Here is a 42,917-nt window from a genome sequence, read left to right as displayed (position 1 = left end):
ATTGGTTACATGACCCCACATCTGTGTGAAAAACGTTACTACGAGCAGCACCAGGTTGCATAATGAGCGTGTCTACTTTCTTGACAGAGGTACAAAGTGGTCCGAAGCAGCACCTGTAAGCCGGAAAACCGTCTTACAGAATGAAAAACGGGCTGAAGTAGCGCCTGTAAGCCGGAAAACCATCTTACAGAGCGGAAAGCTGGCTGATATAGCACCTGTAAGGCTCCAAAGCGCCTTACAGAGTGGAAAGTGAGCCGAAGCAGTCTCTGTAAGGCTCGAAAGCGCCTTACAGAGTGGAAAGTGGTCCGAAGCAGCACCTGTAAGCCGGAAAACCGTCTTACAGAATGAAAAACGGGCTGAAGCAGCACCTGTAAGCCGGAAAACCGTCTTACAGAATGAAAAACGGGCTGAAGTAGCGCCTGTAAGCCGGAAAACCGTCTTACAGAGCGGAAAGCTGGCTGAAATAGCACCTGTAAGCCGGAAAACCGTCTTACAGACAGGAACGTAAGCCGACAGAACGAGACTCTTTGATCAGAGGCAGCCAAAGTTTTCAAGGAAAACTTGGTTTGCAGGGGCTCAGCTAGTACAATGAAAGAAACTGGAATAGCGTATTGGAAATGGATTGTACACTAGAATTGGATATATGCTTCCAGCTACCAACTATTGAATAGGGGTAGTGACTTCGGATATTGGAGGAGATTGGGCAATGACAGCAACTGGTCAACAATTAACGGTATTTATCGGCTCTTACGCGGAAGTGTCTGCAAGTGGAGTATATATGTTTGCATTTGACGAAAAAGAAGGAACGCTTAAGCTGCTGGACGAAGCTAGCGGCATGCGTAATCCGACCTATTTGAACGTGGACGCGGCGAACCGCCGTTTGTACGCGATTGCGGAAGGTGTGACGGAGGACGGAGCGAAGGGTGGCGATGCCGTCGCTTTCGCGATTGAAACAGAGGGTGACAAGCCGAGCCTTCGCCAGCTTAACCGGGCGCTAGCCATCACGGCTCCTTCGTGCCATATTCAACGCGATGCGGATAGCAAGTTTTTGATGCTGGCGAGCTACCATGGCGGCAGAGTGAGCCTTGCCTCGCTGGAAGAGAACGGCGAAGTCGGCCAATTGCTTGATATTGTGCAGCATGAAGGAGAAGCTCCTCATCCGCACAGCTTATTCTTCAGCCCGGATCGGCAGTTTGTTTTCGTTCCGGATCTGGGTATCGACCGTATTCGATCGTATCGGTTGGATAAAGAGCTCGGCAAACTTGTGTTCCACGGTGAGACGTCTGTGCCTGACGGCGCTGGCCCGCGACATCTCGTTTTCCATCCGAACGGCCACTTCGTTTATGTCATTAATGAACTGAATTCGACGGTCGCCGTTTTCCGCTATGAGGCAGACGGAAGCCTACAGTCGGTTCAGACGATTACAACGCTTCCTTCGGACTTTGAGGGATCGAATAGCTGCGCCGAAATTACGATGTCGGAAGACGGCCGTTTTGTATATGGCTCAAATCGCGGACACGACAGCATTGTCGTATACGCCGCCGATTCCGAATCCGGTAAATTGGAGCTAATCGGCCACGTGTCGACGGAAGGCAAGCATCCGCGTCATTTTGCGATACTGCCGGGCGGACGGTATTTGATCGCTGCGAACAAAGATACTAACAATCTGGCAGTCTTTAAATTGGAAGACAACGGCTTGCCAGTCTATACGGGTTACTCCGTTGAATTGCCGCAGCCTGTTTGCGTGCAGGCTGCCTATTTCTAGAGGAGGGCGCTGCTAATTACGTAGGATTGGCCTCACAAAAGGCAGCGCGCTGCTTAGAGGATGCTCATTTGGGTACGGATGTGAGGTAGATACTAGTCCCGCCATACGTGCCGTAACATACATGAATGATCTGTTTTGGCTGTTTTGGGCTCACTATTTTTAGTTTTTGATGAGCATAAGACAGGTGTTCTATGCTCAGTCGAGCCTGAACCCAACTAGATCAGCGTGAGCCGTTCGACGGTTCGCCGGAGCTCATACGGGAAGATATTTTTCGATTGACCGACTATCACTCATCGAGACCTTTAGGGGAGAGTAGGTCGACGATGACAACGAGAGTGAAAGGCGTCCGATTTAGAGACATATGTACAGAATTTATCTATTTGATCGGTTTTTCAGCTAGACAACCTATAATTATCCATATAAAACATAAAGGGGATAACAACTTGAAACTTAATTTAGGCTGCGGCCGTGACATTAAACCGGGATTCGTAAATTTGGACTATATGCCGTTACCGGGCGTCGATGTTGTCGCCGATCTGGAGCGCTGTAAGGATACTAAGCTACCGTTTGAAAATAACACGTTTGATGATATTCTAGCGTCACATCTGGTAGAACACATCACGAATATATTGCCACTGATGGAAGAGTTGCACCGTATTGCGAAACCCGACGGGCTGCTAATGGTAAAGATTCCGTACGGATCGACTGACGATGCATTCACCGATCCTACGCACGTACGGCAATATTTCCGGGGCTCCTTTGGTTACTTCTCGCAGCCGTTTTACTGGCGTGCAGACTATGGATATCGTGGGGATTGGAAGCCGATACGCATTGAGCTGCATTTGTTTGACCACTTTAAGGAGATGCCATACGATGAACAAATGCTGGCGGTAGACACGTACCGAAACGTTGTTCGGGAGATGGTTGTGTATATGCAAGCAGTCAAGCCGATCCGGGAACCGCTTGCCAATTTACAGATAAAGCCGGAGATTGTATTCGTATGATGATCGTTGTCTATCTTGTGAGGGGGCCACTGCTTGGCCGCCTTCATTGTATTGAAGAAAGTAGAAATGGTACTCAAACGGACGGCCAGAGTTCATGCGACTGAAAGCAGCCTTTGTAGGTTTGTCCAATTCGGCCGGTCTGTTACTACAGATAAAGGATTTTCTTAATTAATTTATGGATCTGCCGCCGACAAATATAATACATAGTACTACGTATTATAGGATAGGTGCAGGCGAATGCATAAATATTGGACACGTAATGAGTCATATAAAAGTAACATGTTAATATAGGACTTGAAGTCCTCGCAGGCGCTGTGTGCCCAAGTAAAGGAAAGCTTGCTGTACGATAATGTTTTGCTCTATCTCGGCTAAATGGGCCGTTGTATTTAAATAAAATGTTCCGAACCTACTATGAAGAGCAGAAACAACAAATGATGCTTGATATGTTACGAGCTAGCGGACAGGTCGCGGTCAGCTCGGCGATCCTAACGTGCGTGAAAAGTGAGAAGATAAGAAGCTAAAAACTTGTAACAGTTGAGCTGGTTGCAGTAAAGTCAGCGTTACGATCCTTTAGGCGTAACCGTACCCGCGCTGATCGCCAGACTATTCGGGAGGACGCCGTTATTCGGTCTGGAGGGAGCCAAGCCGGTTTACCGAAGAGGCTGCGAGTGCGAGTTGTCTAGGTTGGAAAGCAGGATTCATGTGTGTTTCATAATAGGACAAGCGATCTGAAAGGAGCAGAGAGAATGACTGCAATGCCGAAAGAGCTAGGCCGTACGATAGCTTCTGCATTCGGAGAGAGCGGCGTCCTATGGCTTGCTTCGTTTGATCAGCTGCTGTGAGATTGCGAGCAAAAATGGAGCTTGCGGGTGCAACTGCCCTCTCCCTTTGGACTATCTTATAATTTCGTCGCTCCCGCTGTCATGGAGGACGGCACGGAAGCGGTGCTTAAGCTGAGTGTTCCTGGCCGCGAAAACCGTCTGGAACATGCGGCTCTGCAGGCCTTTTCTGGGCGGGGCGGTGTGAAGGTGCTTGAGGCGGACCTCGGGACAGGCGCGCTGCTGCTGGAGCGTGTGGCACCGGGCCGCATGCTCGCGGACGCGGTGCGGGATGACGATGAAGCGACGGTTGCGGCTGCACGGCTAATGCTGCGGACGGAAGCGGCTGCTCCAGCAGGCAATGAGGCTGGGGACGGAGAAACATTCCCGTCTGTCGCTGAATGGGCCGCGGGACTGCGTAAAGTGCGCCTCCGGTTTGACGGCGGGACGGGACCTCTATCTGAACGCATGGTGCGTCGAGCCGAAGAGACGTTCGAAAGACTGCTTGCCGTAGACGCAACCGCAGGTACAGGCGCAAGTGGAGACGCAGGCATAAGCACAACCACAACCACAACCACAAGTCCGCGTAAGCAACTGCTTCTGCACGGCGATCTTCATCATTATAATATCCTGTCCGCACCGGAGTCGGAGGGCGGCTGGATTGCGATCGATCCGAAGGGAGTCATCGGGGAGGCGGAATACGGCACGATTCCACTGCTGCTTAACAAACTGCCGGAGCATCCGGGCCAGCAGCGGGACGTGCTTCGCCGGCGCGTCGAGCTGCTTTGCTCGGAGCTGTCCTTGGATCGAACCCGTTTATTGGAGTGGGGCTTCAGCCATTCCGTTCTATCGGCGTGGTGGTGCTTAGAAGACGGTGTCGGCGATCCCTTAAGAACGATGGAGCAGGCCAAAAGATTCGAAGAGCTGTTAGCCGAGTAAGTCGGCTGGCAGCTTTTTTCATGCTCGAGTCCCACCATTTCACATGTGTATGTGCACATTTCAGTACGGTCCCAAAGACCGGTCCCGGGACTGAATCGGTTGTCCTTATTCTCTGAGAGCGCATTAGAATTCCTACATGCGTCCTACCCCTTTTACCGTAAATTTGCATTCCCCGCTGTTGGAGCAGTAGAAAACCACTCTGCAAACGTTTACCTGTCAAAATAACTGCCAATTCACTTCTAATTTACCGCTAAACAAGCAAATCCCCGGCTTTCCAAGTATGGCAATCGGACAAGAAGGGGGTCGGACCGCCCTTGCGTATCCCCCATTAATAGGTCATCTGGCAGTCTATTTGGGAGCATTGTCAATTCTTGCGTTCAACCCCCTCTTATCCTCCATCGGGAACGAATTCCTGAAATTGGGCCTCCATATGGCAAAAGTCCCTGCGTTTGGATACTGCTTTTTCTCTCCTCAATGTCTCCCGTTCACCCCATATATCGTGAAAAACCCCCGCTGGAACAAGGGAAGCCGCCGTTCGCCGTCTTTTCCCGTCTTTGCTCCAATAGGCGTATATGTAACCATTCCAGTTATAGTCTGTAAAAGCCGATATTACCGAGTTAATTTCTTAATAATGATCGGAAAATGAATAAAATGAACATTTATTTTTTAGTTTTTTCATAAAACGTTAGGAAAAAATGCGTATGCATCATAAACAAAATGATAGCAGACGACTAATTGAAAATATTACCTTATCCCCTCATTGCCTCCTGAACGATTGTGACATAATCAAAACGAATAAGGCGTCTTGCTGGAGAAGGGTGGAGGTTATTGTCGTTTTGACCAATCAATTGGACCTAAAGCAGCTTTTGGCGCTCATTCGCAAAAAGCTTTGGATCGTCATTCTCGTTGCAGTGATCGGAACGGCCGGGGCAGGGAGTTACAGCCTATGGGTCGCTAAGCCGGTTTATGAGGCCTACACGAAGCTGATCGTCAATTCAACGCTCGGCAACGCGGGGGCGATCAAGCTCGATCTTAACATGATCAATACAAATCTCAGCTTGATCAATACGTACAAGGAGATCATCCGGACCCCTTCCATTATGGATTTGGTCGTGGAGAAAAATCCTGAGCTTGGTTTGACGACCGAACAGCTGATGCGCAACATCCGGTTTAGTTCGGTAAACGGAACGCAGGTCGTGACGGTGTCCTACCTCGATACGGATTACAAGCGGGCGGCGAAAGTCGTGAACAGCGTATCTTTCGTTTTCCAACAGCAGATCCCGCTCATTATGAAAGTCGACAATGTTTATATTTTGCACACGGCCGACACGAACAAGCAGCCCTCGCCGGTGAAACCGGAGACGAAGGTGAATATCGCAATTGGCGCGGTCGTTTCACTTATGTTCGGCATTATGCTCGTCTTGCTGCTGGAGTTCTTCGATGACCGAATCCGGACAGAGGAGGCGGTGAACCGCTATCTCGGTCTACCGGCGCTCGCGGTCATTCCGGCGATCAAACCGAACGACTACAACTCGAAGACGCCGACTATGGCTGCGGGGACTGGCAACGCCTTTTCTTCAGGAGAGGCAAAGGGGGAGAAAGCGAATGGCTAAGCGCCAGCAACGCGAGCATCGGCGCATCATTACGGACGTTAATCCAATGTCGCCGATTTCGGAAGCATATCGTACGCTCCGGACGAATTTGCAATATGCCGGCGCCGATCGTGAATTGCAGGTGCTGATGGTGACATCGGCAAGTCCGAAGGAGGGCAAGTCGACGACGATCTTGAATCTGGCGGCGGCTTACGCCCAGTCGGAACGTAAAGTGATTTTGGTCGATGCGGATCTGCGCAAGCCGACCGCTCATTATACATTCGGGCTCAGCAATCGAAGCGGACTGTCGCATCTGCTGTCTGGACAGACGCAGCTAGACGGTCTCGTTCAACCGAGCGGTATCCCGGGGCTGGACGTGTTGACCGCAGGGCCGCTTCCTCCCAATCCTTCAGAGCTGCTCGGCTCGGCTCGCATGGACAGCCTGCTTGGGAAGCTGAGAGAGCAGTACGATATTGTGCTGATCGATACGCCGCCGGTGCTGGCGGTCAGCGACGCGCAAGTCGCCGCCGCCGGATGCGACGGCGTGCTGCTCGTCGTTAATGCCCGCACAGGCAAACGGCAGTATGCGCTAAAGGCGAGAAACGCGCTGGAGTTTGTGAAGGCAAAAGTGGTCGGTGTCGTGCTGAATGAGATGCCGCAGCGAGATGCCGGCCCCTATTACGAATATGCGGAGCGTTAAGGCCTATTCGGACTATATTACAGCTCCAAGGAATCACAATCATTCTGGTCATTCCGATCTTTCGGAAAGACCGGGGCTGGAAGAAGAAACCGTCTATCGTCGGCTCTATCCAACCGCATAGCGTATTTCACGCAATGACGGTTGAATGGATAAAGGCTGTGCCGCCGCAACTATTGAGGCGTGTGCGCATGGCACACAAGACCAAGGAGTGTCCGGCGCCATAATGCGCGCCGAGAGAGTCGCGTGAAAAAAGAGGAGGAGAAAAGACATGCGAGTTGCCTATCGGACAAAAGTCATTATTGCTTGGGATTTAGCCGCAATCGGAATCAGTTTGGCGGCAGCCTATGCGCTTGAGCCGTCGAAAGCAGACGGTGCGGCAGCATGGACCGGCGGCGCTGCATTATGGCTGACCTATGCAGCACTGTCAATGGCCATCGGTTTCTGGAGCTTTATAAGGCAGCGAATGCATCGCCGAATATGGCAATACACGGGGATATCTGAAATGATCTGCATTTTGCAGTCGGCCGCATTGGCGGCCATACTGCCTTTTGCCGCGGCATGGATCGTAAGCGGAGAGGCCGGCGTACTGTTGATGCTGCATCATTTTATCGGCATCGTGGCACTGATGGCTGGACCGCGATTTGTATGGCGGGCGTTCTGCGACAACTACAGCGTGAAGAAGCAGCCGTCTAAGAAGCGGGCGCTGATCGTAGGAGCAGGAAGCTGCGGAACGCTTATTGCGAAAGAAATGCAGCAGAACGATTCGATGAATATAACGGCGGTCGGATTTATTGATGACGATCCATACAAACACCGGATGCAACAGCTCGGACTGCCGGTTTTTGGCGGCCGCGGAGAGATCGCATGCGTAGCGGAAACGCAGCGCGTCGACGAAATTATTATCGCAATGCCGTCGGTATCCAAAACGCAAATATCGGCGCTAGTCAATGTGTGCAAGACGACGAAAGCAAAGCTTCGGATCGTGCCCGATTTGCAAAATATGATCGATGGCCGCGGGCCGACAGGCCGGATGCGGGATGTCAGCGTTGAGGATTTGCTTGGCCGCGATCCGATTCGCACGGATCTGGAGCATATCGCCGGCTACGTCGAGCGGAAAACGGTGCTCATTACCGGCGCCGGGGGGTCGATCGGTTCGGAGCTTTGCCGCCAGATCGCGCCGTTTGCGCCAAACAAGCTGCTGCTTCTAGGCCATGGCGAGAACAGCATTTATACGATCGAGATGGAGCTGAGAGCCACGTTCCCGGACTTGGCGATTGAGACAATTATCGCTGACGTGCAGGATCGGATAAGGCTTGAGGGTGTATTCGCCCGTTACCGGCCGCAGGTCGTCTTTCATGCGGCGGCGCACAAGCATGTGCCGCTTATGGAGCGCAACCCGGCGGAAGCGATCAAAAACAATGTGTTCGGCACGAAAAACGTAGCCGAATGCGCCGATCAGTACAAAGCCGAGCGGTTTGTTCTGATTTCGACGGACAAAGCGGTTAACCCGACAAGCGTTATGGGTACGACCAAGCGGATTGCCGAAATGTTCATTCAAAGCTTGGACAAGCATAGCGAGACAAAATTCGTAGCCGTTCGGTTCGGTAACGTGCTCGGCAGCCGGGGCAGCGTAATCCCGCGGTTCAAGGATCAAATTTTGCGCGGCGGCCCGGTCACGGTTACCCACCCCGAGATGGTTCGTTACTTCATGACGATTCCGGAAGCCGTCCAACTCGTTATTCAAGCCGGATCGTTCGCCAAGGGCGGCGAAGTGTTCATACTCGATATGGGCAAGCCGGTCAAAATCTACGATTTGGCTGTCGATCTGATTCGTCTGTCGGGTTACGAACCGAATGTCGACATCGACATTACGTTCTCCGGCATGAGGGAAGGCGAGAAGCTGTACGAGGAGCTGCTCACGAACGAGGAAGGGCTGTCATCGACGAAGCATGACCGGATTTTTATCGGACGGCCGGGGCAGCTCAATCGGACGGAGCTCGACTTCGAAATTCGCAAAATGGAAAAGGTGCTCGGTCAGCATCCCGACGAGATTCGCGCCGTTTTGCGTCACTTGGTTCCATCATACCGAAATGCGGAATCGACGGCAGTCGGCTGAAGCTGAGGCTGATGTTGAGTTTGAGGATGATCGCCGCATAGATTGAATCGCTTAAATATTGAAAGACAGGGGAGAGCATAAATGAGCACAGGCGATACGGCAGGCCAGGCTGCCTCGCGGCAGCCGCAGCCGGCAGTCGCCAAGCGGCTGAGCCGGGGGGGAAGCGCCAGCTTTCTGATCAATTCGGCAGGCATGGGCCTCGCCATGCTGATGCAGGTGGCGCTTGCCCGGCTGTTGGGCGTCGACGGCTACGGCGTTTACGCTTTCGTGACTACGGTAGTTACGTTTATGACGTTTCCGACGAAGCTCGGATTCGATACCGCAATCGTCAAGCTTGCTGCCGCTTACCGCGTGAATGGCGAATGGCCGCTCATTAAAGGATTGCTGCAGCGCAGCAATCAGATCGGGCTGGCGCTTTCCATGCTGGTGGCGCTGATTGGCGGAGCAGTGATCGCTTGGAAAGGGACGGGCGGCGACGTATCCAAGGCGATCTGTTATGGCGTAGGCTTCGCGTCCATTCCTTTATTGACGCTGGCGACGCTTCGGCAGAGCGCTTTGCAAGCGATGAAGGACGTGCTGTACGCGCAAATGCCTGAGAAAATACTGCGCCCGGTATTGACGATCGCCTTCGTTGCCGGAGCCGTTGCGCTCGGCGCTCAAGCCAGCGCTGGACTGGCAATGATCTGCTTCGTCGTAGCCGTCATCGCTTCTTACGTAGTGGGGGCGGTCGTGCTGAAAAAGCGAATCGGCGCTCACATTGCCAACATCGACCCGGAATACGAGACGCGCAGCTGGCTCAAGCTATCCGGCTCGCTGATGGCCAATGCCGGCGTTTATCTCATTTTGGGCCAGCTCAACGTACTGATGATCGGCTTGCTACAAGGAGAAACGGCATCCGGCATCTTCTCGGTCGCGGTCCGATTGGCGACGTTGGTCGCTTTCATGCTGACAGCGGTCAATATGACGGCTTCACCGTTGATCTCGGAAACGTATGCGAAAGGCGATATGAAGCTGCTTCAGCAGGTTTGCACCTCGACGGGCAGAGTCGGCTTTTACTTCGCAGCAGTCGTCGGTTTGTTCTTCGTCCTATTCGGCCGCTGGACGCTGGGGCTGTTCGGAACCGAGTTTGTCGCGGCGTATCCGGCTATGCTCATTCTCGTATTCGGGCAAGTGTTTAACGCCTATTGCGGACAGAACGGCATCGTGGCGACGATGACTGGCGGTCAAAACGCTTTGACGAAAATATTGATTGTCGCAGCTATCGTCAATGCCGTCTTGAACGTTCTGCTGATCCCGACGATCGGAATGGCGGGCGGAGCCGTCGCGGCTACCGCTTCCATGATGGTGTGGAATATCGGCGCCGTCCTGCTGGTGCGGCGGAAGCCGGGCGTACAGACGCTGGCATGGGGTCCGGCGTTAAAAGCAAAGGAGGAGATCGAATGAAACGGGAGCTGCACCCGCAGTCGTTAAAAGGAGAAAATCGGTCGTCTTCTCTGCCTCCGGGCACGGCTCCGAAGATTAAAGTGCTTCACATTGTAGGAAAAATGCATCCGGGCGGGATTGAAACACTGCTCATGAACATTTACCGCCATATTGACCGTGAAAGGTATGAATTCCATTTTGCAGTCCAGTCGCCTGAGCCGGCTTTTTATGACGATGAAATCCGTTCCCTCGGAGGAACGATTATCGTCCAGCCGCCTCCGAAAAACGGGCTTAGCGCCTTTCGCAAGCAACTGCTCGCCAATATGAATGAACATGGGCCATACGCGGCGGTCCATAGCCATGTATTCGGCTTCAGCGGCTATGTGCTCGGCTTGGCGAAAAAACTGGGCGTGCCGGTTCGCATCGGTCACAGCCATAACACGAACGACAGCCGCGGCGGATCGGTGCTTCGGGTGCTGTACCGCGGTTATATGCGAAGCTTGCTGCGCAAAAACGCGACGCATCTGCTAGGCTGCTCGCGGGCGGCTTGCGAATCGCTGTTCGGCAGCGCCTGCTGGGCGGATAATCGGGTCAGCGTGTTTCCGAACGCGATTTCGCCCGAGCCTTATGCAAAGCTGCCGCTCGACCGGTCGGAGCTTCGCCGCCAACTAGGCTTCGGCGCGGAGGATGAAGGGCCGCTAATCGGGCATATTGGCCGGTTCAGCGAACAAAAGAATCACGCGCTGCTGTTGGATACTTTCGCCGTCTACGCAGCGAAGGAGCCGAACTCGACGCTGCTGCTCGTTGGCGAAGGGCCGCTGCGGCCGTCAATGGAGCGCAGGGCGGAGCAGCTCGGCATCACACGTCAGGTCCGTTTTCTCGGTCTGCGCAAAGATATTCCCGAACTGCTCGGAGCGCTGGACGGCTTCGTGCTTCCGTCGCTTTATGAAGGGCTCGGCATCGTGCTTATTGAAGCGCAGGCTGCAGGCGTGCCTTGCCTCATTTCGGAGGAGGTGCCGCGCGAAGCCGATCTTGGACTGGGCATGATTCAGCGGCTGCCAGTAAGCGAGTCGCCGCAGCGCTGGGGTGAGGAACTGGAGGCGCTCATCCTGAGAGCCAAGCGGTCCCGAAGCGGCGAAGACGGCTCCTCGCTTCCGCTGCCTCAGCCCGACTGGCCGGCGAGGGAGGCTGCAATCGCCGAGCAGGGTTATGACATTCGGGTGAGCGCTACGAGACTGGAACAGCTGTATGCGGATTGAACTCGGACGCATCGACGCGAAAGAAGCTGCAGCGGTTGTCTATGCGGTTATGCTTGCGCTGCTGGCAAGGTGGGCATTTGCTTCAAATGAAACGATTGCGCTCATCCTGTACGGTGCCTTGCTTTTGCCGCTGTTCTGGCTGCTGCGCTGGCCCAATGCGCCGCTTGCGCTGATGGCCGCTTTCACGACGATGCTGATCGGAAAGCTGGTGTACGGAGCGACGGTCAATCCGCTGGCCGGGCCGGACGAGATTCATTACTTCGAGCAGGTTACGACCTTCTCGACGCTCTCCGAATATTTCCCGTATGCGATGGAGCATTTCAAGACGCAGTGGATGAATATCTCGGCGGTTCCGGTATTCGGCATGCTCTATATGCCTTTTTACAAATGGCTGCAGCTTGACGATCCGATGGCCGTGATCTTGCTGAACACGGTGCTGCTGCTCTTGATTGCGAACGCGGCGTACAGGCTGAACGAGGAAAAGTTCGGCTATGCGTTGCCGGGAATGATCGGAGAGACGGACGAGGCGGCGGCATCCAAGGCCAGATTGCATTTCAACGTTATCGTCGCGGTAGGGATGCTTGTCAGTCCGTCGCTGATGTACATGTCGTCGCTGTTCGCGAAAGACATCACTTGCGTGCTGCTTGGCCTGTACGGTGCGATGCTGATGCTGAAAAAAAGATGGCTGCTGTTCATCGTGGTCATGCTTTACGCGACCGGATTGCGGGATTACGCGATCACGTATACGCTCGGTTTTTACTTTCTGTATACGCAGCGGATCAGAGCAACCGCAGTCATGATGGTAGGAGCAGTGCTGCTTATTGTCTGGCAGGTTGGACCGTTGTCGGTCATTAATGCGGGCATGCTCTCGGTATTTCTCTTCATAAGCCCGAACCCGTCGAATTTACCCAACTGGGAGCCGAAGCTGATGCTTCGCACGCTGGAGGCGCTGTTTCTGGGGGTTATGCTGGCGATGTCGGTCTATCATGCCATCAAATTCAAGGAGACTCGCAAGTTTTACGCTATTGCAGGCATGCTGATTTTCACCTACGCCTGTGTACTTGTTCTCGTTGGCTATGCGACGGTGACGGGGCGGTCTCTCGATTACGGCCTTGGTACGATTGGCGACAATATGGTGCGCAAAAAACTGCCGATTCTCCCGCTAATTTATACGGTTAGCGCCTATACGCTTGTCTGGTGCCGCCACTCCTTTACGGGAAAGTATCGGAAAATTGAAAATATTTGGCCTCAATTATTAACGCAGCGAAAGATCAAACAGGTTAAGGAGGAGGGGGAGACGAATGCGCGGACGTGATAAGTTCGGAAAATTCAAGCCGGTGCTGCGAGTGGTTGAAAAAGGCTTGGCGCCGCTTCCCCGTTCGTTTCGGCTTTGGCTCTGGGCCATCAGCGATCTGCTGCCCGAAACGGGAGGAGTGGCGCTTCGTTATTGCCTGCTGCGCAGCCTGGCGAAAAGCTGCGGCGACAATGTGCTGATCGGCCGCTCGGTGGAGCTCAAATACCCGGAACGGTTAACGATCGGTTCGAACGTCAGCATTCATAAGCAATGCTACATCGACGCTTACGGAGGGCTGACGATCGCCGATGAGGTTTCAATCGCTCATCAGTCGTCGCTCGTCTCGTTTCAGCACACATGGGCCCGCGCAGAGCTGACGATTCGCGACAATCCGGTCGTCGGAGGCGCGATACGAATCGGCCGCGACGTCTGGATCGGCTGCGGCGTTCGTATCCTGGCCGGCGTTGAGATTGGGCCGCGTGCGGTGATCGCCGCAGGCGCCGTCGTGACAAAGTCCGTCGAAGGAGGGACGATCGCGGCGGGGGTTCCGGCAAAGCCGGTCAAACGGCTGGCGGGCGAAGCAAGGCTCGCTGCGGAAGGCTGAAGGAACAAGGAAAGCAGATTAGGCAGACGACTGTGGGGCGGTATCGATATAATAGCGGCCAAATCGGCCGTTAGGAGGAGTGGGAAAGGGCGGCATAACGCGGAAACATGAGCCAAATTAGCCTGTACAGAACGAAGGGAGGGCATTAGCGGGAAGACGAAGAATGGCCTTTGAACAATAACAGCCGGGCATACGCCGGATGATTGAAAGCGAGAAGCAGATAGAAAGAGGAGGGAACCAAATGAACGTAGTATGGGCGCATGATCATACCTTTTATTTTAACGAATCGGGCAAGTTTTTCTCCGGCGGCAAGCTGCCTTATGCGGTATGGGAGAGATATCTGGGCGTGTTTGACAAGCTGACGGTCGCCTGCCGTGGCAAAAAAACGCCGTTCGAGGCCGACTTGGCGGGCAAAACGCTGTCCAGCGGCCCGAACGTTGATTTTCTGGTGCTGCCTTCACTCAGCAATCCGGTTAACAAGCTGACGAAACGCGGCTATGTCGAACAGCTGTTGCGGGAGGCAATCGGCAAAGCTGATGCGGTTATCGCGAGACTGCCGAGCGAGATCGGAGCCGAAGCCGTAAGAGTGGCGCAGCTGCTCGGCAAGCCCTATGCGGTTGAAATGGTTGCCTGCGCTTGGGACGGGCTGTGGAATTACGGCAACGCGCAGGGCAAGCTTTACGCGCCGGTTGCATTGTCGAGAACGCGGGCGCTCGTGAGGAACGCATCGTATTCGCTGTATGTGACGGAGCAGTTTTTGCAGAAGAGATACCCTTGCCCGGACGGACTGACGGAATCTTGCTCGAACGTGGAAATTCCCGAAACGGAAGACGAAGTGCTGACCCGCAGGCTGGAACGCATTCAGGCTGGCTCTAAGTCGACGACGCTGACTGTCGGTCTGATCGGCTCCTTGAACGGCAGCGTCAAAGGCATCGATATTGCGCTGAAGGCGATCGCCAAAGCGAAAGGACAAATGCCGCGCATTTGGTTCAGAGTGCTCGGCGACGGTGACGCTGCGCGCTGGCAAGCGCTGGCGAATAAGCTCGGCGTCGGCAGCCTGGTCACATTCGAGGGAGTCTTGCCAAGCGGCAATGCTGTCTTCGAGTGGTTGGACGGCATTGATGTGTACGTGCAGCCGAGCTTCCAAGAAGGGCTGCCGCGGGCAACGATCGAGGCAATGAGCCGTGGGTGCCCGGTGCTTGGCTCGACAGCCGGGGGTATTCCCGAGCTGCTTCATGAGAGCTGCTTGCATCGGCCGGGACAAGTTGGCGTGCTGGCGGAGCAGCTGAAGCGGGCCGCTACCGATCGCGATTGGCTGAAAGAGCAGGCGGAACGCAATTTCGGCAAATCGCGCCAGTATACCAAGCCTCGCTTGGATGCGAAACGGCAAGCGTTCTGGCGCTCGTTCGGCGAATACGTCCGATCGGGAGGCGCCGTTCGAACAACCTATACGAAAGAAAGGGTGGAAGCGTTATGACGATTTTAGTAACCGGAGCGGCCGGTTTTATCGGCTATCACTTAAGCGAAAGACTGCTGAAGGAAGGGAAGCGCGTCGTCGGCATCGACAATTTTAACGATTACTATGACGTTGGTCTGAAGCGCGACCGCTTCGCGAAGCTGCTACCGTCTCCGTTGTTTAAAGGCGAGGAGCTGGATATCGCCGATTACGACGGGCTGCTGGCGCTGATTCGCTCGGAAGGCGTAACGGAGATCGTCCATTTGGCGGCCCAGGCGGGCGTCCGGTACAGCTTGACCAATCCTTTCGCATACTTGGAGACGAACTTGAAAGGGTTTGGCCATGTGCTGGAGGCGTCCAGGCAAGCCGGTATCCGTCATCTGATTTACGCTTCGTCCAGCTCGGTTTACGGCGCCAACGAACGGATGCCGTTCTCGGAAGCCGATGCCGTCGACCACCCTGTCAGCCTGTACGCTGCAACGAAAAAAGCGAATGAGCTGATGGCGCATACGTACAGCCACCTGTACGGCTTGCCGACGACCGGCCTTCGGTTCTTCACGGTGTACGGTCCATGGGGCCGACCGGATATGGCTTACTTCGGCTTCACGCAAAAAATAGAGAGCGGAAAACCGATCGACGTATTCAACGAAGGACGGATGCTGCGTGACTTTACGTATATAGACGACATTGTGGAGGGCATCTACCGGTTAATTGGCCATGTGCCGCAGGCGAACCCGGCATGGGATAGAGGGAATCCCGATCCGGCTAGCAGCTATGCGCCGTACCGCGTTTTCAACATCGGCAACAACAAGCCGGTGGAGCTGATGCATTTCATTCGCACGATCGAGAAGGAGCTCGGCGTCCAAGCGAATATCCAATACAAGCCGATGCAGCCGGGCGACGTTCCAGCGACTTATGCCAATATCGACGGGCTGGCCGAAGCGGTAGGATTCCGGCCGAGCACGACAATTGAGGAAGGCATCGCGAGGTTCGTCCGCTGGTACCGGGAGTATTACGGAACCGGGGACAACAAGGGAACGGACCTTGTGGCAAAGGCGGCGGGCAAATGAAGAAAGTAGCCCATATTTGCACGTCGGGCGTCAGCCACAAAATTATGGGCGACAAGCTTCGGATTCTGCAAGAAACCGGACGCTATCAAGTGACGTTCGTTTCATCGGCGGAAGGGGCCGATTCGACGGCGATGGCTGCTTACCCGTTCGAGTGGAGAATGGTGAACATGGCCCGTACGATCCGCCCAGCAGAGGATTTACGGTCAATTATCGCGATGTACCGCCTCTTTCGGAAGGAAAAATACGATATCGTGCACACGCATACGGCGAAGGCGGGCATTATCGGCAGGGTTGCGGCCAAGCTTGCGGGCGTTCCCGTCGTCGTACACACATCGCACGGACTGCCGTTCTACGAAGGCCAGCCGAAAAATGCCTATCGGCTTTACAGGCTGCTGGAAAAGATCGGCGCAAGAAGCTGCCACGCTCTCGCTTCGCAGAATGAGGAAGATGCGGGGGTGCTGAGAGAGTTGGCGCCGTGGAGGCCGGTTTATATGGAAGGCAACGGCGTTGATCTCGAACGGCTGCAGCAAAAAGCAAGACAGGTGACGCCGGAAGCGCTTGAGGGGCTGCGCCGCGAATACGGCATCGCTCCAGATAAGCCGGTGCTGCTCATGGCCGCCCGGTTCGAAACGGTCAAAGATCATAATTTGCTGCTGGAAGCATTGCATCTGCTGAAGCAAGCAGGTGAACTGCACTGGGTAACGGTGCTGGCCGGACAAGGGCCGCTGCAGGAAGCGGTCCAGCAATCCGCGGCTCGCTGCGGCATGGAGGACGATATCGCTTTCGTCGGCCAGCAGTCTTCGATTATTCCGTGGATCGTGATGGCGGATGCGGTGACGCTTACTTCCGAGAAAGAGGGCATTCCTCGATCGCTGATGGAATCAATGGCGCTTGCGAAGCCGGTTGTGGCGACCGATGTGCTGGGCACGAGGGAGCTCGTGCGGGACGAAGAGACCGGCTTGCTCGTTTCGTACCGCAATCCGGCTGAGCTGGCTGGGGCGCTGCGGCGCGTTCTCGGAGATCGAGCGTTTGGCCGCAGACTTGGAGAAGCGGGACTGCTGCGCATCGAGCGGCATTTTACGGAAGCCCGTGTGGTCGAGCGGCTTCAGCGGATATACAGCGAAACGGAACGCAGGACGGCACACCGCTCCAAGCTTTCCTCTAAGCTGAACAGTATGGCAAAAAGGCTGTTCGACTTGGCGCTAAGCGTGCCAGCCGCGCTGTTGCTGTTACCGGTAATGGCGGCTGTCGGGTTGTTTGTCCGTTTCCGGCTCGGATCGCCGGTGCTGTTCAAGCAAAGACGGCCGGGCCGTTATGGCAACCCGTTTCATGTGCTGAAATTCCGTACGATGCGGGACGCCTTTGACAGCCGCGGACAGCCGCTTTCCGATGAGGAACGGATGACGGCTGCGGGGCTGTGGTTAAGAAGGCTGAGCTTGGACGAGCTGCCGCAATTGTTTAATGTTATTCGCGGCGACATGAGCCTAGTGGGGCCAAGGCCGCTGTTGATGGAATATATGACGCTTTATTCCGAGGAGCAAGCGCGCCGCCACGACGTTCGTCCGGGAATTACCGGCTGGGCGCAAGTAAACGGGCGGAACGCTGTGTCTTGGGAAGAGAAATTTAAGCTGGACGTGGAGTATGTAGAGAAACAGTCGCTTTGGTTCGATCTACGCATTTTGGCGATGACGGTCGTGAAAGTATTGAAAAGGGACGGCATTTCGCAGCAAGGGCAAGCGACCGTCACGAAATTTACGGGCAGCCGGGAAATGGGGAATGCATCTTGACGGATTGGAACAACAACTCGCCATACCTGTATCCCGAGCCGGAAAAGCCGCCCCGCCGCCCGCTTATTGTCGTCGGCGGGGGCGGACATGGACGGGTGCTGATGGATATTGCCCGCGTATCGCCGAAATATAGGCTTGCTGCCGTGTTGGACGACCGCTACTCCAAAGTGGAGCTGCGCGGCGGCCTACCCTATGGGCCGATCGGCGAGCTGCGTAATTTTATTGCCGACGAGCCTGGCATGCATGTCGTTATCGGCATTGGCGACAATCGGACGAGGCAGCTGGTCGCTAATCGGCTGGCCCTTCCGGAATCGTATTACGCCGTGCTGATTCATCCGAACGCTGTTGTATCCCATGAAGCACGAATTGGTTTGGGAGCGGTCGTAATGGCCGGCACCGTAATCGGGCCGGGAGCTGTCGTTGGCGCTCATGCTATCGTCAATTCCGGCGCCGTCGCCGAGCATGATACCGTGATCGGGCCATTCGCGCATGTATCGCCGAATGCAACAATGGCGGGCGCGGCTGTTGCCGACGAAGGCGCTCATATCGGAAGCGGCGCGGTCGTAATTCCTGGCATACGCGTCGGCAGTTGGTCGGTGCTTGGCGCCGGCGGCGTAGCCGTTCGGGATATCGCGGCTGGCATAACGGCAGCCGGCGTGCCGGCGCGGGCGATCCGCTCGGCGCTGAGCGCAGCCGATAAACGGCGAGCTGCAGAAGGATGAAAGCTGCTGCCTGAGCCGGCTTTTTCAAGCCGGAACGGGTTTGCGGATAATGAAAAAAGGAGCTGAGAGGCGTGAACCAACGCATTCTATTATCGCCTCCGCATATCGGCCCTCTGGAGCAGGGGTATGTGGAGGAAGCATTTCGCACCAATTGGATCGCCCCGCTCGGCCCCCACGTGGATCGCTTTGAACAAGAGCTGGCGGAGCGCGTCGGCGCCCGGGGAGCGGTCGCGTTGTCATCCGGTACGGCGGCCATTCATCTGGCGCTGAGGCTGCTCAATGTCGGTCCTGGCGACCGTGTTTTTGTATCGTCGTTAACGTTTGTCGCTAGCGTGAATCCGATTCGATACGAGGGCGCCGAGCCAGTCTTTATCGATTCCGACCGGGAGACGTGGAATATGTCGCCGCAGGCGCTCGCGAGGGCGCTCGAAGACGGCAAGCGGATCGGGAGGCTGCCGAAGGCGGTCATTGTCGTTCATCTGTACGGACAAAGCGCCGACATGGATGCGATTCTTGGGCTGTGCGACGAATATGGCATTCCCGTCATCGAGGACGCGGCCGAATCGCTCGGCTCGACGTACCGAGACCGGGCAAGCGGAACGCTTGGGCAGTTCGGTATCTACTCGTTCAACGGCAATAAAATCATTACGACCTCGGGAGGCGGCATGCTGGTGTCGGACGATTTGGACGCGCTTGCCAAAGCGCGCCATTACGCGACCCAAGCCCGCGAGGCGGCTCTTCATTACGAGCATACGGAGATCGGTTACAACTACCGGTTGAGCAATATTTTAGCCGGCGTCGGCCGGGGGCAGCTCGCTTTGCTAGGGGAGAGAGTTGCGGCAAGACGAGCCGTCTTTGAACGTTACGAAAGAGCCTTCTCTTCCTGCGAAGGCGTAAGGCTGATGCCGGAGGCGGACTACGGCAGAACGAACCGCTGGTTGACCGCGCTGACGCTGGACCCGGAAGAGACCGGGGTGCGTCCGGCGGAGGTGATCGGCATGCTGGCCGAAGCGAATATCGAATCGCGTCCCGTGTGGAAGCCGATGCACCTGCAGCCGGTATTCCGCAACTACGCGTACTATCCGCACAGCGAGCAGGAAAGCGTCGGCGATCGGCTTTTTGAACAAGGCCTATGCCTGCCTTCCGGTTCGAGCTTGACCGAGGATGAACAAAATCGTGTTATCGATGCGGTGAAGGAAAGCTTGCAAGTGAAGAAACGGGCGCTTGCCTAGATCTGGGGCGGGTTGTCCGTTAGAGCGGATCGCTCACGCAATCATCACTTTTTAATATAGGAGGATGTCTCTATGAAAGTTCGTAAAGCGATTATTCCGGCGGCAGGTCTTGGAACGAGATTTTTGCCAGCCACGAAAGCCCAGCCGAAGGAAATGCTTCCGATTGTCGACAAACCGACGATTCAATACATTATCGAGGAGGCGATCGCATCCGGTATCGAAGATATTTTGATTATCAGCGGCCGGGGCAAACGGGCGATCGAGGACCATTTCGACAAAACGTTCGAGCTCGAGGACATGCTCTCCAAGAAAGGCAAAACGAAGGAACTTGATCAGATTCGCCATATTTCAGAGATGGCTAATATTCACTATATCCGGCAGAAAGAGCCGAAAGGGCTCGGCCACGCAATCTGGTGCGCGCGCAGCTTTGTTGGCAACGAGCCATTCGCGGTGCTGCTCGGCGACGACATCGTTCAGTCTGAAGTACCTTGCCTGAGCCAATTGATTCGAGTCTATGACAGGTATTCTTCGTCAGTTGTTGGCGTTCAGCGAGTCAGTGACGAGGATGTATCGAAGTACGGGATTATCGCGCCGCGAGGCTCGTCGATTGAGCCGTCGGTCTTCTTCCTTGACGGTCTGGTCGAGAAGCCGGCGCGCAAGGCGGCGCCTTCGAATTATGCGATTATGGGACGGTACGTGCTGACACCGGAAATATTCGATATTTTGGAGCATCAGGCGCCGGGCGCAGGCAATGAAATTCAGCTGACCGATGCGATCAAGAAGCTGAACGATCAGCGGAACGTACTTGCCTACAACTTCGATGGCGTCCGATACGACGTTGGCGATAAATTCGGCTTTATTAAGGCGACGCTTGATTTTGCGCTGGAGCGCGAGGATTTGCAGAAGGACGTGCTCAATTACGTGCAGTCGGTGTATGAGAAGCATTTTCCGATTCTAAACAAGGTGGCGAAGTGATATGCGGAAAATAACGGTCATTGGTACAGGGTACGTCGGTCTGGTGTCGGGCGCTTGCTTCTCGGAAATCGGCAATCGGGTGATCTGCTGTGATGTCGACCAGCGAAAAATCGATATGCTGAACCGCAACGAAATTCCAATCTACGAGCCTGGCTTGCAGGAGATGGTGGAGCGGAACAAGGAGCAGGGGCGGCTGTTGTTTACGACCGAGGTCGGCGAGGCGATTGAAGCGTCAGACATCGTCTACATCGCTGTCGGCACGCCGATGTCAGAGACGGGCGAAGCGGATATGCGGTACGTCATGTCGGCGGCTCGTATGATCGGGGAGCATTTGAACGGTCATAAAATTATCGTCAACAAAAGCACGGTGCCGGTCGGTACGGGAGAACTGGTCCGGGAAGTTGTGCAGGCGAACAAAAAATACCCTTGGATCGGCTTCGATATCGTCTCGAATCCCGAATTTTTGCGAGAAGGCTCAGCTTTGTCGGATTGCATGAACATGGACCGGGCAATTATCGGTTCCGACAATCCCGATGCTGCGAATCAGATCGCGGAGCTGCATGCGCCGTTCAAAACATCCATTTTTAAAACCGATCTGGAAAGCGCGGAAATGATCAAATATGCGGCCAATACGTTTCTTGCAACGAAAATATCGTTCATTAACGCCATCGCTAATATTTGCGAAAGGGTTGGCGCGGATGTCGGGGACGTTGCGGAAGGCATGGGCATGGACAGCCGTATTGGCGGCAAGTTCTTGCAGGCGGGCATCGGCTACGGCGGGTCCTGCTTCCCGAAAGATACGTACGCGCTCGCTCATATAGCGGACAAAGCTGGCTATGAGTTTGAGCTGTTGAAGTCGGTCATTCGTACGAATCATCGCCAGCGCTTTGTCGTAATGGACAAGTTGCGCGAGGCGCTCGGGGGCTTGGCGGGCAAACGGATTGCTGTTCTTGGGCTGGCGTTCAAGCCGGATACCGACGATATGAGGGAAGCGCCGTCGTTGTCGATCGTTCCGGAGCTGATTAAGCTGGGCGCAGAGGTGAGCGCCTACGATCCGATCGCTGCGGAAGCGGCGCGCAAGCTGCTGCCGGAAGAGGTTCAGTATGCGGACAGTGCGGAGCGGGCGACGATCGGCTGCGATGCTTGCGTTATTTTGACGGAATGGAAAGATATTGTCGGCATGGATTTGTCGACTGTCAAAGCGGGGATGAAACAGCCAGTTATGATTGATGGACGCAATTGCTTCCAGCCTTCGGAGATGGAGCGGAACGGCTTCGTATATTATTCGGTTGGACGCAGGGCGGTGAACCGAACAGAAGGAGTGACGCGGAAATCGGTCAATCTGTAGCGGATTTTAGCGGTTGGGAGAGGAGGTGAATCATTAGGCAGACCGGGCATGCCCGGTCAAGGTTCTGCAGTCTGTTTATAAGGCCGGCGGCTTGTCTTCAAAGAAGATGTTGCGGCCGGACTAGGAGAGGAAAAGGAGAGAAGGCGATGAAGAAGAAAAAGACCGTTCTTGCTATCGCGCTAACGGCCGCGTTACTACTGCCGTCCATGGCGACTAGCGCATCCGCAGCGGCCAAGCCGTCCGGCAGTCCGCTGTTTTCTGGACAAGGATCCGTTTCAGCTTCGGCCAATTCTTCGTTCGGCTCATTTAATCCGTTCGAGAATACATTCCTGGATAAAGTTTTGCAGCAGCTGAAAGCTCAAGCGGAGAAAGAGAAGAACAAGGGCAACGGAAACGGCAATGGCAATAACGGCAACAACGGCAACAACGGCAACAACGGCAACAACGGCAACAACGGCAACAACGGCAACAACGGCAACAACGGCAACAACGGCAACAACGGCAACAATGGTAACAACGGCAACAACGGCAATAACGGCAATAATGGCAACAATGGCAACAATGGCAACAATGGCAATAATGGTAACAACGGCAACAACGGTAACAACGGTAACAACGGCAATAACGGCAACAACGGCAACAACGGCAACAACGGCAATAACGGAGGTATCGACGTCGATAAAGAGACGCAAAAGATTTACAATGAGACCTCGGCCGAGTTGTTTCAATTGCGTAACGCTTGCCAAGCTGAGCTAACCGGTTACGCCGTGCAGTTTACAACGTTGACATCAACGCATGCCAAGACAGAACTGTATAAGACGGGTACTTCTGCCTTCACGAATTGCACAAACCAGTACAGTGTCGTGTTCAGCGCAGCAGGTAACAAATTGCTTGCTATCGGCGTAAGTCCAGCCATTTTGGAGCCGATGCAGACCCGTTATGAAGAAGAAATTGTAGCCGGCCGGAAACAGCTTAACGCAATCGTCGGCAAGTAGGCAACATTTCGGAACATATTCGCTGCAGGCAGCGCCGGTTATTCCGGCGCTGTTTGGCTTGAGAAGAAAGAAGTCTGTCTTCAACCTTACTCCCATCCCCAATCGGGGGCTGGTCACGCAAAGTCATCCGAAGTGACTCAAAGTGACTCAAAGTCACTCAAAGTCACTCAAAGTCACTCAAAGTCACTCAAAGTCACTCAAAGTCACTCAAAGTCACTCAAAGTCACTCAAAGTCACTCAAAAATGCATGAACGCTAACCGTTTGTTGCTGGACTCTCCCAAAACGGCTAACTTCGAAAAGAGCATTAAATCAGGATTTACGCGGATCTGAGGAATGTTTATGTTATGAAAAATAACGCAAGTATTTAGCCTAATTAATTAAAGCGCATACATTACCAAAAGATATCGCTTACAAAAATAAATTTTTCGTATTGACAATTTTATAAAGCGGTTATATGATTATTTTCAGTCGAATACGTAAGAAAACATAACGTGTTACCTTTGAGGGCATGAGTTATGTAAGCATGAGAATGCTTATGTAGCTTATGTCCTTTTTTGCGTGCACGCAGGTATCGCGTTAACAGGCAGGTTTCGGACGGATTCGCAACAAACAAGGCAAAGAAGGGGAGATCTTGCGCATGTTGAGAAAAGGACTGCTGTTATGCGCTGTATTGCTGCTCGCGATCACGGCCGCCTGCGGAGGCGGCAACAACGGCAACGGAAATAAATCGACGACTGAACCGCCAGCTTCCACGGCGGATAACGGAGGAGCCAAGGAAACGACTGAGCCTGCCGCTCCGGCCGGATTGAAGGGCGAATTCGAAATCCAATATTTCGTTGGCGGCTATGGCGACGCGTGGTGGAAAGAAGTAATCGACGAGTTCCAGAAAGCCAACCCCGATCTGAAAATCAAGCAATCGGCAGGACCGGAAATCAACGAACAGATGAAACCGCGCTGGATTCAAGGCAATCCTCCCGATGTCGTTTACATCGACGGCAAAGGCTCTAACGAGCGTCAAATGATCGACGATGGACAACTGCTTGATCTGACCGAGTTTCTGGGCAGCGCCACCAATGTGGACGGCGAAAAGCTGAGCGATATTCTGATATCCCAGCCTACCGCTTACACTGACGGCAAAAACTTCACAGTTCCGCTCGTATTTGGCTCGTGGGGCATTTTCTATGACAAGGCGCTGTTTACAGAGAAGGGCTGGACAGTTCCGACCGACTGGAGCAGCTTCCTCAGCGTCAGCCAGCAAATTAAAGACGCGGGCATCAGCCCTCTAATTCATACCGGCGTTTATCCTTACTATATCAACGGAGGTCTGGTCGACTCTGCGATGGTAGCTGCGAACGGCGGCGACGGCTCCATTTTGACGAAGCAGGCAGCTTTGGAGGAAGGCAGCTTCTCCAGCGATGCAGTAAAAACGGCGCTTAATCAAATTGTCGAGCTGCGCGACAAAGGTTTCATCGATCAAGGCTCTGTATCGCTCAATCATACCGATTCGCAATCGCAATGGCTTCAGCATAAGGGCGCATTTATCCCGAACGGTTTGTGGCTCGAAAATGAAATGAAAAAAGACATTCCGTCCGGCTTTGACTTCGGCTTTATCCCATCGGTAGCTCAGTCTGCCGGCGCGAACAACATTGTTATTCCGTACACGAACACAATTGCGATCGCCAAAGACGCGAAAAACCCTGAAGCGGCCAAAGCGTTCCTGCAATTTGCTTTCACGAAGCAGCATGCCGTTCGTTGGGCAGAGCTGACTGGCGCAATTATGAACGTAAAAGCGGATCTCGACGCTTCCTCAGCTGGGCAAGTTGTAAAGGACGCTATGAAGTTCTTTAATTCCGACAAAACGACGGTTGCCCCGGTTGCCGTTCTGAACGCCGATGTGGAAAAAGCGAAGCAAGACGCGACGCTCGCTCTGACGGTAGGCAAAATCCAGCCGGAAGAATGGATCAAACGTCTCGAGGCTGCTGCTGCAAAAGCTAGAAAATAGCCGTATTCATTATTTGTATCATTTCACACACAACCGCTAACACGACGCCAACAGGGGATGGCCGTTCTTGCGGCCAGCCCTTGTTGGTTGTCTCTTTTTAGCCAAGTCAGGTTGGAGGAAGGTGACAGACCTTGTCCCAAAAAGCGAAACGCCGCTTTTTTATCGCATCTTTTATTATTCCGACACTCGCATTTTTTGGAGTATTCACGCTGTACCCGATTATACGCGGCATCTACATCTCGCTCTTCGACTGGTCCGGAAGCGCGAAAAATATGACTTACATCGGCTTCGATAACTTTCGCGAGCTGCTGAAGGATCCGATCATATGGACCGCCCTTAAAAACGACTATTTTCTCGTTGTCGGCAAGGTGATTGGCATTATACTGCTGGCGACGCTGTTTGCGGTTGCCGTTACGAGATTGAACATAAAAGGATCTTCCTTTTACCGGATTATCTTTTTTATTCCGAATATCATTTCCGTCGTCGTCATCGGCGTGCTGTGGCGTTACGTCTATAACCCGAATCTCGGTTTTATCAACTCGTTTCTGTCGTTGTTTCGGGATCAGCCGGTGCAAACGCCTTGGCTCGGGCAGGAAAGCACGGCAATGTGGTCTCTCCTTTGGCCGTCCATATGGGCGGGAATCGGGTTTTATATGATTTTGCTGATTGCGGCCATCCTGAGCATACCTCAAGAGCTGTATGAGGCGGCTGATTTGGACGGTGCTTCGCAGGGCAGACAATTTTGGTCCGTTACGCTTCCGCTGATATGGGAGCAAATGAAGGTGAGCATCCTGCATATTGTCATGACGACGCTGAACGGCTCGTTCATTATCGTCTGGATTATGACGGAGGGCGGCCCGGACAATGCTACGCAGGTAATGGGCTCGTACTTATACCAGATGGGCTTCCGCCAGTTCCATATGGGTTATGCTGCAGCGATCGGCGTTCTCATTCTGATCATGTCGTTCTTGACGACGATCGTACTGGGAAGACTGCTGCGAAGAGAGACCGTGGAGCTTGCTTAGTTCTTCGTGGATAGGCGCTTAAGAGGAGAGTGGCTGCCGGATTATCTAAAAATGTTTTTGCATTTGGTCACATATTGAAGTTTTGCTGCTCGATCGACTTTCATATAAAACGGAGCTGCGCTCACGAAGTGTTTTGCTCGGCAAAAGGAAGCCCCGTATGAAGCGAGTTTTGCTAGGCACCAGAAAGCTAGCCTATGCGAAGTGAAGTTTTGCTTTGCAAAACGATTGTGGTTACGAAGTTAGTTTTGCTTAGCAGAACGGAGCTGATGCTTACGATGGAAGTTTCGCTTCGCAAAACAAAGTTGATGCTTACGAAGAAAGTTTTGCTGTGCAAAACTTTGTAGGAGATGAAAAAAATGTCCGCCACAAAACAACATCCCTTTTACAAGTCGCTGACGGTTGCTGTGTTGCTCGTTTGGACGGCGGCTGTGCTGTATCCGCTCGTCTGGACGTTGTTCGGGTCCCTCAAGGATAACCAGCAGTTTATGTTAGGCAAGCCTTGGGCTTTGCCGAAGTTTCCGCTGCTGTGGTCGAACTTCTCGTATGTATGGGAAACGTACGGTTTCAGCGGTTACTTTCTTAATTCGGCGATTGTAGCAGGTGCGAGTACTTTGCTTTCCGTACTGTTAGCCGCAACGACGGCTTATATTCTCGCAAGGTTCGCTTTCAAAGGAAGCGGCACGCTCCTCAATCTGTATTTGTCGGCGATGATGATCCCGATGATCCTGGGTCTTATCCCGCTGTTTTTCTTGCTGAACGAAATGCATCTGATTAATAAGTTGGTTGGACTTATCATTGTCTATACGGCAAGCGCATTGCCCTTCGGTATTTTCGTTCTGGTTGGCTTCTTCAAGACGCTGCCGCGAGAGCTTGAGGAAGCGTCTGCTATCGACGGGGCGGGCTATAACCGTACGTTTTTTACGGTTATGCTGCCGCTGGCCAAGTCCGGTCTCGTCTCGGTCGGTATTATGAACGCTCTTAACATTTGGAACGAGTATATTATGGGGACTGTCTTCATCAACGATCCCTCGAAATATACGCTGCCGGTCGGCATCGCGATTATGCAGTCGGAGATGCAGTACCGGACGGAGTGGGGGCCGCTGTTTGCGGGGCTGCTCTTATCCATGATCCCGGTTATTGCTGTCTACGTCTTGTTCCAGCGGCAAATCGCCGACGGCGTAACAGCAGGAGCGGTTAAGTAAAAGAACGCCAAAAGAAGCGCCCGACTCCGCATGGCTTGCGGGGGACGGGTGCTTTTGTTTATTTAAGAGCTTTTTTTATTTAAGGGCTTTTTTTATTTAAGGGCTTTTTTTATTTAAGGGCTGTTTCTATTTAACAGCTTTATAATAATTCAGATTCAGATTCAGATTCAGATTCAGATTCAGATTCAGAAGATTCAGATGCAGATGCTGATGGCATCACTTAAGTTGGTACTCCGCTCTGCGTGGCTATGGATCTCAATATCTGCGAAGGTTGGTTTGAAAATCTCCTTATTTGCGGATGCGGCTTTTTATCCAACTTCCTCCTGGTAGTGCAACTGTGTCTATTGATGGCTACCCGGCCATTCGGTCGTCAAATAATCAGTTTCCATTAGTGACGTGTGCCAAACGACGATGCCGAGCTTGAAATAACTGCAAAAAAGCAGTTATTTGCCGTTGTACGAGCTATATGTAAGAGAATAACTGCCAAAATGCAGTTATTCTCTGGGATACGAGTCCAAATGGCGATGTGAGACTTGAAATAACTGCAAAAAAGCAGTTATTTGACGCTATACAGGCATTTGTGAGAGAAATAACTGCCAAAATGCAGTTATTCTCTGGGGTACGGGTCCAAATGGCGATGTGAGACTTGAAATAACTGCAAAAAAGCAGTTATTTGGCGCTTTACAGGCATTTCTGAGAGAATAACTGCCAAAATGCAGTTATTCTCTAGGGTACGGGTCCAAATGGCGATGCGAGGCTTGAAATAACTGCAAAAAAGCAGTTATTTGCCGTTGTACGAGCTTTATGTTAGATAATAACTGCTAAAATGCAGTTATTCATCGGACCCGAACCCAAATGGCGGCGCTAGGCTGAACGAACGAGCCTTCCGACATCAAAGCTCAATCGGAATCAAATGATGGATGCCGTCGAGCTCCTGCTTGCGGAATTCGCTTGGCGTGAACCCGGTCCACTCGGCGAATTGGCGGCTGAAGCTTTGTACGTTTTCGTAGCCGATGCGGTGGGCGATCGTTTCGATCGAGTCATTGCTGGCGGCAAGCATTTGCATCGCTTCCTGTCGCTTTAACACCATTAAATATTCACGTGGCGACATGCCGTACGTCTGCCGGAAAACGCGATACGCATGGCGGCGGCTAACGCCGAGCTTGTGCGAAATTTGCACCAGCCAGTTGCTTTCGCTATCGAGTGCGAGCTGTTTCTCTTCCACAGCTTCATCCGCAACGACCATATGCTCGATTTCCTTGGCGATCAAGTAGGACATCGAAGGCTTCCACGTCCGACCTTGCCCCTCCTGCTCGAGATACTGCTCCAGCCGATGCGCGATGGCGTATAGATTGGCAAAAAGACCGATCCGCGAATGTAATTCGCCCGCGAGAGCGTCCGCAATTTCGCGCACAAGCGGCGTCAACGCTTCGTTTAGCGGATGGCCGCGCCGGTACAGTGCTGTAAATTGACGTTCCAGCAATTCGACGAAAGAAGAATCAGGGAGCTGGACATGCATCGTAAAATATTGCACCCCCTCGGAATCCTCGACCCGAAAGTCGTGCAGCTGCATCGGAGGCACGATCAACAGATCGCCTTCCTCCTGCACATGCTCTGCGGCTCCGATGACGGCGGTCTGCTTTCCTTTCAGAACGAGATTGAACTCGATCATCATATGATGAACATGCTTGCCGCATAGCCAGCCTTTGCGGGCCGTCGCCATGTGCGAGCCGTACAGATAAGCCTCGGAGCGAAAATAAGGATGTTGGTAGTGGTAGGTCAATCCTACCGTACTAATTGCCATAAAAGTCACCTTGCCATTCCACAAAAAATGTCCCATTTTGTTAAATCATTTTATTGCGAAAGACCGAATATGTTATAGATGTTCCCTATCGGCGGATTTATACTTGTAAACGATGCGTAAAAGCCGTCGGATTTTGTTATCACTAAGCTATGCAAAGCATAGCAAAACAAAACGAATGCCGCGGCCGGAAATAGGAAAAGAGAGATGCCTTTATTTTAAAGGCAATAACGGGTGGAGTGAAGATGGCAAAACAAGCAACGGCGCAAAGCGGCAAGCTTTCGCTCGATTATTCAAAACGGTTTGAAGAGGTAAGCGGCAAACCTGAGAAGCCGTTAAGGCTGCTTATGGGGCTGTATCGCGATCATTGGGGAAAAGTACTGATGTCGGCGATCTATTACATGCTCAAGGCGGCACCGGTATTTGTGCTGCCGATTGTGACGGCCAACATCATTAACATTATTAGTTATCCCGATAAGCACTCGATGAGTGAATTTTGGATCAATCTAGTCGTTGTTGTGGCTGTTATCGCGCAAAATATTTTGACGCATACGCTGCACGTCAGCTATATCAGTAAAGCGGTGCGCCATGTGGAAGCGGGGTTGCGCAGCACGCTCGTCCGCAAGCTGCAAAAGCTTTCGCTCAGCTATCACGGCGATTTAAGCGGCGGCAAAATGCAGGCCAAGGTGCTGCGCGACGTCGAAGCGATCGATTTCCTGTCACGGCAAATCATGATGGCGATCATCCCGGCGTTCCTTAACCTTGCGGTCGTCGTCGGTATTACGCTGTACCATAGCTGGATTGTCGCGCTGTTCTTTGTGTTGATGGGGCCGACGGCTATTGGGCTGGTCCGCTTTTTTCAAACTAAAATGTCTCGCCGCAACCGCGAGGTAAGGCGCAATATTGAGGAAATGTCCGGCAAGGTATCCGAGACAGTTGAAATGATCCCAGTCACTCGCGCCCACGGGCTTGAGGACGTCGAGATCCGCAAGGTGGACGGCGCTCTGAACGATATACGCGAAAGAGGACATCGGCTGGACGTGCTCGAAGCGTATTTCGGCTCGACGAGTTGGGTGGCTTTTCAATTGTTCCAGGTAGCCTGCCTGTTTTTCACTGGCTATTTGGCTTACAGAGGTTATATGCAAATCGGCGATATCGTCATGTATCAGGGCTTTTTCGGCATGATGGTAGGTTCGGTCAACTCGATTCTGAACGTTTATCCGAACCTGCTGAAAGGCTTTGAGTCGCTTCATTCGGTGTCGGAAGTGCTGATGTCTTCTGAGACAGAGGAATACAAAGGACGGGTGAAACCGGAGGATATTCGCGGGGAGTACAAATTCGAGAGTGTAGCGTTCAAATATAAAAACGGCGACCGCCACGTGCTCGAGGATTTGACGCTTGAGGTGCGGGCCGGTGAAAAAATCGCTTTTGTCGGGGAATCCGGCTCCGGCAAATCGACGATTTTGAACCTGATTATCGGCTTTTACCGTCCGCAAAAAGGAACGATACGGATCGACGGCATTCCGATGGACGATATGCGCATGAAGCGCTACCGCCAGTCGCTAGCGATCGTGCTGCAAAACAATATCCTGTTCTCGGGAACGATTCGTGAGAATATTACGTACGGTCTGCCGAACATTCCAGAGGAACGGCTGCAGCAGGCGGTCTGGATGGCCAATCTGCATGATGTGATCGACAGTTTGCCCGAAGGGCTTGATACGAAGGTTGGCGAGCATGGCGGACGCTTATCGGGCGGCCAGCGCCAACGTATCGCCATTGCTCGCGCGCTCGTTCGCGATCCGCGGATTATCATACTCGATGAAGCGACCTCAGCCCTCGATAATATTAGCGAGAAGCATGTCCAGCAGGCAATGGAGCAGCTGATGGAGGGAAGGACGACGTTTATCGTCGCCCATCGATTGTCCACCATCCGCAACGTCGACCGCATTGTAGTGATGAAGAAAGGGCGCATCGCCGAAATCGGCAGCTACGATGAGTTGATGGCGAAGCGCGGCGAATTTTACAAGCTGAAAACGATGTAAGGCTATTAACCTCCGACCGGCGCTTGCTGCTGTTTCGGAGGTTTTGTTTTACCGCCGAATCCGTTCGGTCCTAGATAGAGATACGACAGCGGCCTTGATTGCGACATTAGCCAGGCGATGCCAAGCGGAATGAGTACGCCGACGGCCGTGAACACAAGTGTGCCGTAAGTTAGGCCGATGCCGTATTGCAGCACAATGTTGACGGGCACATGCAAATACATGATCGCAATCGTGACGGTGCCGAGAAAAGCGAAAACGTTCGCCGCTCTATATCGGGAGAACCAGTAGCACAGATGGAGCACAACGAGCACGCAGGCGACCGGTACAAGCAGATCAAGCACAGGCTGATCATAAATTTTGTATTTCATGTCGATGCGCAATGTCCATAAGCCGCCGATGTTCAGCCCTGCCGCAATGAACCAGACCATCAGCGCGGGAAAGAAAGCCGATCCTTGCTCGAGCAGATCAGGAATCATTTTTTTGCCGGCATAGCCGAGGAAAAAGAAGACGATTGCCATCAAGGCGACGTCAATATTCCAAGGTATATCCCATTCCCTTGCGGGCGTCATGCTGATGGCATGAGCGGCGGCGTAGCAGACTGCGACGGCTGCGGCCGCTTTTTTCAAGCTGAAACGGGATAAATAACCCATGAGCAAATGGACGGCGAGCAAGCAGGTAATAAACCAGAAAACGCCGTACCAGCCGCCGAGAACAGTTCCGCCGTATGCCAAAAGAAGCAAGTCTTGGGGAATAGACAGCGGGTCTCGCAGCCGGACGGCAACGAGCAGTGCGATGGTCACGCCATAGGCGGCATAAGGGATCATGAAAAATTTGATTCGTTTCCACGCCCATTTGCCATAAGCCTCGGCTGCCACCTCTTTGAACAGTAGTCCGCTCACAAGGAAGAACAGCGGCATGCGGAACCAGCCGAGATAATGATTGATGACGTCGTTGCCGGCATGTCCCATGACGACCAGAACGATGCTGACCCCGCGGGCGACGTCAATCCATTTCATGCGTTCTTTCACGAATTCCCTCCATTCCGATATTGGAAATATACTAATTGATACTTAACGATACCGAATCCGAAAAAGCTCGAACATAGGCGAAAACGTTCAAATCCTTAGGTCTTGTGATTGAGCATGCGGCAAGTGGGTTGGTGTGGCGGCCAAAATGGAGACTATTGGACGATATTGCATCTTTTACGCATGGAGCGACGCCGATACAGCCATACTGATTGATTACGGAGCGTCGTATCAGTGTGATACGGCGGCAGAAGAGGAGGATGGCGATTGAGATATGATTGTTTGATTGTTGGAGGAGGTCCGGCAGGCTTGAATGCGGCGCTTGTGCTCGGGCGGGCAAAAAGAAAGGTGTTGCTTGTCGACAGTGGCAATCCGCGAAATGCGGTGACGCGCGAGTCGCATGGCTTTATTACGCGAGACGGCGTAAAGCCCGAAGAATTCCGGCAATTGGCCCATCGCGAGTTAGCCGCTTATCCTGGCATCCAAGTGCTGCATGGCAAAGCGGTAGGTATCGTCAAGCGCGGCGATATGCGGTTTGAGCTGTCGACGGAAGAAGGCGGACGGTATGAGGGGAGAACGGTTGTTTTGGCGACTGGCCTAAGGGACTGTTTGCCGCCGGTTCCAGGATTGGAGCGATACTACGGCAACTCTTTATTTAGCTGTCCTTACTGCGACGGCTGGGAGCAGCGGGATCGTCCGCTCGCGGTCATCGCTGATACGGCAGAGCATGCCTATCATATGGCGGTAATGGCGTATCAATGGAGCGCCGATATTGCCGTTTGCTTGAACGGTGGAGAGTCGTTGGGAGATGAGCAGACAGAGAAGTTGCGGAGCAAGGGAATTGCGGTCTACGCGCAGCGGATTGCAAGCTTGCGCGGCGAAGAAGGCATGCTGTCAGCGATCGTGTTCGATGATGGTGCGGCAATCGAGCGGACTGGCGGGTTTGTCGCTTCGAAATGGGAGCATCCGATCGATTTTGCGGGCATGCTCGGATTGAGCTTGAATGAACACGGCGGCATCGCTGCTGACGATTTTGGCCGCACGAATGTGGAAGGATTATATGCGACTGGCGATGCTTCTTTGATCGTGCCTGCCCAGCTGATCGCAGCGGCGGCTGGAGGCAGCCGGGCGGCGATGGGTGTGAATGCGCAGCTCATCCATGCCGATTTTTAGCTTTTCGTCGTATGTTAGGTATCCTCATCAAACCGCTTTCAGGCTGTGTGTTTTTCCACTTAATGCATCCACATGATTAGATGATAAGTTCTTTTTAATCTGAATCATGTGGATGTCTTCATGTTTTTTTTTGCTGCGTTCAACTCATCATCACTGCGCATGAATTCTCCCATTTCCTCGCATATTTGCTTTCAATGATTTTTTACTCTCTCAACTAAAAAAGCTGAAATAAAGCTAAATCGATCGTTGCAAAGTTCGTTTTGATAGAGAGTCATATTAATAGCTTGAAGTTCTTCAATGCTTAATATTAAGTCATTATATATTACATTGAAATTCGAAATCTTATGATTTTCTTGATTTTAATCATATAAACCTAACATAAAATAATGAATTTAGTGTGAATTAGCGTGTGAAGGATTGATTTTCTGTTCTATTCTTTGTGTTTTATGTTATATTAATTGACACAACAATTACACGATGCTAGAATTCCTACTATATTCATATAAGGGAGTGGGACATATTGTTTAACAACAAGAAACAACAGAGGTTCGAAACAGGCCTGTCTGTTAAAGAACACAAGTCGTCTGCCCAAACAAGAAAAGGTACATGGAGCGGTAAGTCTACCTTTGCGGCTACTCTAGCTATTTCCTTGGCTATCGCCGGTCTAGGGCCGGTTAATAGCGCGCATGCATTAACTAGATTGACAGCCGACAGCGGCACGCAATGGGAATTTCACGATTCCTTTGCGCCAAATCTGGATTCAGGCAGCATTCGTCGAGCTAGCAATACGATTGCACAAGGCTTCGGCAATATTTTTGTTCAAGTATCTTCCAATCCTTCGCCTCGTATGAACGGTCAAATGATGCGCGGCTTCGGTCTCGAATACGATGGCAAAGACACGTTTGCGACAACCCGTTCCGTCAATCTCGGTGACGTTCTTATTACACGGGATATTTATTTTGATGGCGAAAATAACAAAACTCGCTACTTCGATACGTTTACGAACACAACCGCTTCACCAGTAACGGTCGATGTATCCTTCGGCGGCTCGCTTGGCTACGGTTCTGGCGACTATTATGGAGCCATCCAATCTACTTCGAGCGGTGACAAGGCGATTACCTCCGACGATTCGTGGGTACTGGTCGACAATGCCAGAGCGGCGGATCTTCCGTTAGGCGTTGTTCTCGGCTCGCCCGGCCCTTTCGAAGGGGCGTTGAAAGGCACCGGCAACCAACAAAAAGATCCGTTCACAACACCGATGGCGACTTCGGGCAATGATGCAAACTTTTATGGTTTTATACATAGTCTGACGATCGAGCCGGGTCAAACCAAATCGCTTGCCAGATACGTCTTGGCTGGGGAAGCGGGCGCTTCTGGCTTGACGAATACAGCCGGTGCATTGGACCAGCTTGCGCAGCAGCCGGATCTTACTCAATTGTCTGAAGCACAAATATGTACGATCAGCAACTGGGATCTGTCCACGATTTCCGGCTTTGACGCTGCTGACTGCGGAACGGTAACCCGCCTCGACATTCCGGCAACTCCTGCAGTGCCGGCAATGGTGACAACCTCCAAATATGATGTTGTGAACAAAACCATTCAGGAAATGCAAGCCGACATGGAACAAGGCGTTACGACTTCGGAAGAAATTACGCGTGCCTACCTGGATCGGATCACAGCGTATGACGCAGGCCAGCTTGGCTTCCACTCGTTCCTTCATGTTTCTGAAACTGCAATTGAGCAAGCCAAGGCGGCTGACCAAGCGCGGCAAGCAGGCCAGAAGGGCCAATTGCTCGGCATTCCGATTGCCATTAAAGATATCTATGATACAAAGGACATGCCGACAACGGGTGGTTCTCGAGCGCTGGAAGGCTGGCAGCCAAAAAGCGATGCCTATCAGGTGCAAAAGCTCAGAGAAGCAGGCGCAGTGATCATCGGCAAGACGAATACATCGGAATTCGCCAACAGCGGCAGCTTCAGCGAAAGCGGCTGGATGCAAACGTGGAATGCGCTTAATCCTTCCAAAACTTCGTTTGGTTCAAGTGGCGGGTCCGCAGTAGCTGTTGCCGCAGACCTTGCGTCGGCGGCGATGGGCACGCAAACAGGCGTATCTCTGTATGCTCCGTCAGTTGGCGCTAGCTTGGCTACCTTCCGCGGTACGGACGGCATGGCCAGCACGAGCGGCGTTATGCCTTTGACCTGGGGACAGGACTACGCGGGTCCGATTGCCCGGACGGTAACAGACGTAACCTACCTGCTTAACGCTACGACAGGTACAGACCCGCAAGATATGCTTACAAAAGATTCAGATGCGCGTAAGCCGCAAGACTGGACTGCCGCACTTGATCCTAACGCTCTGCAAGGCAAACGTATCGGCTATATTCCGTCTTCCTTCGTTTCGTCTTATGCAGATGACGGCACAGGCGACGCGGTAAAACAGCATTTTGCCGATCTGGAAGCGGCAGGCGCTATACTGGTTGAAATGAGCGCGCCGCCAAGCGGCGGGTCGAGACCTTCGGGAAATGCCGGCAGCGAGGGATGGGCGCGATATATCGAACTGCATCCGGATTTCCCTTATGCCAACGGCGACGAGCTGCTCGCATCGCCAAAAGTGCTGTTGTATAACCAAAGAAGTCTGCAAGTACGTCCACGGATGACTGAAAACGAAGTACAAGCATATATCGATTACAGAACCAACTATAAGACCATTATTGCGAACTGGATGGACCAGTTTGACGTGGACAGCGTTGTATATCCTGGCTTCATCAGCGATATGTACAACAATGACAGCGCCGCCTCCCAGTTGAGTTCGGACCGGGCTACCGGCGTACTGACTTCCAACGTTGGATTGCCGACGGTTGTTGTGCCGGTGGGCAAGAGTCCGAACGGATACTCTATCTCCATGCAGTTGGTAGGCAAAGCGTGGGATGACGCGAACGTGCTGGGCATGGGCTATGCGCTGGAGCAGCAAACAAAAGCACGCTCCGTCACAGCCTTTGCACCTAAGCTTACTTTCCAATCGGATAACTCGAACGGCAACGGACCAAGCGAGCCTGGAAACGGAAATGGCAATGGCAATGGTAACGGTAATGGCAATGGACCAACAACGCCTGGCAGTGGCAATGGCAACGGGTCAACAGAACCGGGCAACGGTAACGGTAACGGATCTGTAGATCCTAAGCCAGGAACAGTTTCCTTTGCCGATACGAAAGGGCACTGGGCGCAAGAAAGCATTGAATTGCTTGTTAGCAAAGGACTGTTATCCGGCTATCCAGACGGCAGCTTCCGTCCTAATATGGGCATTACTCGCGCAGAAGCCGTGAAGGTGCTGGCAACCTACCTCGGGTTGGAGGCGCAAGCCGGTGACTTTACCGATGTTCCTACTAAGCACTGGGCAGCTGGTTTTATCGGTGCAGCGGAAAAAGCGGGACTAATGAATGGGTATGCGAATGGCACGTTCAAACCGGAAGACAAGCTCAATCGAGAAGAGATGGCGGCTTTGGTTGCTAGAGCGTTCAAGCTTAGCGGCGGAACCACTGTTTCATTCAAGGATGTGACAGCAGGCTCGTGGTCGCATGCGTATATCGCAACTTTGGCCTCTAATCAGATCATCACCGGGTATGAGGATGGCACATTCCGTCCAACCCAAGCGATCACCAGAGCGGAATTCGCAACAATGGTAGCCAAAGCGCTTAAGCTGCAATAGCAGTTGTGGCGGGCAATAACAGCAGTAAACAAAAGGGACGTCGGTAGTCAGCCGGCGTCTTTTTGCTTACTGTAAGAGTAACTCGTCGCGTTCAATCGCGGCGCCAGGTTCTGTCCCGCAGCGCTTCCCGTTCATTTGAAATCGAGCACCCTGCTTTCGATTTTGAGCCGAATATGTATGAAAAATCGTACATAATTTTGCGAAAATCGGTATTTTGGACGATTATAGTCGAAAAATCATATATAATCGACGAATTTTCTCAGATTTAGAAAAATATATATGAAAATTCATACATATTAGACGGACGGGAGCTTCAAATCAGTACTTGGCTGAAAAGGAGAGAGCGGCGAAGGGTCAGAGGGATTCTAAAGAACCCTCTGACCCACAGCGCTTCCCCCCCCTCACATAAAATCAAGCACTTATGGTCGGCCACTTGGAGAAAGTGCTGGCGGCCGTCCGTTTTGAGCTGATTTTTCAAGCATATTACTTAAGAGAGAGCCGAAGCCTCCGTTTGTTCGATCGTATGCTTCATTCTTCACGCAAGATGCATTAGGAATCGACGGATCAGATTCGGAGACTTCTTCACTATGGAAATTGGAGCGGTTCATTGATATACTGGTCGGGCTTACAGCATGACAGAATGGGCAGATGGTTCTCTATTTTTAACATATTTAGTGAAACCTATCTGATGTGCGAAAGCAGGAAACACTCACGTGGTAACTTTCGTTGCGAAAAGGTGGGTACCGTTTATGAAGTAACCTTTGCTGTGCAGAGGTGCATACCGACTCACAGAGTAACCTTTTCCTCGATAAGTAAACACCACTCACGAAGCAACCTTTGCAAAGCAAAGGTAAGTAACAGCTTACGAAATAACCTTTTCTCGAAAAGGTAAGTACCGCTCACTAAGCAACCTTTGCTGCGCAAAGGTAAGTATCGCTTACGAAGTAACCTTTACTACGTAAAGATTTTAGGAGGAATCAAAAATTGTCGCCAAGAAATGTGGAAAGAGACAGGCAGGCAAGAGAGGCGAGAAGAGAGCATATATTAGACTGTGCCTTGCAGGTGATCGCGAAGCAGGGACTCGACGCGGCGAATATTAAAAGCATCGCGAAGGAAGCCAAAGCCAGTGTCGGCAACGTGTATAACTATTTTGAATCGAAGGATGCCATTTTCAGTGCGGTGCTGGAGCGGGGGCAGGTCAATTACGGGCGGATGATTTCGGAGATGGCCGCAAATAGCGAGCTAAACGCCAGAGAGAAGCTGTTGGCAATAGCTGACGGATGGATCAAAACGCCGACCAACTGGGCTTTTACCATTATGCTGCAAAGCATTCGGACAAACGAAACCGTATCGCCCAAGCTGCGCGAGGATGCGACGCGGCGTTTTACCGTCAATTTGCAGCCGATGGCCGAGATTATGCGCCAGGGACAACGTGACGGTCTACTGCTGGAAGGCGATCCAGAGCAGCATGCCTTTTATTTCGTCAGCTTGATTCAAGGGTTGACGCTGCAGCTTGCACCAGGCTATGAAATTCCGGTTGCTATTCGGGCGGCTCAGCTCGTTCGCTTGTTCGAGAACAAATCCGAATCGTAATTCGTCCGCTGTGAAAAAAAGGTTTGACAATCGCTCTCCCCAGTTGCTATCATACTTTTATCAAAACGAACCAACGTTCAGTTTGTTGGGTAAAAAGCATAAGTCGTTATCGACCAGACCAACTGGAGATGGACCGACATGAATACTTGCGCATGGGGCAAGTGTATCTCGTCGGGACAGTCTCTTTTTTTTATGCCTTAAAACCAAGTAAACAGGTAGATTTATTTATGTATTAAAAAGGAGGGATGCGCGATGGCTTCCGAAACGCTTGTCATTGACGGCTTGAATCGCATTTTTTCTTCGCCTGCGGGCGATGTGGCAGCGCTGAGCAATATCAGGCTGAAGGTGAAAAAAGGGGAATTCATTACGCTGATCGGACCGAGCGGCTGCGACAAGAGCACGCTGCTCAAGATCGTGGCGGGGCTGGATACCGGATATACCGGCACCGTGCTGTTGAACGATGAGCCGATCAACGGTCCGAGCATCGAAAAAGGTTTTATTTTTCAAGAGCCTCGCTTGTTTCCATGGCTAAGCGTCGAGAAAAACATCGCTGGCAACCTATCGCTGAAAAAACCGGAGGTGCGAGCCAAAGTTGACGAGCTGATCGAGCTCGTCAGGCTGAAAGGCTTCGAGAAGTCGTATCCGCGCGAGTTGTCCGGCGGCATGGCGCAGCGGGTATCGATCGCCAGAGCGCTGCTCCGCAATCCGGACGTGCTGCTGCTCGACGAGCCGTTCGGGGCGCTGGACGCTTTTACAAGGGCTCACTTGCAAGAGGTGCTGCTCGATATTTGGCAAAAGAATCGGACGACGATGCTGTTTGTGACGCATGATCTGGACGAAGCGGTTTTTCTTGGCGAGAGAGTAGTCATCATGAATCCTCGTCCGGGCCATATCCGGTCCGTTTTGCCGATCGATTTGTTCTACCCTCGCAAGAGGTCGAGCCCCTCTTTTCAAGAATGGAGACGCAAGGTGCTTAATGAGTTTGAGAAAGTGGAAGAGCCTGCGATCGATCAAGGTGCGGGCATTTAAACAAAAAACAGGATAGGGGAGAGATCGAAGATGAAGTTTCTAAAGGGATGGAAAATCAAAGTCGTATTGCTGGTGTCGGTAGTGGCGGTGCTGGCTGCTGGCTGCGCGAACACGGATAAAAAAGCGAGCGAGGGTGCGAACAAGTACGATGGCCTGACGGTACAGCTCGGCGTGCAAGGAAGCGGCGGTTTGCTTGGCAAAGCGCGCGAGGAGAAGTGGTTCGAGGATGAATTCGGCAAGCTCGGCGTGAAGGTGGAGTGGTCAGAATTCCAAAGCGGTCCACCGATGACAGAAGCGATGGCTGCCAATCACCTCGACTTCGCTGGGCTCGGCAACATGCCGATCGTGGCGGCGCAGGCGGCGGACATTAAGTTTAAAGTTATTTCGCAGCTGCTCGAAGGAAAAAACAATGTCGCCATTATCGTCCCGACCGACAGCCCGGCGAAAACGATTGAAGATTTGAAAGGGAAAAAGATAGCGGTGGCAAAAGGCAGCAATGCCTACAACTTCCTGTATCGCAGCCTTAATGATGCGGGCGTGAAGGATTCTGATCTGGAAATTATTCAGCTGCAGCCGGACGAAGCACAGCCTGCTTTTGAATCTGGCGGTGTGAATGCTTGGGCTACGTGGGACCCGTTCATTACGCTCAATACGCTGACCGGCAAAGCGAAGGTGCTGGCGGATGGCGAACAACTGGGCGTGCTGTCGCCATCGTTCCAAATTGTGCGTAAAGACTTCGCCGACAAGTATCCGGAATTGGTAACGCTCTACTTGAAAGTGTTCGAGAAGACGCTGCAATGGGAAGATCAAAACTTGGATGAAGCGCTGAATCGCTATGCGACGGAGCGGAAGGTACCGGTTGAGGTCATTAAAGCTACACTGCAACGTTCCAAAACGATTAATCGTCCGGTGAGCGACGAAATAATTGCCGAGCTTCAGAAGACCGCTGATTTCCAATTTTCAATTAAAAACATACGCAAGCAAGTGAACGTTGCCGACGTATTTGACAATCAATACGTGGAAGCAGCGCTGAAGAAATAAAGAACGTCAGAGGAGGCGGTAAAGATGGAAAAGACAGCATCTCCGGCTTTTTCGAAGGAAAGAGCCAATAGCAAAGCCGCCGCAAAAATCAAAGGGCGAACGAAGTCAGGATTTCCGTTTGTCTCCCTGCTATTGGGGGCGCTGCTGCCTGTAACGCTGATCATCGCTTGGGAGATAGCGGGAGCGGCGGGTATGCTCAATCCGATTCTGCTGCCGTCTCCCAGTACGATCTTTGAGGAGCTTTACGCGTTGACCTCGTCCGGCGAGCTTGCCCGTCACCTTGGCGTATCCGCCTGGCGGGCGCTGCTTGGCTTCCTCCTTGGCGGAGGCTTAGGGCTTGCGGCCGGTGTAGCCGTAGGTTTCTCCTACAAGACAGAGCGGCTACTCGACCCGACGTTGCAAATGCTGCGTACGCTGCCGCATTTGGCTATTGCTCCGCTTTTTATTTTATGGTTCGGGTTCGGCGAAACGTCGAAAATATTGCTGATCGCCAAAGGTACCTTTTTTCCACTGTATGTGCATACGTTTCTAGGCATCCGGTCTGTCGACGACAAGCTGTTCGACGTAGCCCGAGTGCTCCAGTTCAGCCGCAAGCAGCTGATCGCGAAGCTCATTATTCCGGCGTCGTTGCCGAATATTTTGCTCGGAGTGCGGTTATCGGCTGGCGTTGCCTGGCTGGTGCTGGTCGTTGCGGAAATGATGGGGGCGAGCGCCGGCGTCGGCTTTTTAATTAACGATGCTAGGTCGTTCTCGCTGACATCGGTCGTATTTGTCGGCATTCTCGTGTTCGCGGTTGTCGGAAAGCTGACAGATTCGCTTATTTTGCTGGCCGAACGCAGGCTGCTGCGTTGGCAGGACAGCTACAAAGGAGACGACGCGGCATGAACGGACAAACGATAGAGCGCAAAGGCTCGCGATCGAATCAAGAGGGCTGGCTGGGCGTTATTCCGAAAAGGCTTCACGCCTGGTTGCTGCCGGTCGCTATCGCGATTGTTTGGCAAGCTTCGGGCATGCTGGGGCTGATCTCGGAATCGCTGCTGCCGACGCCGGTCGCCATAGGCAAGCAATTTGTGCTGCTGGCGGCAAGCGGCGAGCTTTTCACGCATTTGGGCATTAGCGTTTATCGGGCGATGACAGGCTTCGCGCTGGGTGCAGCGACGGGTCTGGCGCTTGGGCTTTTTACCGGACTGGGCAAGCTTGCCGAGAAAACGCTTGATCCAACGCTGCAAATGCTTAGAACGATTCCGCTGCTGTCGCTCATTCCGCTTTTTATTTTATGGTTTGGCGTTGGCGAGTTTTCAAAGACGCTGATGATCGCGTTAGGCGCTTTTTTTCCTGTTTACGTCAACACGTTTCTTGGCATCCGCAGCGTCGATCGCAAACTGTTCGACGTAGCACGCACGTTCCAGTTTTCGCGCTACCAGCTCATTGTCAGGCTCATTGTCCCTTCGGCTTTGCCTAATATTTTGCTGGGCGTTCGGCTTTCGCTGGGAGTCGCCTGGCTGGTGCTTGTCGTTGCCGAACTGATGGGTGCGAGCGCGGGAGTCGGCTATATGATTCAAGACGCTAGAGTGTATATGCAGACGGATATTGTGTTTGTCGGAATCGTTATTTTTGCCGTCATAGGCAAGCTGTCCGACTCGCTCGTCCGTTTGCTAGAGAGACGCTGGCTTCGCTGGCGGGACACCTTTAAAGGATAATGAACACCGAAGCGGGAGGAAAACGCAATGGGGAGAGAAGAACAGCTTCATCTTGGGGCGTTTATTTACTATACCGGACATCATCATTTTGGCTGGAGGCACCCGGCTTCGGGGGCCGAAGATTTGTTCGACATTCAGTTTTATAAAAAGCTGGCTCAGACGGCGGAACGCGGCAAATTCGATATGATGTTTCTGGCCGATCTCCTATATGTGCGCGGCGTCGAACAGGCCGCGTCGGGCATGCTGGAGCCGGTTCAATTGCTTGCTGCGCTGTCCATGGTGACGGAGAAGCTGGGACTGACGGCTACCGTATCGACCACCTATAACGAACCTTATAACGTGGCGAGGAAGTTCGCTTCTCTCGATCATATTAGCGGCGGCCGTGCAGGCTGGAACATCGTCACTTCGCAGCTGGATGCGGAAGCGCATAATTACGGTCGGGAGAAGCACCCGGAGCATGCGCTGCGTTATGAGATGGC

General features: G+C 52.8%; 33 protein-coding genes and 1 pseudogene (1 of these 34 only partly in view). 32 read left to right on the top strand and 2 right to left on the bottom strand.

All coding sequences use genetic code 11. The features are described from left to right. Window positions 1-706 precede the first annotated feature (706 nt). The 22 genes and pseudogenes from ACFVTB_RS19750 (at window position 707) to ACFVTB_RS19645 (ending at window position 27,328) form a co-directional block, all read left to right on the top strand. Window positions 707-1,765 carry a lactonase family protein gene (locus ACFVTB_RS19750; protein ID WP_387752882.1) on the top strand — a complete coding sequence of 353 codons (1,059 nt, stop codon included), beginning with the start codon at window positions 707-709 and terminating at the stop codon, window positions 1,763-1,765. Between the two features lie 443 nt (window positions 1,766-2,208). Then, the gene (locus ACFVTB_RS19745; RefSeq protein ID WP_387752879.1) at window positions 2,209-2,769 is read left to right on the top strand and encodes a class I SAM-dependent methyltransferase; all 561 of its coding nucleotides are present in this window, start codon (window positions 2,209-2,211) and stop codon (window positions 2,767-2,769) included. Between the two features lie 869 nt (window positions 2,770-3,638). Further along, window positions 3,639-4,526 carry an aminoglycoside phosphotransferase family protein gene (locus ACFVTB_RS19740; protein ID WP_387752876.1) on the top strand — a complete coding sequence of 296 codons (888 nt, stop codon included), beginning with the start codon at window positions 3,639-3,641 and terminating at the stop codon, window positions 4,524-4,526. Window positions 4,527-5,362: 836 nt separating this feature from the next. Next, window positions 5,363-6,139: a YveK family protein gene (locus ACFVTB_RS19735; protein WP_387752874.1), complete on the top strand. Its 777-nt coding sequence runs from the start codon at window positions 5,363-5,365 to the stop codon at window positions 6,137-6,139. After that, window positions 6,132-6,818, top strand: a complete 687-nt coding sequence (locus ACFVTB_RS19730; RefSeq protein ID WP_387752871.1) for a CpsD/CapB family tyrosine-protein kinase — start codon at window positions 6,132-6,134, stop codon at window positions 6,816-6,818. Before ACFVTB_RS19735 ends, ACFVTB_RS19730 begins: the two co-directional genes overlap by 8 nt. 268 nt (window positions 6,819-7,086) lie before the next feature. Then, a complete protein-coding gene (locus tag ACFVTB_RS19725; protein WP_387752869.1) occupies window positions 7,087-8,934 on the top strand; it encodes a polysaccharide biosynthesis protein in 1,848 nt (615 codons plus the stop codon). Between the two features lie 81 nt (window positions 8,935-9,015). Further along, a complete protein-coding gene (locus ACFVTB_RS19720) occupies window positions 9,016-10,377 on the top strand; it encodes a flippase (protein WP_387752866.1) in 1,362 nt (453 codons plus the stop codon). Next, window positions 10,374-11,615: a glycosyltransferase family 1 protein gene (locus ACFVTB_RS19715; protein ID WP_387752863.1), complete on the top strand. Its 1,242-nt coding sequence runs from the start codon at window positions 10,374-10,376 to the stop codon at window positions 11,613-11,615. Before ACFVTB_RS19720 ends, ACFVTB_RS19715 begins: the two co-directional genes overlap by 4 nt. Continuing rightward, window positions 11,605-12,930 (top strand): hypothetical protein, encoded by a 1,326-nt coding sequence (locus ACFVTB_RS19710; protein ID WP_387752860.1) that lies wholly within the window; start codon window positions 11,605-11,607, stop codon window positions 12,928-12,930. The genes ACFVTB_RS19715 and ACFVTB_RS19710 overlap by 11 nt, the downstream gene beginning before the upstream one ends. After that, window positions 12,917-13,513, top strand: coding sequence for an acyltransferase (locus ACFVTB_RS19705; RefSeq protein ID WP_387752858.1), 597 nt, complete (start codon window positions 12,917-12,919; stop codon window positions 13,511-13,513). The genes ACFVTB_RS19710 and ACFVTB_RS19705 overlap by 14 nt, the downstream gene beginning before the upstream one ends. Window positions 13,514-13,754: 241 nt before the next feature. Further along, entirely contained in the window at window positions 13,755-14,990 is a 1,236-nt protein-coding gene (locus ACFVTB_RS19700) for a glycosyltransferase family 4 protein (RefSeq protein WP_387752855.1), read from the top strand. Then, window positions 14,987-16,039, top strand: a complete 1,053-nt coding sequence (locus tag ACFVTB_RS19695) for an NAD-dependent epimerase (protein WP_387752852.1) — start codon at window positions 14,987-14,989, stop codon at window positions 16,037-16,039. The genes ACFVTB_RS19700 and ACFVTB_RS19695 overlap by 4 nt, the downstream gene beginning before the upstream one ends. Then, window positions 16,036-17,082, top strand: a pseudogene (locus tag ACFVTB_RS19690) (glycosyltransferase); the annotation flags it as partial. The gene ACFVTB_RS19695 and the pseudogene ACFVTB_RS19690, both read left to right, overlap by 4 nt. A 132-nt stretch (window positions 17,083-17,214) precedes the next feature. Then, a complete protein-coding gene (locus tag ACFVTB_RS19685) occupies window positions 17,215-17,826 on the top strand; it encodes a sugar transferase (protein WP_387752902.1) in 612 nt (203 codons plus the stop codon). Then, window positions 17,823-18,548: an acetyltransferase gene (locus ACFVTB_RS19680; RefSeq protein ID WP_387752849.1), complete on the top strand. Its 726-nt coding sequence runs from the start codon at window positions 17,823-17,825 to the stop codon at window positions 18,546-18,548. The genes ACFVTB_RS19685 and ACFVTB_RS19680 overlap by 4 nt, the downstream gene beginning before the upstream one ends. A gap of 71 nt (window positions 18,549-18,619) precedes the next feature. Then, window positions 18,620-19,780 carry an aminotransferase class I/II-fold pyridoxal phosphate-dependent enzyme gene (locus ACFVTB_RS19675; RefSeq protein WP_387752846.1) on the top strand — a complete coding sequence of 387 codons (1,161 nt, stop codon included), beginning with the start codon at window positions 18,620-18,622 and terminating at the stop codon, window positions 19,778-19,780. 72 nt (window positions 19,781-19,852) lie between these two features. After that, the gene (gene galU, locus ACFVTB_RS19670; RefSeq protein ID WP_387752844.1) at window positions 19,853-20,755 is read left to right on the top strand and encodes a UTP--glucose-1-phosphate uridylyltransferase GalU; all 903 of its coding nucleotides are present in this window, start codon (window positions 19,853-19,855) and stop codon (window positions 20,753-20,755) included. Between the two features lies 1 nt (window position 20,756). Next, a complete protein-coding gene (tuaD, locus tag ACFVTB_RS19665; protein ID WP_387752841.1) occupies window positions 20,757-22,103 on the top strand; it encodes a UDP-glucose 6-dehydrogenase TuaD in 1,347 nt (448 codons plus the stop codon). Between the two features lie 146 nt (window positions 22,104-22,249). Further along, window positions 22,250-23,098 carry a hypothetical protein gene (locus ACFVTB_RS19660; protein ID WP_387752838.1) on the top strand — a complete coding sequence of 283 codons (849 nt, stop codon included), beginning with the start codon at window positions 22,250-22,252 and terminating at the stop codon, window positions 23,096-23,098. A 638-nt stretch (window positions 23,099-23,736) separates the two neighbouring features. Next, entirely contained in the window at window positions 23,737-25,101 is a 1,365-nt protein-coding gene (locus tag ACFVTB_RS19655; RefSeq protein WP_387752835.1) for an extracellular solute-binding protein, read from the top strand. Window positions 25,102-25,232: 131 nt separating this feature from the next. Continuing rightward, a complete protein-coding gene (locus tag ACFVTB_RS19650; RefSeq protein ID WP_387752832.1) occupies window positions 25,233-26,126 on the top strand; it encodes a carbohydrate ABC transporter permease in 894 nt (297 codons plus the stop codon). A gap of 356 nt (window positions 26,127-26,482) precedes the next feature. After that, a complete protein-coding gene (locus ACFVTB_RS19645) occupies window positions 26,483-27,328 on the top strand; it encodes a carbohydrate ABC transporter permease (RefSeq protein WP_387752830.1) in 846 nt (281 codons plus the stop codon). An 892-nt stretch (window positions 27,329-28,220) separates the two neighbouring features. On the opposite strand, the gene ACFVTB_RS19640 is transcribed toward ACFVTB_RS19645, so the two are convergent. After that, window positions 28,221-29,132: a helix-turn-helix transcriptional regulator gene (locus ACFVTB_RS19640; RefSeq protein WP_387752827.1), complete on the bottom strand. Its 912-nt coding sequence runs from the start codon at window positions 29,130-29,132 to the stop codon at window positions 28,221-28,223. 242 nt (window positions 29,133-29,374) lie between these two features. Here ACFVTB_RS19640 and ACFVTB_RS19635 point away from each other — a divergent pair, with 242 nt between their 5' ends. Then, window positions 29,375-31,171, top strand: a complete 1,797-nt coding sequence (locus tag ACFVTB_RS19635) for an ABC transporter ATP-binding protein (protein WP_387752825.1) — start codon at window positions 29,375-29,377, stop codon at window positions 31,169-31,171. A gap of 5 nt (window positions 31,172-31,176) precedes the next feature. Here ACFVTB_RS19635 and ACFVTB_RS19630 read toward each other — a convergent pair whose 3' ends face one another. Then, window positions 31,177-32,199 (bottom strand): acyltransferase family protein, encoded by a 1,023-nt coding sequence (locus ACFVTB_RS19630; RefSeq protein ID WP_387752822.1) that lies wholly within the window; start codon window positions 32,197-32,199, stop codon window positions 31,177-31,179. A gap of 145 nt (window positions 32,200-32,344) precedes the next feature. Here ACFVTB_RS19630 and ACFVTB_RS19625 point away from each other — a divergent pair, with 145 nt between their 5' ends. From ACFVTB_RS19625 to ACFVTB_RS19585, 9 genes are all read left to right on the top strand, one after another. Continuing rightward, window positions 32,345-32,467 (top strand): hypothetical protein, encoded by a 123-nt coding sequence (locus ACFVTB_RS19625; protein ID WP_387752820.1) that lies wholly within the window; start codon window positions 32,345-32,347, stop codon window positions 32,465-32,467. Then, window positions 32,464-33,369 (top strand): NAD(P)/FAD-dependent oxidoreductase, encoded by a 906-nt coding sequence (locus tag ACFVTB_RS19620; RefSeq protein WP_387752817.1) that lies wholly within the window; start codon window positions 32,464-32,466, stop codon window positions 33,367-33,369. Before ACFVTB_RS19625 ends, ACFVTB_RS19620 begins: the two co-directional genes overlap by 4 nt. Before the next feature lie 520 nt (window positions 33,370-33,889). Beyond that, window positions 33,890-37,075: an amidase family protein gene (locus ACFVTB_RS19615; RefSeq protein WP_387752814.1), complete on the top strand. Its 3,186-nt coding sequence runs from the start codon at window positions 33,890-33,892 to the stop codon at window positions 37,073-37,075. Between the two features lie 984 nt (window positions 37,076-38,059). Then, window positions 38,060-38,668 carry a TetR/AcrR family transcriptional regulator gene (locus tag ACFVTB_RS19610; protein ID WP_387752811.1) on the top strand — a complete coding sequence of 203 codons (609 nt, stop codon included), beginning with the start codon at window positions 38,060-38,062 and terminating at the stop codon, window positions 38,666-38,668. Window positions 38,669-38,920: 252 nt separating this feature from the next. Continuing rightward, complete coding sequence (locus tag ACFVTB_RS19605; protein WP_387752809.1) at window positions 38,921-39,697, top strand: ABC transporter ATP-binding protein; 777 nt, start codon at window positions 38,921-38,923, stop codon at window positions 39,695-39,697. Window positions 39,698-39,727: 30 nt separating this feature from the next. Further along, on the top strand, window positions 39,728-40,738 hold the full coding sequence (locus tag ACFVTB_RS19600) for an aliphatic sulfonate ABC transporter substrate-binding protein (RefSeq protein ID WP_387752806.1): 1,011 nt from the start codon (window positions 39,728-39,730) through the stop codon (window positions 40,736-40,738). A 24-nt stretch (window positions 40,739-40,762) separates the two neighbouring features. After that, complete coding sequence (locus ACFVTB_RS19595; protein ID WP_387752803.1) at window positions 40,763-41,623, top strand: ABC transporter permease; 861 nt, start codon at window positions 40,763-40,765, stop codon at window positions 41,621-41,623. Beyond that, window positions 41,620-42,438 (top strand): ABC transporter permease, encoded by an 819-nt coding sequence (locus ACFVTB_RS19590; RefSeq protein ID WP_387752801.1) that lies wholly within the window; start codon window positions 41,620-41,622, stop codon window positions 42,436-42,438. Before ACFVTB_RS19595 ends, ACFVTB_RS19590 begins: the two co-directional genes overlap by 4 nt. A 27-nt stretch (window positions 42,439-42,465) precedes the next feature. Continuing rightward, window positions 42,466-42,917, top strand: partial view of an LLM class flavin-dependent oxidoreductase gene (locus ACFVTB_RS19585; RefSeq protein WP_387752799.1) — the 5' portion only. The gene runs 970 nt beyond the window's last position; the window shows 452 of its 1,422 coding nt (coding positions 1-452); its start codon is at window positions 42,466-42,468; its stop codon lies beyond the right edge, outside the window.

Origin of the sequence: Paenibacillus sp. NPDC058071 (assembly GCF_042885235.1) — a bacterium.
In the GTDB taxonomy this organism is placed as follows: domain Bacteria; phylum Bacillota; class Bacilli; order Paenibacillales; family Paenibacillaceae; genus Pristimantibacillus.
The sequence above is the reverse complement of the archived record's forward strand: the minus strand, read 5'-3'. Positions and strand labels throughout refer to the sequence as shown.

What these genes read in the sequence shown, in the direction of transcription:
- ACFVTB_RS19750 (WP_387752882.1), top strand. Translation starts at nt 707, where the DNA reads ATGACAGCAACTGGTCAACAATTAACGGTATTTATCGGCTCTTACGCG.
- ACFVTB_RS19730 (WP_387752871.1), top strand. Translation starts at nt 6,132, where the DNA reads ATGGCTAAGCGCCAGCAACGCGAGCATCGGCGCATCATTACGGACGTT.
- ACFVTB_RS19725 (WP_387752869.1), top strand. Translation starts at nt 7,087, where the DNA reads ATGCGAGTTGCCTATCGGACAAAAGTCATTATTGCTTGGGATTTAGCC.
- ACFVTB_RS19720 (WP_387752866.1), top strand. Translation starts at nt 9,016, where the DNA reads ATGAGCACAGGCGATACGGCAGGCCAGGCTGCCTCGCGGCAGCCGCAG.
- ACFVTB_RS19715 (WP_387752863.1), top strand. Translation starts at nt 10,374, where the DNA reads ATGAAACGGGAGCTGCACCCGCAGTCGTTAAAAGGAGAAAATCGGTCG.
- ACFVTB_RS19710 (WP_387752860.1), top strand. Translation starts at nt 11,605, where the DNA reads ATGCGGATTGAACTCGGACGCATCGACGCGAAAGAAGCTGCAGCGGTT.
- ACFVTB_RS19705 (WP_387752858.1), top strand. Translation starts at nt 12,917, where the DNA reads ATGCGCGGACGTGATAAGTTCGGAAAATTCAAGCCGGTGCTGCGAGTG.
- ACFVTB_RS19700 (WP_387752855.1), top strand. Translation starts at nt 13,755, where the DNA reads ATGAACGTAGTATGGGCGCATGATCATACCTTTTATTTTAACGAATCG.
- ACFVTB_RS19695 (WP_387752852.1), top strand. Translation starts at nt 14,987, where the DNA reads ATGACGATTTTAGTAACCGGAGCGGCCGGTTTTATCGGCTATCACTTA.
- ACFVTB_RS19685 (WP_387752902.1), top strand. Translation starts at nt 17,215, where the DNA reads ATGGCAAAAAGGCTGTTCGACTTGGCGCTAAGCGTGCCAGCCGCGCTG.
- galU (WP_387752844.1), top strand. Translation starts at nt 19,853, where the DNA reads ATGAAAGTTCGTAAAGCGATTATTCCGGCGGCAGGTCTTGGAACGAGA.
- tuaD (WP_387752841.1), top strand. Translation starts at nt 20,757, where the DNA reads ATGCGGAAAATAACGGTCATTGGTACAGGGTACGTCGGTCTGGTGTCG.
- ACFVTB_RS19660 (WP_387752838.1), top strand. Translation starts at nt 22,250, where the DNA reads ATGAAGAAGAAAAAGACCGTTCTTGCTATCGCGCTAACGGCCGCGTTA.
- ACFVTB_RS19655 (WP_387752835.1), top strand. Translation starts at nt 23,737, where the DNA reads ATGTTGAGAAAAGGACTGCTGTTATGCGCTGTATTGCTGCTCGCGATC.
- ACFVTB_RS19645 (WP_387752830.1), top strand. Translation starts at nt 26,483, where the DNA reads ATGTCCGCCACAAAACAACATCCCTTTTACAAGTCGCTGACGGTTGCT.
- ACFVTB_RS19640 (WP_387752827.1), bottom strand. Translation starts at nt 29,132, where the DNA reads ATGGCAATTAGTACGGTAGGATTGACCTACCACTACCAACATCCTTAT.
- ACFVTB_RS19635 (WP_387752825.1), top strand. Translation starts at nt 29,375, where the DNA reads ATGGCAAAACAAGCAACGGCGCAAAGCGGCAAGCTTTCGCTCGATTAT.
- ACFVTB_RS19625 (WP_387752820.1), top strand. Translation starts at nt 32,345, where the DNA reads ATGGAGACTATTGGACGATATTGCATCTTTTACGCATGGAGCGACGCC.
- ACFVTB_RS19605 (WP_387752809.1), top strand. Translation starts at nt 38,921, where the DNA reads ATGGCTTCCGAAACGCTTGTCATTGACGGCTTGAATCGCATTTTTTCT.
- ACFVTB_RS19600 (WP_387752806.1), top strand. Translation starts at nt 39,728, where the DNA reads ATGAAGTTTCTAAAGGGATGGAAAATCAAAGTCGTATTGCTGGTGTCG.
- ACFVTB_RS19595 (WP_387752803.1), top strand. Translation starts at nt 40,763, where the DNA reads ATGGAAAAGACAGCATCTCCGGCTTTTTCGAAGGAAAGAGCCAATAGC.
- ACFVTB_RS19590 (WP_387752801.1), top strand. Translation starts at nt 41,620, where the DNA reads ATGAACGGACAAACGATAGAGCGCAAAGGCTCGCGATCGAATCAAGAG.